The organism is Dyadobacter sp., assembly GCF_039919315.1.
GTDB lineage: Bacteria > Bacteroidota > Bacteroidia > Cytophagales > Spirosomataceae > Dyadobacter.
In genome coordinates, this window is the sequence record NZ_JBDSFX010000104.1 from 1 (window position 1) to 51,410 (window position 51,410).

Consider the following 51,410-nt stretch of genomic DNA (forward strand, 5'->3'; position numbering starts at 1 on the left):
GTTATAATGAGAAATCAGTCGCCAATAACAAAGTATATCCTTTGCACTCCACCCCCGGCGTGAACCGCGGCTACATGAAAAATGTGCTGGACGACAGCCTGCGTTTGAATGATTTTACGGCCGCAGCCGGTCCTGTCGTGTACCGTGGTGATCTGTTCAGCAAGGCTTATGATTTCAATGCATTCGTACCCGAACCTTCCGCTAACCTGATCAAACGGAATATTCTCAATGAAAAGGGATATATAGTAAAAGGTGAGCAGGCCTATAAAGGCAAAGAATTTCTCGCCAGCACCGATGAGCGTTTCCGCCCCGTCAGCCTGTACAATGCACCGGACGGTTCTATGTTCGTACTCGATATGTACCGCGGCATTATCCAGCATAAAACCTATCTGACCCCATATTTGAAAGATCAGATCGGGAAAAGAGACCTGACGCAACCACTTTCGGCTGGACGCATTTATAAAATTGTCCCCAAAAACACTAAACCTCGCCCGGTACTTATCTCGGATGAGGCAGGGGAATTGGTGAAGTTATTGGGTCACACCAATGGCTGGGTACGCGATCGCGCGCAGCAAAAACTGATCGACGGCAAGTACAACCAAACCGTACCAGCATTGCGCGAGGCCATTAAACAGACTGCCAATCCATTACTGGCGATCCATGCATTGTGGACATTGGAAGGTCTTCATGCACTCAAAACCGAAGAGGTACTGGCATGGCTGAGCCAATCCTGGACCTATAAGATGCAAGCATTGTCCGTTTCTTCTTCCATTATGACGCCGACATCTTACAAGCAAATTGCCTCCGCATTAGACGGAATGGTGAATGAAAATGATACACTGTCAGCTCCTTATGTTGCTTTTATTTGCAAAAGCATTGAAAAATTTGATCCGATTGCATCACGCGGACTGCTAACGAAGCTAGCTGCCAAATATCCTAACAACCGCTTTGTTTCCGATGCCGTGATCAGCAACCTGCAAGACCAGGAGGAAGTGTTCCAAGGCGAAGTGAGTGCGTCACTTTCCGACCCTAACCTGGTTTTCAACAAACAATTGCAAAGAGTAGTAACCGCCGTTAAAAGTGCTCAGGGCAACCGCAACCCGGAAATGCTGAAAAAGGAATTTCCAAAAGGGGAAGCATTGTTCACTTCCGTATGCCAAACCTGTCACGGCGCTGATGGTGGAGGCGTGAAATCACTGGCCCCGCCATTGAACCAGTCAGAATGGGTGACGGGCAGTAAAGACAAGCTGATCTCTATCGTTCTTTTCGGCTTGACAGGCCCCGTCAAAGTGAATGGTCACGTGTACCAAACTCCCGAAGTGAGCGGTGATATGCCTGGTATCGGCTACGATAAAGATATGCCCAGCGAAGACATTGCCCAGCTGCTGAGCTACATTCGCAAGTCTTGGCGCAACAATGCTGACAAGATCACGACCGAAGAAGTAGCCAAAACCCGCCAGAAATTGACTGGCAGGGAGAAGGCATTTACAGAAGTGGAGCTGAACGGAATTTGAGTGCGGTATAGCGATTATTTCTTTGTACCTGAAATTTTCAGGTGAATATCGACGTCCGAATAAATGTAATGTCCCTCAGCTTTCGGGTCAGTAGCGTAGTTCATACCCCACAGTGTACGGTTTATTTTGAACTTAGCTTCCGTTAATAACTTATCATTGCTTACATCAATTTTGGCCGGAAAGTTGATAGTGTTTGTTTTGCCGATCATCGTAAAGTCGCCCGTTACCAGGTAGTTAGCGCCAACTACTGCTGCGGTGTCCGTTCCAGCGTACGGTGCAATGCCAGTGATCTTGAAAGTTGCTTCCGGAAACAATACTACATTGAAGAAATCTGCGCTTTGCAGGTGTCCCAGCAGCTGTGGTTTCAAGTCGTCGGGCAAATTAAAATTCTTAATCGAAGCGATCGGAATGATGAATGTACCACTGTTGATCCGGCCATTCTCCGCTTGCAAGTCCTCACTTTCTACATCAAAAGACCCGATATTGAACGTACCGGGCATAGAACCTTTCCACTCGGCCACAGAAGTCTGATCCAGTACATACTGAGATTTTTGTGTCACATGGTCGGTAGTACAGCCCGTCCAGAGAATGGTGGCTGCGATGGCTGATAAAATGATTGTTTTCATTGCTAATAAATGTTAAAATGGTTTTGTGTTTCTTTTTGGCAAAACTGAGTTTTTTGAAAGGGCAGGAAAATTCGATCATCTCTGAACTGCGATTTATGGCCACTGAATTGTAGAAAATTGTGTATCGAGGAAATGAAAGGTGAAATCAGTATTTTGGTTGATTCCAGTTCAGATAGCTATAATGACACTACAGCAAGGTTCTGGTTGTTTCTTTTCGGACGGAAACGGAATTTTGAAGTCGTTTAACAAGCCAGCCTGAGCCATAGAATGCCTTATATACCCTCGTTTAAGTCCATCCTGAAAAGCCCTATCACCAAAAATGATATCTGGGTAATGCTGATCTGCCTTCCATTTTTCATCAATCTGGCATACCTGCTTTTTGGCAAAAGATATTTTGAAGAGCAGCGCGTTTTGACATGGGCGACCCTGATCGTGTGCATTACCTGGATCATTTCCTGGCGGCTGCACATCCTGGCGGGACATTACATGCGCATCGCGTTGCAGGATGTGACGCAAACCACACGACGATTACTCATTTCAGGCTGTATATATGTACCACTCACCGGCCTCATTACCTGCATTCTTTTTTACGCATTTCACATGACCGGTTTTTTGGGTTATCGATTTGATCTTAAAAGCTTCATTCTGGCTTTATTGTCAGGCTTACTGATCAATCTCGTGGCGACCAGTTTCTATGAAGGATTATATGTGTTCGAAAAATGGCGGAGCACATTACTGGAAGCGGAAACGCTGAAACTGGAAGCGGAGAAGCTGAAAAGAGAAAACCTGCAAAGTCAGCTCGACGGGCTAAAAAGTCAGGTTAACCCGCATTTTTTGTTCAATAGCCTGAACTCATTATCGGCATTGATTAGTAAAAACCCCGATAAAGCGGAGATGTTCCTGGATGAGATGAGTAAGGTGTACCGCTATTTGTTGAGGACCAATGAGCAGGAGCTGACCTCCCTGGCAGCGGAAATCAGGTTTTTAAATTCCTATTTTCATATGTTGAAGACTCGTTATGGCGACGGTATCGTGCTGCAAATGTCAGTGGAGAAAACCCATGAAGATTACCTGCTACCGCCGCTAACACTGCAAATGCTTATTGAAAATGCGGTCAAACATAACATCATTCTCAAAGAAGAGCCGCTTGTGATCACGATCGGTACGGATGCAAATGATAACCTGACTGTTAGCAACACATTGTATAAAAAGCGGCTGAAAGTACAGTCCAGCAAGATCGGGCTGGCCAATATTTCGGCCAAATACCGGCTACTCAACCAGCCCGATATTATCATTCATGAAAGTAAAACCGACTTTACCGTCATTATCCCGCTGATCAGAAATTTCAAATAACACCACTGTAAGCACCCAATAATTTAATTAAGCGCAGCAATGAATATTTTAATAGTTGAAGACGAAGAGCTGGCAGTTGACAAGCTGAAAAAGACATTGGAAAAGGTCGACGGAGACGCCCGGGTGATTGGCGTGACCGGCAGCATTCATTCCTCGGTTGCCTGGCTAAGCCAAAACCCCGCTCCTGATCTGATACTGATGGATATCGAGCTCGCAGACGGACAGAGTTTTGAGATATTTGACCAGATCAAAGTGAAAAGCCCGGTCATTTTTATCACTTCCTATGACGAATATGCATTGCGCGCCTTCAAGGTAAACAGCATTGATTATCTGCTCAAACCTGTGCAAACAGAAGACCTGGAAGCCGCGCTGGAAAAGTTTAAAGAATTCAAACAGACTTTCAGCCAGATGCCCGACAGCCAGACCACTAACATTGAAAAGCTGGTAAGAGAGCTGCAAAACCAATTCGTACCCAGGGAATACCGGAAGCGGTTTTTGGTTAAACATGTTCAGAAGCTGGTATCGGTCGAAGTAGAGACGATCGCGTATTTTTACAGCGAAGAGCGTTTTAGTTTTTTCAAGACCAGCGAGGATAAGCAGTTCATTGTGGACTACAATATGGACGAGCTGGAAGAGCTGCTGGACCCGAATGAATTTTTCCGTATCAGCCGTGCATTTATCATTTCGATCAGGTCGGTGGAGCTCATCGGCGACTATTTTGGCAACCGCCTATCCCTGCGTTTGAAGCCGCATTTAAACAAAGAGACCATTGTGAGTCGTGAGAAAGTTGCATCGTTTAAAAAGTGGATGGGAAAATAGACGGATCACCCATCGCTGCATTGCGGTCGTCCATCCCGCTAATTCCATCCTTTGTCATAATTTACTTTCCGGTAGGTTCTTTCTGTCGCATTTTTATAGCGTTAATTTGAAAAACCATGAAAATGACAAAACTTCTTCTCACTCTTACTATCGTTCTTACTTCTCTCCTCTCCCCGGCATTTGCCCAATTTCCCATCACCGGTGGAGCAGCGAAACCGAAGGCCCTACCCGGTACCGCGGGCGACCAAAGCCCAAAAGGAAACTCCAAAATTACAGGTACCGTAACTGACTCAGCCTCCTCCAAAGGCATTGAATTTGTCAGCATTGCGCTTTACAATAAGGCAAACGGACAAGCGGTGGATGGAACCGTGGCGGATGAAAAAGGAAAATTTGCCCTTACCAAAATTGTAGCCGGAGACTATAAAGTACTGGTATCATTCATTGGATACGGTAACAAAACACTGGACAACATCAAACTCGAAAAAGGCCAGGAACTGGACCTTGGCGTGATCTCACTCAGCTCCAATACCAAAACGCTGAACGAAGTAACTGTGACCGGCCAGGCTGCACTTATTGAAGAAAAAGTGGACAGGCTGGTTTATAATGCTGAAAAAGACATTACAGCCAAAGGTGGTGACGCAACCGACATTTTGCGAAAAGTACCCTTGCTGACCGTGGACCTGGACGGTAATGTGTCATTGAGAGGAAGCCAGAATATCCGCGTGCTGATCAACAACAAGCCGAGTACCATTATTGCCAACAGTGTGGCCGATGCATTGAAACAAATTCCTGCTGATCAGATCAAGTCTGTGGAGGTGATTACCAGCCCTTCTGCTAAATACGATGCGGAAGGCTCGGGTGGTATCATTAATATCATTACCAAAAAGAACAGCTTGCAAGGGCTCAACCTCAATATAGATACCGGTGTCGGTAACAGGGGCTCGATGCTTTCGCTGAATGGTGGCTACCGCAAAGGGAAGGCAGGATTTACCATCGGTGGATTCGGTCGCGGAATTTACAATACCGTAACCAAAACGTCATTGGAACAAAGCAGTACAGTGGAAAATATAGCCACTACAACCCGCCAGACGGGTGACGGTTCCAGCCACGGGCTTTTTGGGAATTACAACCTAGGTTTTGACTATGATCTTGCGAAGAACCAGAGCATTACTGCGGGGGTAAAATACGGCGTCCGGAATTTCAGTAACCAGCAGGACCTGATCACACGCCTCATGAAAACAGGGTCTTCGGATGTTGTTACCAGCCGGAATGTGGATGCCAAAAACCTTTCGGGTACAGTGGATGTGAACCTGGACTACCTGCACACATTCAAGCCGCAGCAGGAATGGAGCATGTCTACACTTTACAGCCGCAATGATCTGACCAACGACTTTGACGCGAACCTGCTCAATGGTAGCAAGGAATTGACCAGCCGCCAGCGCAATCTGAACAAAAACATCAATCAGGAGTTTACATTCCAGAGTGATTATCAAACGCCTATCAAGAAAAACCAATTGCTGGAATTTGGTGGAAAAGGAATTTTCCGTGAGGTAACAAGTGCATACAGCTTCCTGACCGCTGAGCCGACCGGCGACTTCCGTCCTGAAACAGACCAGCCTGCCGGAGACCTTACCTATCATCAGAATATAGCTGCAGGTTATACTTCTTATACTTATACCACCAAAAAACGATATACCATCAAAGGAGGCTTACGTTACGAGCATACTTTCATCGATGCCAGTACTAATGAGGGAACTGTGGGCGTGGGTAACTACGGCGTGCTGGTACCGAGTGTCAATGCTTCCAAAACTTTTAAAGGAACTACGGTGAAGCTGGCTTACAACCGCCGTATACAGCGTCCGGGCTTACAGCAGCTTAACCCTAACTTCAACTCAGCTAACCCGCAGAACATTACAATAGGTAACCCCGAGCTGCGTCCGGAGCTTACCAACAACTTTGAACTGGGATTGAGCAAGAACATCAAGAAAACGTTTATAAATGCTACTTTCTTTGGCCGGGTAACCAACAATGCGATCAGCCAGGTACGCCAGCCATCCGATACATTGGCAGGTGCGATTGTGACCACTTTTGAGAACATCGGTAAGCAGCACGCATATGGTACCAACCTTTTTGCCAACGTTGCCGCCACCTCCAAAATCAATGTCGGGCTATTTGCTAACGTGTTTTACACTACATTAACCGGCCAAACCATTGGACAGAACGGTCTTGCACAGGAAATCAACAATAACGGCTTCAATGTAAGCGGCGGTATTTTCTCCCAGGCTACCTTTAAAAACGGATGGGGGGCGCAGGCTTTTGGTTTCATGCAGGGTAACCAGGTTCAGTTGCAGGGAAATCAGGGAGGCTTCGGTTTCTACACCCTGGGTGTCAAAAAAGAATTTGGCAACAAAAAGGGAAGTGTTGGACTTGCTGCCGAGAACTTCCTAAGCAAGCGTTACAACATTCACACCGAGCTGACTTCGATCCAGTTCAACCAGGTTAATGATGTATACCTTTATAACCGTGGTATCCGGTTGACATTTACCTACAAAATTGGTAAAATGACCATGGATGCTCCGAAAAAGAAGGCGAAATCAGTTAACAATGACGACGTGAAAAGCGACGGAAGCGGTGGACAACAGTCTGGCGGCGGAGCACCGGCTAGTGGCGGAAGCGCTCCAAGGTAGTTATGACACGTATATTGCTTTTGGGTTCACAAACTGTTTATCAATAATAAAACTTAGATATGAAAACAAACAAACTATTCGTCGCAACCTTAGCGACCTTGATTTCAGTCGCATCCTACGGCCAGAGTGTTGACGAAATCGTGGATAAGCATGTGGCCGCCCTCGGCGGATTAGATAAGATTAAAGCTGTGAATACAATCATCACAGATCGCTCTCTGGCAGTGCAGGGAATGGAAATACCGAACAAAACGACGCTTGTCGTGGGCAAATCGGTTCGTACCGAGTCTACCGTAATGGGCAATTCGATGGTGCAGGTCGTAGACGGTGGTACGGGATGGATGATCCGCCCGACGATGATGGGAGGAACAGGTGAACCCGAGGATATGCCGGCCGATCAGCTGAAACAACAACTCAGCTCGCTGGATCCTTTCGGCGGATTGGTTAACTACAAAGAAAAAGGCAACGCCATCGAATTGGTTGGTAAAGAAAAACTCGACAAGAAGGACGTTTACCACCTGAAAGTAACTACCAAGGACGGGCAGGTCATGGACCAATTCCTGGATGCTGAGACTTATCTGGTAAGTAAGGTGAAGATTTCAATGAATGGCCAGGATGGCGAAATAGACCTTTCGGATTACAAAGAAATTGAAGGTGTGAAATTCCCGAACACCATGGAGATCAGCAATCCGCAAATGGGCGCTATGTCGTTTATTACCAGCAAAGTAGTTGTAAACAGCAAAGTCGACGAGTCGATCTTTAAAAGACCCGTCAAATAGTTTTTAAGCAATGCTATGTACTAAAATAGAGAGCGTTTCCGATGGAAAGCTCTCTATTTTTTTATTTGAAAAATAGAAATAATTCTGGCTTGCAAGTAGCACTAAATTAATAAATAGAAATTATTTTGAGGAACAAAATAATATATTGTAAACTTGTACGACACTGTCGCTAAATATTGCAAATCGGTCTGGTAATTATTACTTTAATTACTTTTTATGTTTGATTCAACATCAATTTCCGACTGAATTTGATAACGCACAATAGTCCGACCAAGCATCCACAGACTTCCAACTTAATGAAACATATACTACTGGTTGAAGACCATGCAATTGTTCGACTTGCAACCAGGTTCCTCATTCTCGATTTGCTGGATCCGGTAACTGTGCATGAAGCCGCCAGTTTGGCAGAAACGATGGTCAAATTAGCCTCGAACTCCATTGACTTGATTTTGCTTGACATTAATATTCCCGATGGAGAGGGTTTCAATATGATCCCAAAGATCCGCGAGATCAGTCCCAAAGTACTGATACTTATTTTTTCAAGCCTGGAAGAAGAAGTTTACGCGCTGCACTACATTAAAGCGGGCGCCAACGGTTTTCTGTCCAAAAACGGATCGCAGGCCGAGATCAAGAAAGCGATATTATCCATGCTAGAAGCTGGTAACTACATCAGCGTGGCCGTGCAGCAACAGCTACTGCGCAACACGCTGGACAACAAATCCTATGGAGAAAATCCATTAGAGGGGCTCTCGCAGCGGGAGCTTGAAGTAATGGATATGCTTATTGAAGGATATTGGACCAAAGAAATTGCAATCCGGCTCAGCCTGACGGAAAGTTCAGTAAGTACCTACAAAGCCAGAATTTTCGAAAAACTGAAAGTAAGTACCCTGATTGACATGTTTAAAAAAGTGCAGTTCTTCAAAAGCCAGAACCCCGGCGCCTGAACCGGGTACTGAACCTATTTCTTCTTCTCATTGAGCTCGATCAGATAGCCATCCGGATCGGCAAAATAAATTTGCGTAACTCCATCGAATCTCACTTGCTTATGAAACGCGATTTTCTTTTCTGTCAAAAACTTTTCAGCTCCTGCAATTGAAACCACGAACAATGCAAAATGACCGCCGTTTTTATCATTAACGACTGGCGTCGTGCGGCCTGCCAGCAAATGGATCATTTGCCCGTCTCCGGCATCAAACCACGCCCGGATTGCTTTGAGGGTATCAGGCACTTCCACCGGTTTCATACCCACAATGTCCCTGTAAAAATCCCGGCTAGCGGGGATATCCTTCACTTGTAACGCAAGGTGATTAATTCGGGCAAAACCCAAACCGCCTGACGATACCTGTGCAGAAACCATGGAGCAGGAAATGCACATCAAGCCTAATAAAAATAATTTTTTCATGAAATTTTAGTAAATATGAATGCGGCGCAAGGTAAGTAATTGTGCAATTAATGATACTTTTGACCGACTCAAATTACCGAATATATACCTGAAAACTTTGAAATCTGCCGCAGCTCTTTTCGTGCTTATTTTACTGTTAGCGGCCTGCACAAAGCAAGAGCCAAAGCAGTTTACGATCGGTTTTTCCCAATGTACCGGTGCGGATAACTGGCGTAAAACCATGCAGGAAAGTATGTACCGGGAACTTTCGTTTCATCCGGAGATTAATTTCATCATGAAGGATGCGGGCGGCAACTCAGCCAAGCAAATTCAGCAGATATCGGAGTTCATAAGTCAGGATATTGATCTGCTCATCGTGTCGCCCAATGAAGCAAAGCCCATTACACCTATCGTTGAAAAAGCCTACCAAAATGGCATTCCCGTCATTATATTGGACCGAAAAACCAACTCAGATCAGTATACTGCCTATGTTGGAGCCAATAATGTGGAAGTAGGGCAAGTGGCCGGCGCTTATGCGAACACCCTTTTGAAAGGCAAAGGCAATGTGATCGAGATTAGCGAGAAGCCCGGTTCTTCTGCGGACATTGATCGCCATCAAGGTTTTGCGGAGAGTATCAGTCACTTCCCGGGCATTCGCCTGGTAACCAAGCTCGACGGTGACTGGGACAAATATTCCTTTCAAAAACCGCTTACAGCCACGTTAAGGGACAATTCCAACATTGACGTTATTTTTTGTCAAAACGACCGCCGTGCATTGACAGCATTCAGGGTATGCCAAAGTTTGGGTCTGGAAAAAGAGATCAAGCTTATCGGTGTTGACGGACTTACCGGCCGCGACGGAGGCATAGACCTGGTGGACAGGGGCATTTTGAATGCTACGGTGCTTTACCCTACCGGCGGCGAAGAGGCTATCCGCACCGCCATTTCCATTTTACAAAAAGAAGCATTTAAAAGGGAAAACAGATTGCAGATCACCATGATCGACTCTACAAACGTGAGGATCATGAAGTTACAGAGTGAAAAGCTAGTCGCTCAGGAGCAGGACATTGAAAGACGGCAGGAAAAAATCGAAGAACAGAGGGCGATTTCGGAAAATCAGACCATCATTATTTACGCTGTTTCGGTGACGCTGGCGCTCGCTTTACTCTTCGGTGCATTGTCCTTTTATTCACTTCGGGAAAACCGCAAGATTAACAAACGACTGGAATCTCAAAATCACGAGATATCGGACCAGAAAAATCAGATCGAGCAGCTGGCCCAGCGTGCTGGCATTGAGAATGAGGCCAAATTGAAATTTTTCACCAACATTTCCCACGAGTTCCGCACGCCACTCACGCTGATACTCGCCCCGGTGGAGGACATTCTTTCCAATGACAAAATCCGCGATCCGCTGATCCGGCAGGAACTTTCGCTGATCCGTAAAAACACATTAAGGCTACTCCGGCTAGTGAATCAGCTGATGGATTTTCGGAAACTGGGCAGCAATAAAATGAAGCTCCGGGCCGGAGAACAGAATCTGGTCGCATTTGTCAGGGATATCATGGTTTCTTTTGAAAAAATAGCTTCCCGTCGTAAAATTGACTTCCAGCTCATTTCCTCCGATCCCGAAATACGCGTCTGGTTTGATGCTACAATGCTCGATAAAGTGATCTTCAATCTGCTTTCCAATGCATTTAAATTCACCCCCGACAAAGGACGTATCTATTTGTATATCAACACCTCAGCGGACAATACACAGATCAGGGTGGAAGATAATGGGATCGGGATGACGCCTTCCGAGATCGCGCACGCATTTGAAGTCTTTTATCAGGGAGAAAACAGTTATAAAACCCTTGGTACTGGCCTGGGACTGGCATTATCCAAAGAACTCATCACCCTGCACCAAGGCCGTATTTCGGTACGCAGCGAGCCGGGCCGGGAAACCTGTTTTACCATTGAACTACCATTAGGTAGTACGCATTTGCAGCAGGATGAACTTCAAGATGAACCCATTGAAGACATTTCGATCGCCCGCAATTTTGAACTTTCAGAAGATACCAATGCGGAGCTTATTCCAGTCCCCATCACTGGTCAGCCGAAAGAACAGTCTGTGCTGCTCATTGAGGACAATGCCGACCTGGTGCGGTTAATGGAACAAAAACTGCAAAATAGCTACCAGATCTATAAAGCTGCCGACGGCGAAGAAGGTCTCAGAATGGCTTTTGAACACATTCCGGACCTGATCATTTGCGATGTGATGCTGCCGGGCAAAGACGGGCTCAGCGTTTCGGTCATGCTTAAAACCGATTTCAGGACATCACATATCCCGGTGATCATGCTCACTGCAAAAACCACTACCGAGCAACAGATCGAAGGTATCCAGACCGGCGTGGATGCTTACATTACCAAGCCATTCAACCTCCAATATGTTGCAGAATTGATCAGGGCGCTGCTGAAAAACCGTGCGATCCTACGCGAACATTACACCAGTGAGCTGCCCATTGAGTCATCGACAGTGAACAATCCCAATAAGCTGGATAAGAAGTTCATTACCCAATTCACGGCTTACATTGAAGAAAATTACGGCAACTCCGAGCTCAGCGTGGAAGACATTGGCCGGGACCTGGGCATGTCGCGCGTGCAGCTGTACAGGAAAGTGAAAGCGCTCCTCGGCATGAGCGTTAATGAGTACATTCAGCAGCTTAGATTGAATAAAGCTAAATTTTTACTGAGACGCGACGACCTGACCGTTTCAGACATTGCCTACAAAGTGGGCTTCTCCTCTCCTACTTATTTCTCCACGGCCTTCAAAACAAAATATAACCAAACGCCGATGGAATATAAAAAATCCTGAACCATGTTACATTTTTGAAAGACTATGTATCAAATTTTAAACCCGCACTTTCAATATTGTGTCACCCTACCAACCTAAAACGTTGATAATCATTACAATACGCCTTCAATAGCACTCCGTATCAAAGTTTAACTTTTTTGAGATATTTTTTAGTTATTCAAAGTATGTTACTGCGCTAGTTTTGATCAAAAATCAGAACTAGAAATGAAAAACAGTAAAGTACTAGTGTGGTCGGTCGTAGTAGCGTTGGGGGGATTCCTCTTCGGGTTCGACACGGCGGTGATCTCGGGAGCGGAAAAAGCCATTCAATTATTGTGGGACCTCTCGCCCGTAGAACACGGGTTCACAGTCTCCATCGCACTCATCGGCACGGTGCTCGGCGCAATGCTCGGCGGCATACCCACAGACAGGCTCGGACGCAAAACCACCCTGTTCTGGATCGCGGTCCTCTACCTGGTATCTTCCCTGGGTTCCGCATTTGCCACTGACTGGAACATTTTCCTTTTCTTCCGGTTTCTAGGTGGCCTCGGCGTAGGCGCATCATCCGTGGCCGCCCCTATGTACATATCCGAGATCTCGCCCGCCAAGTCGCGCGGTAAAATGGTCGGGCTGTTTCAGTTCAATGTGGTATTCGGTATTCTGATCGCCTACTTCTCCAATTATTTCATGCAGGATATGGGCGATCACGCCTGGCGCTGGATGCTCGGCGTACAAGCATTGCCGTCACTGGTGTTTCTGCTGGCCATTCTTTACGTACCGGAAAGTCCACGCTGGCTGGTGATCAAAAAAAACAAGGTGCAGGAAGCGCGTGAAATCCTTGAACTGATCGATGCCAACACAAGCGAAGAGACCCTTTCTGCTATTATTAATGCACATGAAGAGGCATCCGGCAGCAAACAGTCACGGCTTTTTTCAGCCCGATACAAATCTCCGGTAACCTTGGCCATCCTCTTCGCTGTTTTCAATCAGGTCTCTGGCATCAACGCGATCATTTATTACAGTCCGCGGATTTTCGAAATGACCGGATTAGGGACCAAGGCAGCATTTCTTTCCTCGGCCGGGATCGGTTTTGTCAATTTTGCCTTTACACTGCTTGCTATCAATTTCATCGACAAATTCGGTCGTCGCACGTTGATGTTTACTGGTTCCGTTGGCGTCATTATTACGCTTGCATTGGTTGCCAGGGCATTTTTCATACAGGATTTCACAGGCGTACCTGTCTTTCTTTTTGTCTACATTGCCTTCTTCGCCTTCTCTCAGGGAGCCGTTATCTGGGTTTTCATCTCCGAAATATTCCCAAATGAAGTCAGAGCAAGCGGGCAGGCGCTGGGCAGTTTTACCCATTGGTTTATGGCCGCGCTGATCGCCTTCTCCTTCCCCATCATTGCGGAATACTTTGGCGGCGGCATCACGTTTTCATTTTTCGCGCTGATGATGGTGTTGCAGCTCATTTTCGTCTGGCGGTTCATGCCGGAAACCAAGGGTACCTCCCTGGAACGCACTGAAAAAACAATGATCCTTCACTAACCGATCACTTATATGTGTACTGAAATTGTAATTTTTGGTGAAATGCTCTGGGATATGCTCCCCAGCGGCAAGCAGCCCGGCGGCGCTCCGATGAACGTAGCCATCCACCTCAAAAACTTCGGCCTCGATCCCGCATTCATCAGTCGCGTGGGTAATGACGACCTGGGTGTTGAACTGCTGGACTACCTGACGGGCCAGGGACTGTCCACACAATGGATCCAAACAGGACAAACGCATTTGACCGGTATTGTCAAAGTCAACCTGACCGACAAAACCGAGGTAACCTACAAAATCGTCCAGCCCGTAGCCTGGGACTACATTCAGGTTACGCCGGCTAACAAAAAGCAGGTTCAGGAGGCCGATGTATTTGTGTACGGAACATTGGCCGTACGCAGTCAGCAGTCAAAAGAAACATTGTTTGAATTGTTGCATGAAGCGAAATTGAAAGTATTTGACGTCAATATCCGCCCACCTCATTTCGACAGGGCAACTACCGAGCTGCTGCTGCGCGAAGCCAACATAGTCAAAATGAATGAGCATGAACTGGCCACGGTCGCCGATTGGTACGGCATATCACCTGATAATGAGACGCGTATGAAGTTTCTTTCTGAGAAATTTTCTCTACAAATGGTGATCGTAACCCTGGGAGCAGAAGGTGCCAAAGTACTTTACCAAGACGAAATAACCATCCAAGAAGGATACGAGGTGGAAGTTCAGGACACCATTGGCAGCGGTGACTCATTCCTGGCCATGTTTCTCAAAGAATATTTATCCGGTACCAACATTTCGGAAGCGCTCCGGAAAGCCTGTGCGGTAGGCGCCATTGTGGCCACCTATCAGGGCGCAACTCCTTCTGTTTCAGAGTCCGAATTGGATCATTTCCTCACCATTAACCATTAATACTATGTTCAAAAGATTACTATGGATGACACTCGTCATCATCGGCTCATGGCAAGCTGCGTGGGCACAAAAAATTACCGCTTCCGGGACCGTAAAAGCCACTGACGGTGAAGCATTACCCGGCGTGAGTGTACTTGAAAAAGGCACTAATAATGGAGCTGTCAGCGACGTTTCGGGAAAGTACGCAATCGGTGTTAATTCCGGGGCTACCTTAGTCTTTTCTTATGTAGGTATGCAGGCAGTGGAAGTTGCTATTGGAACAAAATCTGTGATTGACGTGACGATGCAGGCCGATTCCAAAAATCTCTCCGAGGTGGTAGTAGTCGGCTATACTTCTTCCAAAAAAGAAGATCTAACTGGTGCCATAGCTGTTGTAGATATGGCACCATTGAAAAATATCAGTTCCGGTAACCCCATGCAGGCATTGCAGGGACGTGTTCCTGGTTTATATATTGAAAAAACAGGTTCGCCCAACGGTACCAATTCCCGCATCCTGATCCGTGGTGCCAATACCCTTGGAAATACCGACCCCTTGTATATCATCGATGGTGTACCGACCAAAAGACCGGAAGTTTTTCAGGGTCTCAATCCCAATTCCATTGAATCGATTCAGGTGTTAAAAGATGCGTCAGCGTCCTCCATTTATGGTTCAAGAGCATCCAATGGTGTCATTATTGTGACCACAAAGAATGGCGCCAATACGAATGGAAAAATCAACATTGACTTCAACAGCAGCGTTTCGGCCCAGTCTGAGAAATACGCGCGCTTTAAAATGCTCAATGCTGCAGACCGAGGCCGTGCGCTCTGGCAGGCGTCTGTGAATGACCGTGTAAATCCCGAAGACGGCTATGGCGCGCTCTATGCATTTGATTGGAATAAAGATTTTAACAAACCGGTACTCAACAGCGTCAAAGTGCAGCCATTGGTAGGCGGAAACCAGAATATGCCCGCCGGAGATACGGACTGGCAAGCCGAAATGTACAAAACCGGTATCGTCACCAACAACGAGCTGACCATTTCGGGTGGCACCAAAACCTCCTCATTGCAAGTCAATTTGGGATATTACAAAAACACAGGTATGCTCCGCTACACCGATTATGGCAAGCTCAGCGGGCGTATCAATGCGTTGACCAGTGCTTTTGACGGAAAGCTGAAAATCGGTGCGAATATGCAGGTGACTTCCTCCAATGAAACGTTGGCTTCCACTGACATTGGCGGCGCGCTTACACCGGGTTTGGCTGTTACCCTCGCTCCGACCATTCCGGTTTATGCCAAGGACGGCTCCTGGGGTGGCGCAATCGGGTCTGGTTATTCCGACAGAAACAACCCGCTGCACATGCAGGAGATCAATAAATGGGATAATGCACACCGCCTGACGTTGTTCGGTAATGTGTTTGCGGAATTTGAACCGCTTAAAAATCTGTTTATCAAATCCAGTCTGGGAGCGGATAATGCCAGTTTTTATGCCAAAAACATTGAGCAAGCCTTCGAGGAAGGTTCATTTGGGCGAGCCAATAACAGCCTTACCATTGACCAGAACCGTTATTTGAGCATTACCTGGTCCAACACGATCCGCTATAACCTGGATCTTGGTAAAAACCATTTCAAATTTTTGGCAGGTATTGAAGCCATTAAAAACGACTCCGATTATGAAATTGCCAGAAAAGAGGGTTTCGCAGTTCAGACGGAAGATTACTTTGTGTTGAACGCAGGCACTGGCAATGTAAATGTGACCGGCAGCGGCTCGGGAAGCAGGTTACTATCCCAATTTGCACGTGTAGATTACGGCTTTTCAGACCGGTACCTGGCGGCGGTCACCATCCGGCGCGACGGCTCCTCGCGGTTTGGTTCGGCAAATGCCTATGGTATTTTCCCTGCGGCATCTGTGGGCTGGCGCATTGATAAAGAGCAATTTTTTCAAAGTGTCAAACACATTAGTAATCTGAAATTACGGGCTGGCGTGGGGCGTGTTGGTAACCAGGAAATCGGCGATTTGGCACGATTTGGTCTGTACGATACGCGATATGGTGCAAGGCAATCCCAATTTCCTAACGGCCATAACGGCTTTTTTGACCAGTTTTACAACATTGGAACCGCCTATGACCTGAATGGCGCCAATACCGGCAACCTGCCGTCGGGCTTTGTTTCCATCCAGGGTGCGAACCCTAATTTGAAATGGGAAACCACAGATGAAGCTAACTTCGGTCTTGATTTCGGATTCTTCGACGGCATGATACAGGGATCATTCGACTATTTTACACGCAAAACCAGCGACATTCTGATCACGCCGCCGATTGCGTCGGCTGTGGGCGAAGGCCAGCTGAGAGTACTCAATGGTGCATCCAAAAGCAACAATGGTTTTGAATTTTCGGCAGGCTACTATGCCCGTCCAAAAGGTGATTTCACATACAATGTGATGGCCGGAGTGAGCCGTTTCCGTGATAAAATCACCCAGTTACCTGAAGAAGTGAGGGCCGCCTATGCCGGTAATGCGACGCAGACTATTTTAGGACATTCTCAATTCGATCTGTTTGGCTACAAAACAGCAGGCCTGTTCCAAAGCCAGCAGGAAGTAGATGCCGCTCCTGCCCAGGTAGGCGCAGGCCCTGGCCGCATTCGCTATGTGGATACGAATGGTGATGGTAAGATCGACGATCTGGACCGCGTGTTTTTCGGAACAACATTGCCTGCCTTCGAATACAATGTGAAAGTGGAGGCTTTTTATAAGAACTTCGATCTTTCCATTTTTGGATCGGGTATAGCTGGAAGAAAAGGTTTTGACTCATATACTTTTTACAACAACTTTATCCGCGGCCGTGAAAATGTGGGCCCGGGCGTGTTTGATGCCTGGTCGCCCTCCAATACCGGCTCCCGCATTCCTGCATTGTCGCTGTCTGACCCCAATAATGAGACCCGCTCTTCGGATTATTTCAATGTCAATACTTCCTATTTCAAGCTGAGGAATGTGCAGCTGGGTTATGCGCTGAGCAGCGACTTGGTGCAGAAGATCAAGTTGCAAAGGATTCGCGTGTATGTGATGGCAGAAAACCTGTTTTTGATCAAATCAAAGAGCTTTACCGGACCCGATCCTGAGCGTACGGATATCAATGCGATCCCGATCCCGCGGACGATTACGGCAGGTATTAACATTTCTTTCTAAAATATTTAAGCAAAAGAACATGAAAACCAAACTGATATACAGCCTGATTGCCGCCAGTGCGCTGCTGACGGCCACTTCCTGCAAAGATTTCCTGGACTACGAACCGAAGGGCTTACTTTCCTCCGACAACATTAAGTCAGCTTCCGGCGCTGAATCGCTCGTCACAGCCGCATACGCAGGTGTAGGTAATGATGACATGGTAGGCCCGATGACCAGCATGTGGGTGTACGGGAGCGTGCGTTCGGATGACGCCTACAAGGGCGGAGGCGGGGTTTCCGATGTAGCCGAGGTGGATTTTTACGAACATTATAACCTTACCCGCCCCGATCTGGGCCTGATGCACCCGTATACCTGGGAAAATTTCTATAAAGCGATTTCACGAGCGAATGCTGCACTGAACAGCCTCAGCACATTGACCGACGCTGAGTTTCCTCTTAAAAAAGAGCGGCAGGCCGAAATGCGTTTTCTGCGCGGGCATTCTCATTTTATGCTCAAAATGCTTTTCAAAAATATTCCCTTCATCACCGAGGACCTGAACAGCGACCAGATCCTGCTGGAATCCAATGTGAAGTATACCAATGATGAGCTCTGGAATAAAATCGGCGAGGATTTTCAGTTTGCAGTGGATAATTTGCCAGCGAAACAAACCCAGATTGGTAGGGCAAATAAAATGTCCGCAGCTGCTTACCTGGCCAAATTGAGACTATTCCAGGCCTACGAACAGGACGCAAATCATAAGGTTACCAGCATTAACAAGACCAGGTTGCAGGAGGTAGTGACATTAACGCAGCAGGTGATCAGCTCAGGCCAGTACAGTTTGCAGCCGGACTTTGCCGAGAACTTTATCGCCGAAACTGAGAATGGCCCGGAATCGATTTTTGCCATTCAATATAGTATCAATGATGGTACCGCTGTGGGCCGGATCAGTTATGTGACTGGCCTCAATTACCCGCACGGTGCGCCACAATATGGCTGCTGCGGATTTCACCAGCCCAGCCAGAACCTGGCCAATTCCTACAAAACAGATGCAAACGGGTTGCCCCAAATGGATAGCTTCAACGATAAGAATGTAGATTTCAATACCGATACCGTCGATCCGCGCGTGGACCACACTGTTGGAATTGATGGTCACCCTTACAAGTATGACAACACCAAACCATTGAGCAACAGCTGGATACGCGATCCGGGGGTATACGGTTTTTTCCACACCATGAAAGAGCAGCAACTGGCAACCAGCGCGTCTTATCACAAAGAAGGACCATTCATTGGGTCATCCAAAAACATCGATATCATTCGCTATGACGATGTTTTGCTTATGCAGGCAGAAGCTTACATTGAACTCGGGCAGCAGGCGATGGCATTGCCACTGATCAACCAAATTCGTAAAAGGGCCGCAGCCAGCACAGGAAGATTGAAAAAAGCTGACGGAACATTTGCCTCCAAATACAATGTGAAAGAGTACAGCTCCGCTGGCTGGACGCAGGACTACGCGCGGAAGGCACTGCAATGGGAACGCAGACTGGAATTCGCGACAGAGAGTCCCCGCTTCTTTGACCTGGTACGCTGGGGCATTGCCGAAAAAACGCTCAATGCTTATCTTGAAAAAGAAAAAGTGAGACGGCCATTTCTGGCGACCGCCAAATTCACCGCAGGCAGGGACGAATATTTGCCCATCCCGCAAAGAGAGATCAGTTTTACAAAAGGTCTTTACATTCAAAACCCTGGTTTTTAGCAATTAAACATATCTTTGATTGTAATCTTATTTAACATTTTCGTTAACTATCCTTAGTAATGAAGAAATCCATCATCATAGCACTTTTATTTTGCGCTATCTTAACTTCCGGCTTAAAAGCGCAGGATGTGAAAGAAAAATACCGCCCCGAGTTTCATTTTTCGCCGAAAGCAAACTGGATGAATGATCCTAACGGGATGGTTTACCATAACGGGACTTTTCATTTGTTTTTTCAATATTATCCCAACGATAAAATCTGGGGGCCCATGCATTGGGGACATGCAACAAGCAAAGATATGGTGAGCTGGGAAGAGCAACCCGTTGCCCTGTTTCCAGATAGCCTGGGCTACATTTTTTCGGGAAGTGCCGTGGCTGACGTGAACAATACCTCTGGATTCGGCAAGGACGGGAAGTTTCCCCTGGTTGCCATTTTCACCCATCATAACCCAGTCCTTGAAAAGCTGGAAACTGGTAAACATGAGTATCAGAGCATCGCTTATAGCCTGGACGACGGAAAAACCTGGACCAAATACAGCGGCAATCCCGTTTTACAAAATCCAGGTATCAGCGATTTTCGTGACCCGAAAGTAAGCTGGTTCGAGCCCAAAAAAAAATGGATTATGACGTTGGCAACCAAAGATAGGGTCACATTTTATTCGTCCCCAGATCTTAAATCCTGGGTTCGGGAAAGCGATTTTGGCGTTGATGCTGGCGCACATGGCGGTGTCTGGGAATGTCCTGATCTGTTTCCAATCCAGCACAACGGAAAGCAGGTGTGGGTTTTGATCGTCAACATCAATCCGGGCGGGCCGAATAAAGGATCAGCGGGACAGTATTTTTTGGGGGACTTTGACGGAAAGACTTTCAAAGCTTACTCCAAAGAAACAAAATGGCTAGACTTTGGAACCGATAACTATGCATCCGTGACATTTTCAAATACCGGCAGCCGCGTGGTAATGATGGGCTGGATGAGCAACTGGCAGTATGCAAACGTGGTACCCACCGCCCCCTGGCGGAGTGCCTGTACCATTGCCAGGCAGCTTGACTTGAAAACGGTCGGTAAAGAGATTTATCTTACCTCCACGCCTGTAAAAGAGCTGGAAGTATTGCGCTCGACAGGTTTTACCGAGCAAAACGTAAAAGTACAGGGCCAGCTTGATCTGACAGAAAAGACAAAGAACAGTACCGGGCTTTTCCGTCTGGAACTGGAAACAAAAAATACTGCTGACTTTTCAATTGTTTTAGCCAATAACGAAGGCAACGAACTTGTTGTCGGATATAACAAAGCCGAAAATCAGTACTACATTGATCGATCCAAATCCGGGAAGATTGACTTTGAAAAAGGATTTGGACAAAAGCACACGGCACCAAGGCTATCCAAAGATCCCAACATTGAGCTAACCCTGATTGCCGATGCCGCCTCAGTCGAGCTCTTTGCAGACGGCGGACTTACCCCGATGACGGACATCTTTTTCCCCGATTCAAAAATGTCAAAATTGTCTATTAAATCTGTGTCCGGAATGACCTTGAAAAAGCTTGGTTATTCTGTTTTAGAACCGAAAGCAAAATCCGTTCGGGAAAACTAGAAATCAACGACAACTTCGGAACCCAGACTGGTAGGTATTAATGCCACGAATGCACCGGGCGGCGGCGGCTGCCCGGTGCATTCGTGGCATTAAAATACCGGTAAATAAAAAATAACAGACATCGAAGCCAAATACTGTATCAATCGGGTGCATATTGATTATATTTATTTTAAGTAACTGAAAAACAAGTACTTAGTAAGTTACTTATCAGTTTATCCAAATCAATATCCGTTCTTCTATCTACAGTATGAAAACTTCTGACTACCTGAAAGCCGGTTGGCTGGCATTTGCCCTTGTCCTGGCGTTTGTGATCGGCTGGGAACTTTACTGGCGAAGCCAGGGATTTGAACTATCCTACAATGACGACGAAAGTCTCTGGGCCTTTACCCGAAAAAGGATCTACAATACCACACCGGCCCGGCCGGTGATCATTGGTTCTTCCAGAGTCAAATTCGATATTGATCAGACCCAATGGGAGCAGCAAACTGGCCAGACGCCTGTGCAGCTCGCACTGGTAGGTACTTCACCCCGTCCCGTTCTCACCGACCTGGCCAATGATCCTGATTTTAAAGGAACACTGCTGGTTGGTGTTGTAGAGGGACTTTTCTTCTCTGGCGACGGGTCACCCATGGAAATCGAAGCAAAAAAACGGATCGACGTTTATCCCAAATGGTCGCTATCGCAGCAGGCCAGTTTTTACTTAAACCAGCATCTGGAATCCAATTTACTCTTTCTCGACGAAGAACGGTTTTCGCTCAATTCGTTACTAAAAAGATTGCCGATCGAGAGCCGCGCCGGGGTTTTCGTCTTTCCGAATTTCCCGATTCGAATGGGTTATACCAAACCAAACCGGCAGACGATTTTCAGCAAGGCTTTCGTGGCCGATACCGCTGTGCAGCATGGTGTGCAGTATGTTTGGTCGTACCTCGGCATGCTCAGTAACAAAAAGGGTGTCGGGGGTGATACCCTTAGCGGTATAATCCAGTCGGTTAAGGTGAATGTCGATAAAATCAGGGCCCGGGGCGGTAATGTACTGTTCCTCAAAATGCCTGTGTCCGACCCGGCACTGGCAGCCGAGCAGGTGTCCTTCCCCCGAAAAGAATATTGGGATCGGCTGCTCAGCGAAACAGGCTCTCAGGGCATCCATTTCGCCGATTATCCCGAATTATCAAAGTATGTATGTCCTGACTGGTCTCACCTTGCTCCTGCCGATACGAAGCCATTTACGGCCGATCTGATCAGGATTATTGAGGAAAAAACACATTGGACTTTACAGAAATCTCCAACTTCAAATCACCCCAAACAATAGAGACATGGTATTCAACTCATACACTTTCGTATTGTTTTTCGTGCTGCTGCTGGTATTGCACAACCTGCCTTTCTCCTGGAAAACAAAAAAAATCAATTTGCTGCTTGCCAGCTATCTTTTTTATGCGCTTTGGAACCCGCCGTTTATTCTGTTACTCTGGCTGTCAACCGTTGTTGATTACCTCATGGCCAGAAAGATAGCAGAGTCGGAGGACAAACTTCGGCGTAAATTATGGCTGGCTATCAGCTTAATACTAAACCTCGGAATGCTTAGCTACTTTAAATACGGCGGCTTCTTACTCGAAAATTTCACTGCGATGCTCAACGGCATGGGCATTGCATATCAAGCAGCAAAACCAGACATTGTATTACCGGTTGGGATATCGTTCTACACGTTTGTGACATTGTCTTACACGATTGACGTATATCGTCGTAAGTTCGCACCCGAGCCGTCCTTTCTGAACTTTGCATTGTTCGTCACTTATTTTCCTCACCTGGTCGCCGGCCCGATCGTTCGTCCGGAAGATCTGATACCGCAATTCAAAACGCCACGCAAAGCCACCTCGGAGCAGATGGTCTGGGGATTGTTTCTGTTGACACTCGGTTTATTTCTCAAAGTAGTTATCGCCGACGGCTGGATGTCGGAGCCTGCCAATTTTATCTTTGGGCTTCCTTTTCCGGTCAATCCCTTGGATGCCTGGTCGGCGGTGCTGGCTTTTTCCGCGCAGATCTTCTGCGATTTTGGCGGATATTCGACTTGCGCGATCGGCGTATCATTATGCCTGGGTTTTACATTGCCCGAAAACTTCCGCTACCCTTACGCAGCAATCGGTTTCTCCGATTTTTGGCGCCGTTGGCACATTACATTGTCAACCTGGCTAAGGGATTACCTGTATATTCCATTGGGTGGTAACAAGTCAGGGAGTTTCCGTACTTACGTGAACCTGATGATCACCATGCTGCTGGGAGGCTTATGGCATGGGGCGTCGTGGAATTTTGTGATCTGGGGCGGACTTCACGGTATTTTCCTCTGCGTTGAAAGATTATTCAGAGGCTGGAAAAAAAAGTCAAAGCCGATGGTCGCCGAGGAGATTATCATTCAGGCTACGCTCATACCCGTTCGCAATAAAAACCTGGGCAACTTCCTGCTCGCTCTCCTTACTTTTTTGCTCGTCAACATTACCTGGGTATTTTTCCGAGCTCCCGACTTTAGTCAGGCCATGAAAATGCTGCTATGCATGTTCGGTGTGATCAGCCAGGGCCCAAAAATGCTTTCCACACCTGATATGCTGAAAATCGCGCTCGTAACCATTGGACTATTAGGTTTCCATTGGTCGATGCGCGACAAGTCAGTCAAAGGTTTGTTTATGAGATTGCCCTGGTGGTTTTCCGGTACAGCCTGGGCAATGATGCTAATTTTGATCATTTTGACACAAAAAAGCACGAGCTCATTTATTTATTTCCAATTCTAAAACTCGCAATTCGCCAATCGAATTCGCAAGCTGCAATCATAACGAAGCATTCATCTCCAAGCCCAGTTTGTAACTTTCAAGCACCTTACCGGTGTGCGAAAGGGTCAGACTGGGTTTGATCAGTTCTTTGAAAAAAGGAATGACAGGCTCCCCTGCCTCGGTCAATTTGGGCCAATCAGGATTAGCGATGGCTGCACGGCCAATGGATACTAAATCAGCCTGATTGCTGCTGATCAGCGACTCAGCTAATTGTACATCATGCATTCCGCCATTGGCAATAATGGGTACACCCGTCAGTTTTTTAGCAATACCGGTCGACGAAAGCCCATCCGGATACAAGCATTCCCGGTCCCAGCGGCCACCTTCCGCCGCAATGTGCAGGTACCCCGGTTCGATTTCACTCAAAACCTCAAATATTTCAGTAGCAGTCTCAGATCCTCCCGGCCAGCGGTAAGTAAGATCATTCACTTTGCTCTCCGACATGCGGATGCCAACGATAAACTTAGACGGCGAAACTTCCTTAACCGCCTGAAAAACCTCCATTAAAAACCGAAGCCGGTTTCTGACATGGCCACCATACTGATCGGTCCGCTGATTGGCATGCTCCGTAATAAACTGATCGAAAAGGTAACCATTCGCCGCATGGATCTCAATCCCGTCAAAACCAGCGATCTGAGCTTGAATTGCTGCTTTGATGTAACCCTCTTTGACACGGTAAAAATCATCCGCATTCATTTTTCTCGGAAAAAAGAAATCACCGATCGGCTGTACTGCGGAAGGTGCAATGGTATTTTCGATATATTGGGAAAAGGCGCCCCCGTGCATCAGCTGGGCTATAATGAGCGCATCGTGTGCGTGAACCTGATCCACGACATTGGCCCACGCATTTACCTGCATGTCGTTCACAATTCCGGGTTGGTACTGATCAGTGCGACTGAAAAAATCGTCGGTATAAGTGCCTTCTGTAATGATCAGGCCAAACCCTCCTTTGGCAAAATTCGCATAGTATTGCGCCATTTCTTCCGTGGGTATGCCTTCGGCGGTGGCGCTATGCCGCGTCATCGGCGCAACTGCAAGCCGGTTATTCAGCTTTCGGCCATTCAATAATGATTTGTCGAATAAACTACTCTTCAATGTTTCCATACACTGCTTTTTTTGATACAAATGTATGGTCAGTCAGCGCTGTGGGAGGTTAAACTATTTTAATAAAGTCCGTTAAACTTATTTAAGGTCCTGCCGGGCATTGGTCTTGCGAATCTGGCTCAGAAACACTGGCGTGATGCCCAGGTAAGAGGCAATATGCCGCTGGGGCATGCGCTGTTCCAGGGTAGGATATTTTTGAATGAGGGCCGTGTAGCGTTCTGCGCCGGTCATGCTGATGCTGTTCATGATCCGCTGATCTTGGGAGATACTTCCCTTTTGCTCCATAATCCGCCAAAACCTTTCAAAGGCCGGAATCTCTCGATAAAGTTGTTCCAGATCGCTCTTTTCAATTTGTAATAATGTGGCTGCTTCCAATGCAACGATATTTCGCACTGCCGGAGCCTCCAAATGGAAACTGGTGGAATCCGAGATCCACCAGTCTTCCATCGCAAAATGCAGGGTATAATCGTTGCCTTTTTCATCCACATAAAAAGAGCGCAAAAATCCTTTGCAGACATAACTTTCATGACGACAAACGTCTCCCTGCTGCACAAGGTATTGCCTCGGTAACACCCTGCGGACAGTCAGCAAAGAGCAAAAATGACGCTGCTCTTCTTCGGTCAGGTCAATGCGTTTGAGAACATGGCTGATAATCAGCGGATAAAGGTCTGAGTCTTTTTCCAAAATCGTGAACTTTCGGGTACACGGTAAAGATTGGAAATTTGTGAACGTTAAAAAAATGAATCAAAATCCATTAACTCAATGTGCCGCCGTCTATCGTTAGCACCGAACCCGTTGTGTAGCCATTGTCGGGATTCACAAGAAACGCCACCGTGTCCGCAATGTGCTCAGGCCTGCCGTACTTCGGAATAGCCATCATACTGCGCTGAAAATCTGCCGAATCCGAATCAGCCGGGTTCATATCGGTATCGACGGAGCCAGGTTGAATCAGGTTTACCGTGATACCGCGACTTCCTAAATCCCTGGAAAGTCCTCTTGTAAAGCCCGTCAGCGCCGCTTTGCTGGTTGAATAAAGCGTCGCCTGCTGAGTACCGCTCCGCTCGGCCATATTGCTTCCAATGGTAATGATCCTTCCTGAATCTTCCATTTTCCGAGACGCCGCCAGGCATGCTTCGAATACAGATTTCACATTGACATTCATAATCAGGTCATAATCTTCAAAAGTATGCTCCTCAAATGGTTTGCCCACATAAATACCGGCACTGTTCACCAGAATGTCGAGCCTTCCAAACCGGCTGATGGTTGCCTCAATAGCCGAAGTAACCGCTCCCTCCTTCGCATTGTCAGACTGCATTGCGACGACCTGCAAACCTTTGGATGTTAATTCAGCGACCAAATCATCCGCTTTTTCTTTTCCGTTAACAAAGGTAAATGCTACTGCGGCTCCGTGAGCCGCTAATTTCCCTACAATGGCCGCGCCAATTCCTCTGCTGCCGCCAGTCACGAATGCTACTTTGTTCTTTAAATCAAACATGGTTTTTTTCTGTTAAATACTTTTGCAAAGCTACCTTCAAACTCATATTTTTACAGGTACTAACATATTTATCAAGTACTAACAAAAATGTAAGTTATGCGAAAACAGAGCTCTGTGAACCTTGAAAATGAATTGCTGATCAATGGTAACTGTGGAATGGCTTATACACTTGACCTCATCGGCGGGCGGTGGAAGCCTTCTATATTGTGGAGATTATTTACCGGAAGCAAACGTTACAGCGAACTGCGCCGGAGCATGCCCAATGTTTCTGAGCGAATCCTGATCCTGCAATTAAGGGAAATGGAAAGCGACGGACTGATCAAAAGAATTGTCTATCCGGAAGTACCGCCACGGGTCGAATACCTGCTTACGCCGCTCGGACAGAGCCTGGACGCGGTATTGGCGGTACTCACTGAATGGGGAGAGGAAAACCGTCCTGCCACACTCAATAAGCCCGAATTGAATGAGTTAACAATAAAATAACACCGTTTTCAAGGCAATCACGTTCACAAAGTCAAAATTCGTTGCGTATATATTTTCGACCGGCACACTATTATCTCTTGCCGGATATCCCCGAAAATTGATCAACGCAACGTTATGAATAACCATGATCCTTTTTTGCAGCGTTACTTTCCCTGGCTGCTGTTGCTGGGCATTCTCCTAAACCTCCCGGGGCTCTGGCTGGACATCATGGAACCCGACGGCGCTTTGTACGCGACTATCGCCAAGCACATTGTGCAACATAATGATTGGATTAACCTCTACGGCGACGGTCACGACTGGCTCGACAAGCCCCATTTCCCTTTCTGGATGGCGGCGATCAGCTACAAGATTTTTGGCATTACCGGCTTTGCCTACAAACTTCCCGCATTCATTTTCTGGCTCGTCAGTCTGCGTTATACTTTCCTAATTGCAAAAGAATTGTTCAATGCTGACGTCGCCAAAATCGCAGTTCTGATCTACACGGTCGCGCTGCACAGCACGCTCGCCAACTTTGACGTGCGCGCCGAGCCTTACCTCACCGCTTGCATCACGGGAGCTACCTGGCACATGCTGCGCATTCACAAGAACGGGCATTGGGTACACATTGTCGCTGCCGCACTTTTCACCGCCTGCGCAATGATGACCAAAGGAATTTTCGTTCTCATCACCATTGGAGGCGGTTGGGTCATTTTCTGGATGTTGACAAAACAATTCAAACAATTCCTGAATTACCGCTGGTGGCTGTTTCTCGGCTTGTGCGTTATCTTCATTCTCCCGGAGCTGTACAGCCTCTACGCTCAGTTTGATCTGCATCCCGAAAAGGTCGTTTTTGGAAAAACACAGGTATCCGGTCTGCGGTTTTTCTTTTGGGATAGCCAGTTCGGAAGGTTTTTCAATACTGGCCCCATCAAAGGAAAAGGCGACGTGACATTCTTTTTACACACTACATTATGGGCGTTTCTGCCGTGGTCTGTGGGGCTGGTCGCAGGGATATTTTATCTGCTCAGGTTTGATAAAAACAGAGACACGATTCGCTGGGTTGTTTACGGCAGTACATTGATCACTTTCCTGCTCTTTTCCCTGTCAAGATTTCAGTTGCCACATTACCTGGTGATCGAATTTCCGTATTTCTCGATGATCACGGCGTATTTCTTCTATCAGCTGTCCAAATCTCCCAAAATGGATCATCTGGTAACAGCGCAGACCGTGCTCATGTTTGCTGCGCTGGCCTGCATCGCTGGTTTGGTGTACATTACCGGCATTCAGAATGGTATTTTTGCAGCCTTGATTGCCCTGGCCATAGTGTTGGCGGCTAGTGTGATCAGCTACAAAAACAATCTGCAGCAGCTGCTTTTTAAAGGTTATGCGATGGCGGCAATGCTTTACATCTTCCTTTTTCAGTTCTTTTATCCGTTTTTACTGCAATACCAGTCGGGCAGGCAAGCTGCCAGGGAAATAACTGACATCAGCGAAGGTATTCCTGTTGCGGCATACGGTTCATTTTCCTACACTTTTGAATTTTACTCACCGGGAGATGTCAGTCTGCTCCGAAACGGTGAATATTTGCAGGATTTTATTGATGCAGCTCCGTGTTATTTGTATACGACCCAATCCATTGCTGATAGTCTGTTAAAGTCAGGACTGAACGCCGAAGTTCGTGCCATGCCACAGCATTTTCAGGTTACACGGTTAAAAATGGGGTTTCTGAACCAGAAAAAACGAAATCTGACTTTGGAACCCAGGTATTTACTTTATATCAAAGACGATACCGCCGTTTTGTAACCTGCTGCAATTCGTATACAAATCCGGCCGTTTCGTATAATTCCGGGGAGTTTGAATGTGCCACCTTTGTGCTGTAATAATTACTTCAATTTTCAAACTGAATAATGAGCAGCATTCAAACAACAAAATTAGGAAGCCAGGGGCTCCTAGTACCCGCGGAAGGCCTGGGTTGCATGGGCATGACCTCCCTCGCAGGCATGAATATTTACGGCGTTGCCGACGAAACCGAATCGATAGCTACCATTCACCGAGCCCTCGAACTAGGCGTTAATTTTCTGGACACAGCGGATCTTTACGGCCCTTTGCTGAACGAAAGATTAATCAGTAAAGCGATCAAAGGTATTCGAGACAAATACATCATTGCCACCAAATTCGGCTATGAAGTCGATGATAATGAACAACTTACCTGGCGAATCAATGGTCGGCCTGATTATGTAAAAAAATCAGTGGAACGTTCGCTAAAGAACCTGGGAACGGATTACATTGACCTTTACTACCTACATCGCGTCGACCCGGAAACACCTATTGAAGATACAGTAGGCGCGATGGCAGAGCTGGTGCAATCGGGCAAGGTGAAGTACATCGGCTTGTCGGAAGTATCGGCGGAGACATTGAGAAAGGCGCACGCTATTCACCCGATTAGCGCAGTTCAGACTGAATATTCGCTTTTTGAAAGAGCACCGGAAGAGAACGGTTTATTTGATGCGCTGAAAGAACTGGGAGTAGGTTTTGTTTCCTATTCGCCACTGGGAAGAGGCTTTTTAACCGGAGACCTGAAAAGCCCGGACGATTTTCCCGCTGACGATTTCCGCAGGTCCATTCCACGTTTTCAAGGTGCTAATTTTTACAAAAACCTTGAATTAGTGGCTGAAATTCAAAAGCTTGCGACAGAAAAAGAAATCACCCCTTCGCAGCTGGCTATTGCTTGGACGCTGTCAAAAGGTACTGTGCCCATTCCCGGAACCAAGAGAGTAAAGTATCTTGAAGACAATATCGCAGCGGCGGATGTTACCTTTACCGAAGCTGAGCTGGCGCATCTGGAATCCATTTTGCCACTGGGCAGCATCGCCGGAGAGCGTTACGACGAGGTTTCAATGGCCGGTGTAAATTTGTAAAACTGTCAGGATAATGAAAAATACAGCGCCGCTGATCATCGATTCCATATCGGATTACCACAAAATAATGGGTTTGCCGCAGCCTGAGCATCCGCTGATCAGTGTGATCGGGTTGAAATGCGCGGTAGAATTGCCGGACTTGCCCGATGCCAAGCTGATCCATAATTTTTACAGCATTTTTCTAAAAAAGAACATCAATGCCGAGATCGGCTATGGACGTAAATACTACGATTTCAGTAATGGTGTGATGGGTTTTTCATTGCCTAAGCAGGTTTTTACATTAAACAGGGACGGCGATTATTCTCAAATAACCGGGTGGATGCTATTGATCCACCCGGATTTTATCCGAAAATATGCCCTTGCCAAACGCATTGACCATTTTGGCTTTTTCTCCTACAACATGAGCGAGGCATTGCATCTTTCGAAAAAAGAGGAAGCGATGATCGACCGTATTATGGAAGATATCCGAAACGAATACCAGCAGTCCATTGACGGATTCAGCCAGGACGTGATCGTGTCGCACATCGAAGTGCTGCTCAATTACTGTAATCGGTTCTACAACAGGCAGTTCATTACCCGACGAAATTCAGAGCAGGAGCCGCTGGTGAAATTCGAAGAACTGATCAAACAGATTTTCAAACAAGACCAGATCCGCCACCTGCCTACAGTCAATGAAATCGCAGAGCAGCTGAATGTTTCCGCACATTACCTGAGCGACATGCTACGCTCTCTGACAGGCATGAGCGCCCAACAACACATTCATAACGAGCTAATTGAAAAGGCCAAAGAGATCCTGCTGACTACCAATCTGTCCATCAACGAAACGGCTTACAACCTGGGATTCGAGTATCCGCAATACTTCAACCGGCTCTTCAAAAGCAAAACCGGACTCACGCCAGCGGCTTTTCGGAAGGATTTTGTTAGTAATTAGACTTGCCAAGTTTTGAAAACTTGGTAAGTCTTTATAAACCAGCTACCTCGCCACTAACAACTGCTTTTCCTTCGGTAAAGTTTATTTATCTAGGTATTTCTCACAGCCCCATTCCTCTTCAAAATTAACGCCGAAATCAAAGACACAACCAATCCAACCGGCAGGATTTCCACGTAAGTAAGCAGCACTACTCCAAACGGATTCTTGTAGAGTTCCTTATAAGTGCCCATTTCGGCTATCTGACTCTCCAATTCAGCCCCTGAAACGCCGTCCTCCTGCAACTTCTTGATCGTGCTGGCGGTGAATTTTTCCATGAAATCGGGAATGAATAAGTAGTAGTCGAAAAGCCAGACGATCACATAAACGGTTGAGGCGATGAGGCTGATGTATAAACCAATGGTGAAAGCTTTCCCGAATGTTACAAAACCGCCATTATGTTTGTCGCGGTAGTTTTTAATACCCACAAAAACCAGAGAAAAAGCCAGGAGCATGGAAGCATATCCCAGCAACATGTTACCTTCGAAGCTTTCCTTATTGTAACAAACAGCGATAGACGACACCATAAATGTCGACACGATAACGCCGGCAATTAATCCACAAATTGTAACAATCCTTTTCATACCAGTTAAGTTTTTGATCAAATGAGATGGCAAAATTGGACAACTGCCCCTCAATCCTATTCATACTTTCGGGTGATTTTGGCATCAATAGCCGTTTTTCACTCCAAAGTATGAGCACATTATGGAATCAGACCTAGTCTTTTTCCTTTTTCCATGGCCTGCATCCGGCTTTTCACCTCCATTTTTTCAAACAGCCTGGAAGAATGTGTTTTAATGGTATTGAGTGAAACAAAAAGCCTCGTCGCGATTTCCTGATTGCTCATTCCCTCCGCGATCAGCTGCAGTACCTCCAATTCACGCTTGCTGAGCCCGAGTATGTGTGCTTCCTGAGCATTGAATGTAAAGCTGCCGTCGGAAAATACATGAACTTCCTTCTCCACGATCACCGTCTCCACTTTCGGCTTCATCAGTTTCATGGCCAGCCATATTCCCAGTCCGGTAAAGATGACGGCAATGGCACCGACATATATTTCAATAACATGGTTAATGATCAGGAAACGCAATTCGAGCCACTTCAAAAGGAACAGAAGCAAAGCCAGAGAAATGCCATAAAGTATGGTCGGCCTGTGTTTGCTGAAAAAGCCGCTGGTCATTTGGAGATTTGGCTTAAATGTTACTCATAGTGTCAAAAATATAAATTTTTTGGAGTCGCAGACTTTATTTGGCTACATATACTTAAATTGGCACAACCACCATTTCTTGAAACATTCTACTACACTTCGCCCGTGAAACAACATTATAGCTCGCTGTCACTCCGTATTACGCTTTTGCTGGCATTCGTTCTGCACGTCGGTACGACGGTTTTTGCACAAACGAAAACCAATGAGGACTCGATTTATGTCCGTGAACATTATACCAAAATCGAAAGAATGGTGCCCGTGCGCGATGGTGTCAAACTTTTCACTTCTATTTACATTCCCAAGGACATTTCCGCCGATAAAACCTACCCTATCCTGCTCAATCGTACACCTTACAGTGTGGCACCGTATGGTGAGACGCTTTTCAAAAACAGCGTTGGCCCTAGTCCTCATTTTGCAAGAGATGGCTACATAGTCGTGTATCAAGATGTAAGGGGAAAATATATGTCGGAGGGTGACTTCGAGGCTTACCGGCCTTTTATTGCTCAAAAAAAGAACAAAACCGATGTCGACGAAAGTTCTGACACTTACGATACGATTGAATGGCTCCTCAAAAATATTGAGGGAAATAATGGCAAAGTAGGCAGCTGGGGCATATCCGCGCCTGGGTATTATGCCACCATGACAGCCGTGGACGCACATCCGGCATTAAAAGTTGCATCGCCGCAGGCACCTGTTACCGACTGGTTTATGGGCGACGACCGGCACCATAACGGTGCGTTTTTTCTGATGGGAACATTTGCATTCCTGTCTTCCTACGGCGCAACGAGACCGGCACCTACTCCGAAAGGTGCTCCCGCATTTTCAGCTTACGGAACACCTGATTCCTATGAGTTTTATAAAAATCTGGGCCCATTGAAAAATGTGAATGAGAAGATTTTCAAGAACCAAAACCGCATCTGGAACCAGATGATGGACAATGAAACCTACAATGATTTCTGGAAAGCCCGCACGCCCGTACCACATTTAAAAAACGTGAAACCGGCCGTGATGGTAGTAGGTGGCTGGTTTGATCAGGAGGATTTGTACGGCCCGCTGAAAACATACCAGGCCATTGAAAATAACAAACCAAAGTCCCCTAACCTGCTCATTATGGGCCCCTGGATACATGGAGGCTGGTCACGCGGAACGGGTGAGTCGTTGGGTAACATTCGTTTCGGGTCCAAAACAAGTGCTTTTTACCAAAAAGATGTCGAGCTGCCGTTTTTCAATCATTACCTCAAAGAAACGGCTGATCCTGCGCTGCCCAAAGCTTATATTTTTGAAACGGGATCAAACGAATGGCGAAAATATGACCAATGGCCGCCGAAAAATACCGTGGAGAAAAAGCTCTATTTTCACCCGGACGGCACGCTGTCGTTTTCACCTACAATGACCATTATGCAAGTCGGCGTCAAACCTTCTTTCGATGAATACACGAGCGATCCCGCCAAGCCGGTTCCTTACACTTCCGAAATCCGCATACTCAGAGGTAGTGATTATATGTATGAAGACCAGCGCTTTGCCTCCACCCGGCCTGATGTACTGGTGTATCAAACAGAAGTATTGCAAGAGGATGTGACAATTTCTGGCAATGTATTTGCCGATCTGTTCGTGTCCACAACCGGAACCGACGCTGATTTTGTAGTGAAATTAATCGACGTGTACCCCGGCGACGCTCCTAACAACAGCCCCATTAATGCTAATATGAAAATGGGCGGTTTTCAGCTGCTGGTTCGCGGCGAAGTAATGCGCGCCAAATTCAGAAAAAGCTTCTCAAAACCAGAACCAATGGTGCCTGGGAAAATTGAAAACGTGCGTTTTGATATGCAGGATGCGGCACACCGTTTCAAAAAAGGGCATAAAATCATGGTACAGGTTCAAAGCTCCTGGTTTCCGCTCGTTGACCGCAATCCGCAAAAGTTCGTGAATATTTACAAAGCCTCAGAAGCGGATTTTCAGGCAGCCAAACATCGAATTTTTAATTCCGGTAATGCTTCCTCGTATGTGGGTGTGAGGGTTTTGGAATAGTATAAAACAGTTCTCTATATACACTTTATACACTCTTTTTCAGTCCAATTGTGAATGTACTGCCTGCACCCAGTTCGCTTTCCACAGTGAGCTTGCCTTGTTGCGCTTCCATAAATTCCCTGCTGATCGCCAGCCCAAGGCCGGTACCTTCGCGGGTAGAGCCTGGGACGCGAAAATACCGGTCAAAAATCTTGTCTTGGTATTCCTGTGAAATCCCCTGGCCATTGTCCTTGACCGAAATTTGAATGTATTCCTCATGCTCTTCCACGGCGACCGTGATCACCGAATGATCGTAAGAATACCGGATCGCATTGGAAATCAGGTTGGTAAGCACCCAGGCTGTCTTCTCAGTATCCGCCTGAACGTTGGCTTGTCCCCTATTTTCCTGTATTAGTAATCTAATATCCCTGTTCTCCGCCATGGTTTCATTGGATGCGACCGCATAGCCGATGATCTCCCTGGGCGATGCATTTTCAATGTTCAGCTGGATCCTTCCGCTCTCTACCTGCGTGATGTTCAGCAGCTCGCCGGTGATTTTCAGCAGCCTGTCCGCATCTTCTCGGATGCTATCGAGCAGGTTTCGCTGTTCTTCATTGGTATCGCCAATCCGCTCATTTTGAAGCAGGTCCAATGTAATTTTTATTGCAGAAATCGGTGTTTTCAACTCGTGGGAAACGTTGGCGATAAAATTCGTTTTGGCAAAATCCAATTCTTTGTATGGCGTCACATTCCTCAGCACGATTACGTGCCCGATCGAGCGGCTTTCCTTTTCTCCGGTCGGGGTAATGGATATGTTAATGTTCTCTTTTTCAAAATAGCTTTCCTTCCCGTCGGCATAAATTTTCATAGGCGCCTTGTCAGCGTGCGTTGTGCCGGTATCGAATGTATCCTTCACCAATGAGCGCACCAGGTCATTTTTCAATGCAATTTCCGCCGCCTTTCCTCCTATCAGTTCGCTGGCTTTCAGGCCGGTCACCTTCTGAGCTTCTTCATTAGCAAAGATTATGATCTTATTTTCATCCAGCCCGATAACCGGATCATGCATGTTGTTGATCAATGTCTCCACCCGCTTTTTTTCGGTCATGAGTTTGGCCAGATTGCTGCTATTATACTCTTCCAGCTTCTCAGCCATGGTATTAAATGACTGCGCGAGCTGGGCATATTCATCTTTACTGCCGAAATGCACCCTTTCCGTGTAGTTTTCATTGGCGATCTGCCTGATACTTTCAGTCAGTTCCCGGATCGGGTTGGCAATGTTGCCGGGCAGGTTTACGAACAATGTGAGGGCGATCAGAAAGCAAATGGTTCCGGTAATAGCAATCCAAACCGTCGATTTCCCAGCGGTTTGCTCGGCGTACACACTTTTACGACTGATCGCATTCAGGTTCAGGCTCATGATCTCATTGATATCACTCCTGACCTGGCCCATTAAAACAGTGTCCGACGGATTGATTTTCAACTGTTTAAAATGTTCCGTCAATTGTTCGGTAAACTCATGCTCGCCGTTTTCTGTGACATTCTTTTGCTGATTCAGTAAGTTTTTTTCAAAATCAGCGAAGTCAGGTTTTCCTGTGGAAGGTTTTTCCAATGCCCTGAGCATGAGCCTGCCATATTCCAGTGAGTTATAATTGGCTTTGAGGATACTGCGCGAATCGGCTGAAAGGACATTCACCTGACGTACCCCCAGCACGGCGAGTAGGGTGACCATAGCGAACAAAATCCCCGTTCCCAGCCTTAATTTGGTCTTTATTTTCATGATCAGGAAAGTATAACGAGGTCAATGTCGGAAGAAGACATCTTATTTAAAAGTTCATTGAAAACATTCGTGGCCAGTATCACTTTCAGCAGGTTAAAATGAGGCTTACCGATACAGATCGTGGTTATTTTGTTCTGCTCGGCTACCTCCACGATGACTTTGGCAATGCTTGGATTCTGGATTTTGATCACATTTCCGCCCAATTCCGTCGCCAGTTTGAAGTTATTGATCAAATGCCGCTGCTTGGCCAGCCCGATCCGGCTTGCCGACTCTTTGGGTGTCTGCACGTACAGCAGGTACCAGTTGCTGTGATAGTAATTCGCAAGTCTGGCAGTTTTTCGGATCACATTTCGGGCCGTCTTTTCATTACTGCTGATACACGCCAGAAATCGCTCATGTTTCAGTGTCAGATTGGGCTGGATCTCGTTTTCCACCTTTCTTTCTACCTGCGAAGCCACTTCTTTCAAAGCCAGCTCCCGAAGTTGCAGAATATGCTGTGGCTTGAAAAAATTCTGTAAAGCCGTCTGCACTTTATCCGGCGTGTAAATTTTACCTTCCTTCAATCTGGTGATCAGCTCGTCGGCAGTGAGGTCAATGTTGACCACCTCATCCGCCATGCCCAGTACCTTATCCGGAATGCGCTCAGCGACCTCCACGCCGGTTATTTCCTTCACTTCCTGGTTCAGGCTTTCAATATGCTGAATGTTCACAGCCGAAATCACATTAATCCCCGCGTCCAGAATATCCAGCACATCCTGCCAGCGCTTCGCATTCTTGCTGCCTTCGATGTTGGTATGCGCCAGCTCATCCACCACCACCACTTCCGGCCTTAAACTAATGACGGCCTGCACGTCGAGCTCTTCAAGCTCCTTTCCTTTATAAAACAATTTGCGCCGCGGAATGACCGGCAATCCATCCAGCAAATCATGCGTTTCTTTCCGGTTATGCGTTTCAATATACCCGATCTTGACATCAATACCCGTCCGCAACAGCGCGTGCGCCTCCTGTAACATGCGGTAAGTTTTGCCTACTCCCGCACTCATCCCGATATAGATCTTGAATTTACCTTTCCTTGATTTTTTGATCAGGTCCAAAAAATGCTCCGCGCTGTTGTTTTCCATTGAATGTTGCTTTTAGGGCATTGTGTTCTGGTTTTTCAAAGTTAAAACCGCCTGTCGTTTTCAAATTGCAACAACAAGCAGTATCATTTTCAATTCAATGTAAAGGTGATGGCAGTGGTGAGGTAGGTTTTGTTGCGGGAAAGCTTGTCGCTGGCACCATTAAAAATCGCGTCCTTACTAGTCAGGTTTCGCGCCTCTATCCGCCACATGACCCGTGAGCTAATGGCGTAATCACAATTCATTGAGAAGCCGTAAGTCTGAAAACCGTTTTCAGTACCGCTGGTAATGATCACACCTTTTTGATCATGGTAGTACTCGCCTCTTGCCGCTATATTAACTTTCGGCGATACAGAAAATCTAGCAATGAGCACAGGGACATACCAGGTATTGTAACTGCTGCTACCCTTTTGTTTTTGCTCACTTCCGATGTCGAAACCGGCCGTTATCCCCCATTTTTCAGAGACCTGAAAAATTCCGTATATGTTGTGGTAGTACCTCATCTGCCGCAAACTATCGGGTTTATCACTTCCAATAAAAGTGCTGTAATTCAATGTCACAGCAGACGTTGGCTTAAATGTAATCTGCGTCCCGAATGCCGGAGTGGAATTCCCGTCGAAGCGCTGAATTCGTTGCCAGCCATTGAGATACATGGCCGAGACGTACCATTTGTCATTGCTGCTCGTGTAGCCCAGTTTTGCCCCTGATTCAAAATAGGGTGTGTTTTCGGCGACCAGGCTTCTGGTGAGGGCCCAGTTATCTTTGCCAATCGCGCTTTCAAATCCAATGTGGGAAGGCATAATCCCCGCATCGAGCCAAAGGTTATGGTTTTTTGCAATTTTAATCCCTGCATTTGCCTCGTATATATTTTTGAGCACACCTGGTTCCGCGGCGTAATTGGCGTTCATGTATGTACCCGCTGCCAGCGAAATATTGGCACGCAAGCGGTCAGTATTGTAGTTTCCCCGCAGCATGGCCAGGTTCAGGTTTACTTCGTTGGTGCGATTGTGATTGTAAATAAATCCGGGTAATGTGTGGTTTTCTGTTTTGTGAAAATCCTGCACGTAATACGACTCAACATAGCCGCTGACGGTAAAATGATTTTGGGTTTCAGTGGAGTCCTGTGAGTAGGCTGGCATTGCCGCAGCAATAATCCAAGCGCCTAAAAATACTGTTTTCATTAACTTTCAATCTGGTAATCAAAGCGGCGTGTACTGTTTAAAGGCCGGTTCAATGCGCCGCATGTGCAATGCACCGGCGTTTTTTTTATTTCAAATTGTCCAGCGCCATGTTCAAAGCCAGTACATTGATTTTCTCTGGCCCAAAAAGTCCCAGTAGTGGTTGCTGAGTACTTTCATTGACTAATGCTTCGAGCTTTTGCGCGGGTATCTGGCGAATTCTGGCGATCCGGTTCACCTGTACCAAAGCAGCTTTGGAAGAAATATCAGGATCGAGACCGCTACCGCTGGCAGTGACCAGCTCGACGGGAATCTGTGACTTTTGTATACCCGGATTATGTAACAAAAATGTATCTACCCGTGCCTGTACCACGCCCAGATATTCCTCGTTCGAAGCACCTTTGTTGCTACCGCCACTACCGGCAGCATTATATCCGACCGCCGACGGGCGGGAATTGAAATACTTATCATCTGTAAAAGATTGGCCGACATTGGCATAATACCGTTTCCCGTTCTGCTCAATGATCTCCCCTTTTCCTTGATTTGGAAACACTTTTGCAATACCGAGGACCACCAATGTATAGATGCCTGAGAAAAATACCAGCGTCAAAATTGTCAACCTGACCGCTGGAAAAATATGTTGTTTCATTTGGATTTATATTTTTTATATTTGATAATAACTTAATTCTTATGTATAGGAAAGTTTTTGTCGCTGAAAGTGCCGATGATCTGAATGTGAAGCTACCTGATGACTATTTGCATAAAGGGATTGAATTAATCGCTTTCGAGATCAAAGAGACTAGAAATGAGATTCTTGCTGCAAAAAAAGAGGCGGCTAAAAAGGCTCATCAATACTTCAAGACTGTTCAAATAGATCTTGGAGGATTCCGTTTCAATAGAGATGAAGCCAATGAAAGATAGGCCTTTCGTTGACAGCAATGTCGTGCTGTATCTTTTAGATTTGAATGGAAGCAACAAGAAAGAAATCGCTTCTTCTTTACTTTTGGACTTACCTTTCATTAGTCCGCAGGTAGTTTTCGAGTGCCTGAATGTTTGCCTTAAAAAATGGAAAATGGATCGTCCGGGTTCCCTCCGTTTTGTCCATGAGTTGGTTGCTAGTACATTCATGCAAGATGAAACCGAGCAGGTCGTTAACTCCGCACTACGCATATTCAGTAGATATCTCCTACAACCTTTTGATTCCAAAATAATCGCATCCGCTCTTGAAGCTGATTGCAACATCTTATACTCAGAAGACATGCAACATGGACTTGTCATTGAAGATAGGCTTACCATCGTTAATCCTTTTTTATAGTTTCAAAACCAGACACTCACAACCAAATCAATCACCTTAATCCCTGCAAAAGGCACCAAAACGCCACCCAGCCCGTAGATTAGCAGGTTTCTCCGCAGCAATGCACTCGCGCCGATGGGCTTGTATGCTACACCTTTCAAGGCAAGCGGGATCAAAAGCGGAATGATGATCGCATTGAAAATCACTGCCGACAGAATGGCGCTCTCGGGACTATGCAACCCCATGACATTCAAACCTTGCAACGCCGGGATCGACGCAATAAACAATGCCGGGACAATGGCGAAATACTTGGCGACATCATTGGCAATACTGAATGTCGTGAGCGTTCCGCGGGTCATTAACAGCTGTTTACCGATTTCCACGATCTCAATCAGCTTGGTGGGGTCGTTATCCAGATCCACCATGTTGCCTGCTTCCTTCGCAGCTTGCGTTCCGCTGTTCATCGCCACGCCTACATCTGCCTGCGCCAGCGCGGGTGCATCATTGGTACCGTCACCCATCATCGCCACCAGCTTACCTTTTTGCTGCTCAGCTTTGATGTAGTTCATTTTATCTTCTGGTTTTGCCTCGGCTATATAGTCGTCTACGCCTGCTTTCTCCGCTATAAATTTGGCAGTCAATGGATTATCACCGGTTACCATCACCGTTTTCACTCCCATTCTGCGCAGCCTTTCAAAACGTTCCTGAATGCCGGGTTTGATGATGTCCTGTAACTCGATCACGCCGATCACCTTTTCATTTTCCGAAACCACCAGCGGCGTACCTCCGTTACTGGAAATCTCCCGCACTTTCTCGGCGGTATCGGCAGGAAACTGGTTCCCAGCCTTCTCGCTCAGCTGCCTGATCGCATCCGACGCACCTTTGCGGATGCGTGTATCCAAGAAATTGATCCCTGAACTCCGGGTTTCTGCTGTAAACTGGATGAATGTTGGATTCTCGACACGTAACTTGTCCGGTACCATTGATGCCAGTTCGATAATGGATTTTCCTTCCGGCGTTTCGTCTGCAATAGAGCTTAACGCCGCGCTTGTAATGAAGTGACTCTTTTCAATACCGTTTGTCGGCCAGAAGTGCGTCGCTTTCCGGTTACCGATGGTGATAGTGCCGGTTTTGTCCAGCAGCAATGTGTCAATGTCGCCAGCCGTTTCAACAGCCTTTCCGCTTTTAGTAATCACATTGGCCCGCAGCGCCCGATCCATCCCCGCGATCCCGATTGCCGAGAGCAACCCACCGATCGTAGTAGGAATGAGACACACAAATAAGGAAATGAATGCCGCAATGGTGATGGGCGTATTTGCGAAATCCCCGAAAGGTTTTAATGTAATACATACAATGATAAACACCAGGGTAAATCCTGCCAGTAAAATGGTCAGTGCGATCTCATTGGGCGTTTTCTGACGACTGGCACCTTCTACCAGTGCAATCATTTTATCAAGAAAACTTTCTCCGGGTTCGGTCGTTACTTTCACTTTAATGCGGTCGGAAAGGACTTTGGTACCGCCGGTAACGCTGCTCTTATCGCCACCAGCCTCGCGGATAACTGGTGCAGATTCTCCGGTGATGGCACTTTCGTCGATCGTCGCAAGACCTTCAATGATCTCTCCGTCGGTAGGAATGATGTCGCCGGTTTCGCAGAGGAAAACATGTCCTTTTCGAAGTTGCGAAGAAGGGACGATCTTGATTTCATCCACATACATATCCCCGATCGTCTGTATCCATTTGGCAGGGGTTTCCTCACGGGTTTTGCGCAAACTGTTCGCCTGTGCTTTTCCACGGGCCTCAGCGATGGCTTCGGCAAAATTGGCAAAAAGCAATGTGAGCAGCAGTACAATGAAAACGATGATGTTGTAAGTAAGACTACCCTGACTTTTTTCGCCTGACAGGATCCATATATTCACGATCAGCATGACGAATGTTCCTATCCATACGGTAAACATAACAGGGTTACGGAACATGACTTTGGGGTTCAGCTTAACGAATGACTGGGTCATTGCTTCCCTCACCAGATCTCCCTGAAAAAGGGATGTATTTTGAGATTTCATTCTGATTTTCTGTTAATGATTCATTGAAAAATATTCTGCGATCGGGCCCAGGGTAAGTGCCGGGAAGAAGGATAATGCCGTGATGATCACGATGACCGCAAATACCATGATACCAAATGTACTGGTGTCTGTTTTGAGCGTTCCCGCACTTTCCGGGATGTGCTTTTTGGAGGCCAAAATACCTGCAATCGCGACCGGACCAATAATCGGCAGGAACCGGGAAAGGATCAGTACGATGCCGCAGCTGATGTTCCACCATGGCGTATTGTCGCCCAGCCCTTCAAAACCGCTGCCATTGTTGGCCGAGGAAGAGGTGTATTCGTAAAGCATTTCACTAAATCCGTGGAAACCCGGATTGTTTAATGTACCGGCTGTGAACTGCGGTAATGCAACTGCCAAAGCGGTACTGGCCAATATGAGCAGCGGGTGCAGCAGTGCTACCATCATGGCGATTTTCATTTCTCGCGCTTCTATTTTTTTACCCATAAATTCGGGTGTCCTGCCGACCATTAACCCACTGATAAACACTGCCAGAATGATAAAAATGTAGAAATTAAGAATTCCCACTCCCACTCCGCCATAAAATGCATTGGTCATCATGGCCAGCATCTGGGTCAGTCCCGAGGTGGGCATAAAACTGTCGTGCATGGAATTAATGGAGCCTGTGGATATAACGGTGGTGGCTATACTCCAAAATGCGGAGGCTGTGGTACCGAAGCGCACTTCCTTTCCTTCCATGGCCCCGGAAGAAATGTCAATGCCCATTTGAGCAAGTTTCGGGTTTCCATTCAATTCTGTAATGATGGTCGGAATGGTTAACAGCATGAAACCCAATGTCATCACACCAAAAATCATCCAGGCCAACCGGCGTTTTTTGAGGTAAAAACCGAGCGCAAAGACCATAGCCATCGGAATGATCATTTGAGCAAACATTTCAACCATATTGGTAAAGTAGTTAGGATTTTCCAGCGGATGCGCTGAGTTGGTTCCGTAAAAACCGCCACCATTGGTTCCAATGTGCTTAATGGCTACGAAAGCAGCCACCGGCCCGGTTGAAACCTGAACGGTATCGCCCTGCATGGATATGATCGAGTCTTTTCCCTCAAAAGTCATAGGTGTGCCATTGGCAATCAGCAAAATGGCTAGGATAACCGATAGCGGCAATAGAATGCGTACACAGGATTTGACCAGCAGATTGTAAAAGTTACCCAGCTTGTCGGTAGTCCTTTCTTTCAATGCAATGATCACCACTGCAGCAGCAGCCATACCGGTACCCGCACTCACAAATTGTAAAAACATCAGAAACAACTGACCGAGATAGCTCATGCCCGTTTCTCCCGAATAATGCTGCAGATTACAGTTGACGACAAACGATATGGATGTATTGAATGCCAGCTCAGCGGACTGCGAAGGATTTCCATCCGGGTTGAGCGGCAACCAGCCCTGGTTCATCAGTATCAGCATACCCAGGAAAAACCAAACCATGTTGATGGTCAGTAACGCAACCAGATGTTGCTTCCAACTCATTTCAATATTGGGTTTAATACCGCCTAATTTGAAAAACAGCTTTTCGAGCGGACCGAAAACGGGGTCAAGAAGTGTCTTTTCTCCTCCGTACACTTTTGAGATGTATTTGCCCAGCGGAATGGAAAGTGCCACTGTGGCGACAAAGACGAAGATTATACCTGATAATTCAGTATTCATTGGTTTAACAGTTTAAAATTTTTCAGGTTTTACGAGCACATAACACATGTATGCGAAAACCAGGATCGAGACGATGAATAGCGCGGCCATGGTTTCAGATTTTTTCGAAGTAGTTGATTGATTTGTAAAACAGCAGGAAGCACAGTGCACCAGCGGCCAGAAGAAGGATTGTTGTCATGATTGCGTATTTTAAGTTTTCACCTGTTCATACCAACCACGTACCACATTGCCATACAACTATTTAATAAGTTGATTTACAGAACATTAAATTAATTTTCGATGTTATACCAACAAAAAAAGCCTATCAAAATGATAGGCTCGTTATCAGAATGGAAGGATGGATTATAGTTTGTACTCCTCTATTTTGCGGTAAAGCGTGGCGATTCCGATCTCTAACAGACGGGCGGCTTCGGCTTTGTTTCCGTTGGTATAGTTGAGTACTTTTTGAAGATGTATTTTTTCAGCGCTGGCCATTGAAAATGCGGACATGCTTTTATCACCGTTGTTTCTTGTCTGGCTAAGCTCCATCGGAAGGCTTTCGATATCCAGAACCGGGCCGTCGGTCAGGATTACGCTTCTTTCAATCACATTTTTAAGCTCTCGGATATTGCCATTCCAGGTATTTTGTTCCAATGCGTGAATGAACGCCGGGGACAGGGATTTAATTTTCTTATTGGCTTTTAAAGCGAACCTAGCAGCGAATACGTTAGCTAATGCTTCAATGTCCGACACCCTTTCGCGCAGTGCCGGAATGGTAATTTGAAAAACGGAAAGCCTGTAAAACAAGTCACTTCTGAACTCGCCAGCAGCGATTTCCTTTTCGAGATCACGGTTAGTTGCAGCAATAACCCTGACATTGACCTTGGTCGGATGTGTATCTCCTATTTTGATAAACTCTCCCGCTTCCAGCACACGCAATAATTTAGCCTGCAATTCCAATGCCATTTCACCCACTTCGTCTAGAAAAATAGTGCCGGTACTGGCTTCTTCAAACAGTCCTTTCTTTTCCCTGATCGCTCCCGTAAATGCCCCTGCCTTATGCCCGAACATTTCACTTTCCAACAGATCTTTTCCAAAAGCTGAGCAATTGATCGCAACAAATGGTTTTTTAGCTCTTGTGCTTGCCTGATGAATGGATTGTGCAAAAACCTCTTTTCCAGTACCCGTTTCTCCGAGAAGTAGCACCGTAGTATCCGTTGGCGCTACTCTTGTGGCAAGATCAATGCTAGCCATTAAGTTTTTTGACTTACCAATGATGGCATCAAATGAATGCTTTTCACCAAGCTGCTTTTCGAGGCTTGCGACACGTTTGTTGAGTTCGGCTTTTTCAACCGCGCGGTATAGCAGCGGAATGATCCTGTTGTTGTCGTCGCCTTTGGTAATGTAGTCGAAAGCGCCGTTTTTGATCGCCTGCACGCCGTCGGGAATGTTTCCGTAAGCGGTAAGCAGGATCGTTTCGATAAGCGGGTATTTCTCGCGGATTGTTTTCAGGAACTCTACGCCATTGCCATCCGGCAGTTTCACATCACACAGCACAATGTCAATTTCTGCCTGATCCAGTTTTCTTAATGCAGTTTTGATGTCGCCTGCTTCGGTCACATCAAAACCTTCCAGTTTAACGACACGACCGATCAGCCCGCGTAATTTTTCTTCATCGTCGATGATCAGTACTTTCTTCATTGCCCGATTTGGTGCTGTTACATGATGATTACCACGACCGGACGGGATCACCCGTTTAGATTAGGGTGCAAACAACATTTCCAGTATTCAAAAATGACTCTAAAACGGTTTCGGAGTTCGTCAAAACTATTTTCCTTTTTAAAAAACCCTTGTATTGTTGATTCGTACGCGGCTTCGATCACCTGTGGATTGTCGGCCGTGCTTAAAAAAACGAATGGAATTGCTTTTTTCCTCAGGTACTCATTCTGATCGATTCGTTCCCGCAATTCCAGACCATTCATGACAGGCATATTGATATCACAAATAATAAGAAAAGGCTGTTCCTGAGTTGTTTCGAGGTATAACAATGCTTCCAGACCATTTCCAAAAAAAAGAATTTTATTAGGAATGTCCAGTTCGGCCACGACGCTCTTTATTAAAAACTGATCGTCGGCATCATCCTCAATCGAAATGATCGGTCCTTTTATTGACATTACATTGAAATGTTATGAAGTAAATCTTGCTGTAAATATCGCATTTATTATACCAAATAACAGAAAGCAATTCCAATAATACTTCCGCCGGCAATATCACAAGTTCATTCCGCCCGAAGCCTCAATGCGCTGCGCCGTGATCCAGCGTGCCTCATCCGAACAGAGAAAAGCAACCACGCCACCAATGTCATCGGGCATACCTACCCTGCCTAAAGCCGTGATGGTTTTCATATAGTCCTCCAATCCGGGATGCGCATCGAATGCATTTTTGGTGAAATCAGTGTGAATGATACCTGGCGCGACCACATTCACGGTGATACCGCGGTGTCCCAATTCCTTCGCCAAATACTTCGTCAATGTTTCAACAGCGCCCTTCATCGATGCATAGGCAGCATAACCGGGCGTTGAGAAGCGAGCCAAACCAGTGGAAAGATTGACAATCCGTCCATTGTCGGCCATGTATCCCAATGCTTTTTGGGTTAAAAAGTAAACGCCTTTGAAATGAACATTCATCAGTTCGTCAAATGCTTCCTCGCTCGTATCGGCGAATGCGGAACGGCGGTCGATTCCGGCATTATTGATTAAAAAATCGAAGCTGTTCCTACCCCATTTCTCCTGTAAAATCACTGAAAGCGATTTGAAAAATGCATCAAATGTGTGCACATTGGCAGTATCCAGCTGAACTGCCACTGACTTCCGTCCCAATGCTTCAATGGTTGCTACCACCTCTTCGGCCTCCTCAGCTTTGCTGCGGTAGACTACAATGACATCTGTTCCTTTTTTGGCCAGAGCGAGTGCCATATTTTTACCTAATCCACGACTGCCGCCTGTTACCAATGCTATTTTATTCCCTGATTCCATCATTTTGTTTGTTTAAAATTGATGGAACAAAGGTATAGGCAACCCAATCCTGAAAACTGTCGGTTTCAAATCAAAACTTACGAAATTCAAATCTCACACCCGAAATGCGCGCGGACTGAGCGAAGTATGTTTTTTGAAAAGATTATTAAAATGAGAAGGCTCTTCAAATCCCAGACTGTATGCGATCTCGGAAACATTCCAATCGGTGTGTTTCAAAAGGATCTTCGACTCCTTCACGATTCGGTCGCTAATGAGTTCTGTGGTGGTTTTGCCCGTGATTTCTTTTAAGACTTTATTGAGATAATTGACGTGAATAGACAGCTGATCGGCATAATCCTTGGCTGACCGGAAAGCCAGCTTCTGATGGGGAGGCTCGATAGGAAACTGTCTTTCAAGCAGTTCTATAAATAAGGAAGAAACCCTGTTATAAGCATTAGTCTCGGTGAAGAGCGAGGTAGCCGGTTGGAGTTTCTGTCCGAAATGGATCAATTCAATGACGTAATTGCGCAGCAAATCGTACTTATAAGCATAGTCAGATTCAATTTCCCGGAACATCTTGTCAAATAAAACTTTCACTTCTGCGATCTGTGCATCGGTCAGGAAAAATATGGGACTGCCGCCCGGTTTGAAGACCGGAAGCTCTTTCAGCCTGATACCGCTGTTGTCCTGCGTCAGGAAATCCTCTGAGAAAATGCAAAAAAAGCCGGCTTGATTTTCATCCAGCGGCTCATAGTTGTAGGGGATCAGGGGCGTCGCAAAAAGCAAGGCATTATGCTCAATGTCAATGACTTGATCGGCGTATTCAGCCCTGTTTTTACCAAGAATCAGGCTAATTTTGTAATACGACCGTCTGTTGTAAGGCATTGAACCGCTCTTGGAACGGTACAACTCCGCAGTCTTGAACAGATTAAAGTGACCGATCTCTTTCTGGACCGGCTCGGGAATGAGTTGGTCGATCTCTTTGTAAAACTCGGAAACAGTAGTTGCTTTTGACATACACAAACTTACAAAATTCAATCCAGTCGCCGCGAGCTCCTACTCATAAGTCACAAAAGATTCATCGGCATAACACCACAGCCATTTCTCTCCCGGCTCGGCAGAAGATGCCACCGGATGGCCTGTCTGATGAAAATGCTTGGTCATGTGCTGGGCAGGAGAGCTGTCGCAGCAAAGTGTTGCGCCGCAAGTCTGGCAGGTCCTTAAATGAACCCACCAACCATCCACTTTCTTACATTCTTCGCAAACCCGCTCAGCAGCAGTTTTAATATCTGTTATTTCATTGATGTGGTTACAAACCTGATCCATTTATACCTCGCTTAAATATTGATGAACAAAACTGATGGACATGGAGCCTTCGCCTACCGCGGACGTCACCCGGTTCATAGCTCCTGCCCGCACGTCGCCCGCGGCAAAAATACCCGGAGAACTGGTTTCCAGTAAGTAGGGATCACGCTCCGCTTTCCATACCTGACGGAAATTGCTATAACCCTTCATATCGCGCCCGGTTTCAATAAAACCTTTGCTATTCTTAATAATTTCGAGGCCAACCCAATCCGTGTAAGGCTTGGCACCAATAAAGATAAAAAGCGCATCGGCAGGCACTGTGCGCTCCTCGCTGGTATTGAGATCCACTAGTTTCAACCCCTCGAGATGATCATTCCCCTGCGCCTCCACGATCTCGGTGCAACCCAGAATGGTGATATTGTTAGTGCCTTTGATCTGGTCGATCAGGTAAGACGACATCGAAGATGTGAGATCATTCTTACGGACCAGAATGTAGACATTCCTTGCAAATTTGGACAAATACATCGCAGCCTGGCCAGCAGAATTGCCGCCTCCCAGCACATACGCATCCTTGTTACCGCAGGAACTCGCCTCTGTACTGGCGGCCCCATAGTAGATTCCTTTGCCTGTAAAATCACTGATACCCTTGGTTTCCAGCTTCCTGTAATCCACCCCGGTGGTAATCACCACTGCTTTGGCATTAACCTCGCTGTCGTCCCCGAGTACGATGGTCTTATATTTATCTTTTAATTTGATCTCTTTGACAAACTGTGGGGAAAGAAATTCGGTACCAAACCGCGTCGCCTGCGTAATCGCCCGGCGTGTGAGGTCAGCCCCGCTTAGGCCCATAGGAAAGCCGAGGTAATTCTCTATCCTTGAACTGGTTCCGGCCTGCCCGCCAGGTGCCTTTCTTTCTATTAATAAGGTACTTAATCCCTCGGAAGCACCGTAAACCGATGCCGCAAGCCCAGCGGGCCCTGCTCCGATGATCACCACGTCGTAGATCTGCTGCTTCGTTTTCGCATTCAGCCCGATACGCTCTGCAATGTCTATTAATGAAGGTGTTTTCAGTAAAATACCGTCGTCAAATATGACCACCGGAAAATCGACCGGGCACAAACTATTAGTAGCGGCGATCTGCTTTCCTGACTCATTGGATTCTACGTCCATCCACGCATAAGGTATCAAATTTCCCGCTAGAAAGTCCTTGATCTCGTGCGCCTTAGGCGAGAATTGGTAACCTATCACTTTGATGCCTTTAAAATCCGGGCGGTAGTTTGCCTGCCAGTCGCGCAGCAACTCATCTATCGCCGGGTATAGCTTTTCTTCCGGGGGGTCCCAGGGTTTCATCAGGTAATAATCCAGCTGCACATCATTAATCGCCTTAATGGCCGCGTCAGTATCCGAATAAGCCGTAAGTAATACTCTTTTTGCGAATGGAAACAGCACCATCGCTTTTTCAAGAAAATCCACACCCTGCATTTCCGGCATGCGCTGGTCGGAAACAAAAATGGCTACTTCCTCTCCTTTATTTTGAAGTTCAAGCAGACTTTCCATCGCTTCGGCCACGGAAGTGGTGCTAAGAACCTTGTATTTATCGCGGTAATGAGATTTGAGATCGCGGCTGATAGCCCGCAGCACTTGCGGATCATCGTCAATAGAGAATATAATGGGCAAACCCATAGTTGAGAATTTTTATAAAATGAGACCTAAATTATCCATTAATGGGAAAACAAACCAGAAATTCTGTTTTCCCGCTTTCTGTGTGAAGTGTAACTGAGCCGTGATGCTGCTTTACAATGCGCATAACCACATCCAACCCCAATCCCGTTCCCTTTCCAATCGATTTCGTCGTAAAGAACGGATCAAAAACTTTGGTACGAATCTCTTTGGGAATACCCGGGCCATTGTCACAGATCGACACTTTGATGAACTCCTTATCGCGGTGCGTGATGATTTTAAGTTCCGGATCAGGTTGATTTTCAAGGGCGTCAATCGCGTTATCGATTAGGTTCGTCCATACCTGGTTCAGCTCTCCTACCATTGCCTTTAAATGCGGCAAGGTCAGGTCAAACTCCTCGATTACCCTGATATTACCCTTTTTCAGTTTATAATTAAGCATAGTCAGGGTATTTTTAATGCCGGTATGAATATCGATCACCTCTTTCTCCCCGCCCCTGTCCATGTGCGTGAATGTTTTGACCGAACCCACCAGGTCTGCAATCCGCTTGGAAGCTTCCTGAATGTCGGCTACCATTCGTTCGGTTGTGAGGCTGTTGTTAATCCAGAGCAGTATCGGAGAAAAGTCGTCCTTATTGATTTTACCCTTCAAATCATCCAAATCCGATTCGCTAATACCAAACTCAACAAGGTTTTCGGCCATGTCGTCACATTCTCCTACATTATTGAGGTCCAGCCAATCAAGGATTTCGTCTTCCTTTTCAGATCTTTTCATCATCGACAGCACGGGCCGGTCGGTATTAGCCTGCAATGCCATCATTTTCTCATTGATAATGTCGATTTCAGCAGGAGACAAATGAATGGAGATCAGCTTTTTAAAAGCCCCTGGCTGCAATAGCAAATGCTTTTTTAATGAATCAGACCCGCGTACAATAGCGGCAGCGGGGTTATTAAGCTCGTGCGCCAATCCTGCCGACAATTTGCCTAATGCCATCATTTTCTCATTCTGCTGTTCAAGCTCCGTAAATTCCCTCACCCGGGATGTCATCACGATGACGAGTGCCTGGGTAAGTTCGTAATGCGAAATGATAAGCTCACGCAGTCTTTCCTGGGGGAATGTCATCAGCTGGGTCACCTCTGTGCATTGACCGTAGGCAACGCCGACTTTCCCTCTTGAAAAGGGTAAAACACCCGTTACGGTACCGGGGAGCATTTCTGCAATGGTCAGTTTGGTATTGTTCTGGATCCGGTAAAGCTCAATGCGCCCGCTGATGATGATGTGCGTTCCTTTCAACGGTTCGCCCGGCGAGGTCATGAAAGCACCTTCCGCCAATTCGTAATGTTCACTCTGATCAACCATCCATTGCAACTGGTCTTCCGGAACATCCTTAAAAACCGCAATGGATTTCAAATCTTTTGCACTGATATCCTTCATGAAAGAAAAGTTTGTCGTTAAGTACGAGCTCTAATTTCGACATAATTAAGGATTTTCAGGGCAAAATTTTACGTTAAGCTGACGAAATTAAGGTTGAATTTCAAACCGCCCCACCCGTAACAATTCGACTATACATCTTATACTCGGGAAACCCAATCGTCGATTCCGCCAAGCTAACTTCGACCCAGTCACGGTTCATTTGGTGAACGAAAGCACCATTAACACCTGGAAATAAAGACTTTAAAATTTCCAATGAATCCGCTTCAAGATTAATTTCCTCATGACCGAGCTCACTGGAAAAGTAATGTCCCCGGCAAAATCCGGCGGAAGTTTCAAATTCTATTTTGACCAGACTTCCAGACATTTCCTGTTGCATGACCTCTACCACAATCTCTTCGCGCAGGTCTTCTTCCGTCCCCAAAGTTTCTTCCTGTTCTCCCAGAATATCAATAACACTCATTTTTTCAAAGTTTAGTTTCCATGTCTTTTGCTGGACGGGCTCAAAAACCATTCCAAATCATTGCGTTTCAGAGGCGACGGTATGATTATTTTATTCTTCCAACTATGTTTCCTAAGCGGCATCCATCTTAAATCCAAAGAAATCATGAGCCTGGTTAAATACAACGAAAAGCGCAAGTTTGATAAAACACCTGAACCCAAAGGTGGCGAGGCGAAAGCGAAAGCATTGATATTTGTCATCCAAAAGCACGATGCGTCCAGGCTGCATTATGATTTTCGTCTGGAAATGGATGGTGTGCTCAAAAGTTGGGCGGTACCGAAAGGTCCGTCGACTGATCCGGCTGTAAAGCGGCTTGCGATGATGGTGGAGGACCATCCTTATGATTATAAAGATTTCGAAGGTATAATTCCCGAGGGAAATTACGGGGCAGGTACTGTGATGGTGTGGGACTTTGGGACCTATGAACCGCTAGAAAATGCTGATTCCAAGGCAGATCAGGAAAAAATATTATT

General features: G+C 46.4%; 43 protein-coding genes. 22 read left to right on the plus strand and 21 right to left on the minus strand.

All coding sequences use genetic code 11. The features are described from left to right. Positions 1-1,514: c-type cytochrome (locus ABIO93_RS31360; RefSeq protein WP_348073991.1), on the plus strand; the 1,514-nt coding region annotated here is incomplete at its 5' end. Positions 1,515-1,528: 14 nt separating this feature from the next. On the opposite strand, the gene ABIO93_RS31365 is transcribed toward ABIO93_RS31360, so the two are convergent. Beyond that, the gene (locus ABIO93_RS31365) at positions 1,529-2,140 is read right to left on the minus strand and encodes a YceI family protein (protein WP_348073992.1); all 612 of its coding nucleotides are present in this window, start codon (positions 2,138-2,140) and stop codon (positions 1,529-1,531) included. Positions 2,141-2,407: 267 nt separating this feature from the next. Here ABIO93_RS31365 and ABIO93_RS31370 point away from each other — a divergent pair, with 267 nt between their 5' ends. From ABIO93_RS31370 to ABIO93_RS31390, 5 genes are all read left to right on the plus strand, one after another. Then, a complete protein-coding gene (locus ABIO93_RS31370) occupies positions 2,408-3,493 on the plus strand; it encodes a histidine kinase (RefSeq protein WP_348073993.1) in 1,086 nt (361 codons plus the stop codon). Between the two features lie 39 nt (positions 3,494-3,532). Then, positions 3,533-4,312, plus strand: coding sequence for a LytTR family DNA-binding domain-containing protein (locus tag ABIO93_RS31375; protein ID WP_348073994.1), 780 nt, complete (start codon positions 3,533-3,535; stop codon positions 4,310-4,312). A 116-nt stretch (positions 4,313-4,428) separates the two neighbouring features. Beyond that, positions 4,429-6,999: a TonB-dependent receptor gene (locus ABIO93_RS31380; protein WP_348073995.1), complete on the plus strand. Its 2,571-nt coding sequence runs from the start codon at positions 4,429-4,431 to the stop codon at positions 6,997-6,999. 59 nt (positions 7,000-7,058) lie between these two features. Then, positions 7,059-7,775: an outer membrane lipoprotein-sorting protein gene (locus ABIO93_RS31385; RefSeq protein WP_348073996.1), complete on the plus strand. Its 717-nt coding sequence runs from the start codon at positions 7,059-7,061 to the stop codon at positions 7,773-7,775. Between the two features lie 296 nt (positions 7,776-8,071). After that, the gene (locus ABIO93_RS31390) at positions 8,072-8,719 is read left to right on the plus strand and encodes a response regulator transcription factor (RefSeq protein ID WP_348073997.1); all 648 of its coding nucleotides are present in this window, start codon (positions 8,072-8,074) and stop codon (positions 8,717-8,719) included. A gap of 14 nt (positions 8,720-8,733) precedes the next feature. On the opposite strand, the gene ABIO93_RS31395 is transcribed toward ABIO93_RS31390, so the two are convergent. Next, the gene (locus tag ABIO93_RS31395) at positions 8,734-9,177 is read right to left on the minus strand and encodes a VOC family protein (protein WP_348073998.1); all 444 of its coding nucleotides are present in this window, start codon (positions 9,175-9,177) and stop codon (positions 8,734-8,736) included. A gap of 97 nt (positions 9,178-9,274) precedes the next feature. Between ABIO93_RS31395 and ABIO93_RS31400 the strand changes: the two genes are divergently transcribed. From ABIO93_RS31400 to ABIO93_RS31435, 8 genes are all read left to right on the plus strand, one after another. Beyond that, positions 9,275-12,010 (plus strand): substrate-binding domain-containing protein, encoded by a 2,736-nt coding sequence (locus ABIO93_RS31400; RefSeq protein WP_348073999.1) that lies wholly within the window; start codon positions 9,275-9,277, stop codon positions 12,008-12,010. Between the two features lie 204 nt (positions 12,011-12,214). Further along, complete coding sequence (locus ABIO93_RS31405) at positions 12,215-13,537, plus strand: sugar porter family MFS transporter (protein WP_348074000.1); 1,323 nt, start codon at positions 12,215-12,217, stop codon at positions 13,535-13,537. Positions 13,538-13,549: 12 nt separating this feature from the next. Then, positions 13,550-14,437 carry a carbohydrate kinase gene (locus ABIO93_RS31410; protein ID WP_348074001.1) on the plus strand — a complete coding sequence of 296 codons (888 nt, stop codon included), beginning with the start codon at positions 13,550-13,552 and terminating at the stop codon, positions 14,435-14,437. 4 nt (positions 14,438-14,441) lie between these two features. Further along, entirely contained in the window at positions 14,442-17,597 is a 3,156-nt protein-coding gene (locus tag ABIO93_RS31415; RefSeq protein ID WP_348074002.1) for a TonB-dependent receptor, read from the plus strand. A gap of 19 nt (positions 17,598-17,616) precedes the next feature. Further along, the gene (locus ABIO93_RS31420) at positions 17,617-19,329 is read left to right on the plus strand and encodes a RagB/SusD family nutrient uptake outer membrane protein (RefSeq protein WP_348074003.1); all 1,713 of its coding nucleotides are present in this window, start codon (positions 17,617-17,619) and stop codon (positions 19,327-19,329) included. 59 nt (positions 19,330-19,388) lie between these two features. After that, positions 19,389-20,915, plus strand: coding sequence for a glycoside hydrolase family 32 protein (locus ABIO93_RS31425; protein WP_348074004.1), 1,527 nt, complete (start codon positions 19,389-19,391; stop codon positions 20,913-20,915). Between the two features lie 247 nt (positions 20,916-21,162). After that, positions 21,163-22,224 (plus strand): hypothetical protein, encoded by a 1,062-nt coding sequence (locus tag ABIO93_RS31430; RefSeq protein WP_348074005.1) that lies wholly within the window; start codon positions 21,163-21,165, stop codon positions 22,222-22,224. A 4-nt stretch (positions 22,225-22,228) separates the two neighbouring features. Continuing rightward, complete coding sequence (locus tag ABIO93_RS31435; protein WP_348074006.1) at positions 22,229-23,695, plus strand: MBOAT family O-acyltransferase; 1,467 nt, start codon at positions 22,229-22,231, stop codon at positions 23,693-23,695. 36 nt (positions 23,696-23,731) lie between these two features. Here ABIO93_RS31435 and ABIO93_RS31440 read toward each other — a convergent pair whose 3' ends face one another. The 3 genes from ABIO93_RS31440 to ABIO93_RS31450 all read right to left on the minus strand — a co-directional run bounded on the left by ABIO93_RS31440 (position 23,732) and on the right by ABIO93_RS31450 (position 26,333). Then, positions 23,732-24,838 carry an NADH:flavin oxidoreductase gene (locus ABIO93_RS31440; protein ID WP_348074007.1) on the minus strand — a complete coding sequence of 369 codons (1,107 nt, stop codon included), beginning with the start codon at positions 24,836-24,838 and terminating at the stop codon, positions 23,732-23,734. 78 nt (positions 24,839-24,916) lie between these two features. After that, on the minus strand, positions 24,917-25,522 hold the full coding sequence (locus ABIO93_RS31445; RefSeq protein ID WP_348074008.1) for a Crp/Fnr family transcriptional regulator: 606 nt from the start codon (positions 25,520-25,522) through the stop codon (positions 24,917-24,919). Between the two features lie 70 nt (positions 25,523-25,592). Next, positions 25,593-26,333, minus strand: coding sequence for an SDR family oxidoreductase (locus ABIO93_RS31450; RefSeq protein ID WP_348074009.1), 741 nt, complete (start codon positions 26,331-26,333; stop codon positions 25,593-25,595). 96 nt (positions 26,334-26,429) lie between these two features. Between ABIO93_RS31450 and ABIO93_RS31455 the strand changes: the two genes are divergently transcribed. The 4 genes from ABIO93_RS31455 to ABIO93_RS31470 all read left to right on the plus strand — a co-directional run bounded on the left by ABIO93_RS31455 (position 26,430) and on the right by ABIO93_RS31470 (position 30,644). After that, positions 26,430-26,816 (plus strand): helix-turn-helix domain-containing protein, encoded by a 387-nt coding sequence (locus tag ABIO93_RS31455; protein WP_348074010.1) that lies wholly within the window; start codon positions 26,430-26,432, stop codon positions 26,814-26,816. Between the two features lie 114 nt (positions 26,817-26,930). Then, positions 26,931-28,598 carry a glycosyltransferase family 39 protein gene (locus ABIO93_RS31460; RefSeq protein WP_348074011.1) on the plus strand — a complete coding sequence of 556 codons (1,668 nt, stop codon included), beginning with the start codon at positions 26,931-26,933 and terminating at the stop codon, positions 28,596-28,598. Positions 28,599-28,702: 104 nt separating this feature from the next. Beyond that, complete coding sequence (locus ABIO93_RS31465; protein ID WP_348074012.1) at positions 28,703-29,713, plus strand: aldo/keto reductase; 1,011 nt, start codon at positions 28,703-28,705, stop codon at positions 29,711-29,713. Positions 29,714-29,726: 13 nt separating this feature from the next. Beyond that, positions 29,727-30,644: a helix-turn-helix transcriptional regulator gene (locus ABIO93_RS31470; protein WP_348074013.1), complete on the plus strand. Its 918-nt coding sequence runs from the start codon at positions 29,727-29,729 to the stop codon at positions 30,642-30,644. Positions 30,645-30,733: 89 nt separating this feature from the next. Here ABIO93_RS31470 and ABIO93_RS31475 read toward each other — a convergent pair whose 3' ends face one another. Then, positions 30,734-31,264 carry a DUF4199 domain-containing protein gene (locus ABIO93_RS31475; RefSeq protein WP_348074014.1) on the minus strand — a complete coding sequence of 177 codons (531 nt, stop codon included), beginning with the start codon at positions 31,262-31,264 and terminating at the stop codon, positions 30,734-30,736. 119 nt (positions 31,265-31,383) lie between these two features. Continuing rightward, entirely contained in the window at positions 31,384-31,857 is a 474-nt protein-coding gene (locus ABIO93_RS31480; protein ID WP_348074015.1) for a LuxR C-terminal-related transcriptional regulator, read from the minus strand. An 87-nt stretch (positions 31,858-31,944) separates the two neighbouring features. On the opposite strand from ABIO93_RS31480, the gene ABIO93_RS31485 reads away from it, so the two are divergent. Beyond that, entirely contained in the window at positions 31,945-33,912 is a 1,968-nt protein-coding gene (locus ABIO93_RS31485; protein ID WP_348074016.1) for a CocE/NonD family hydrolase, read from the plus strand. A gap of 25 nt (positions 33,913-33,937) precedes the next feature. On the opposite strand, the gene ABIO93_RS31490 is transcribed toward ABIO93_RS31485, so the two are convergent. From ABIO93_RS31490 to ABIO93_RS31505, 4 genes are all read right to left on the minus strand, one after another. Further along, a complete protein-coding gene (locus ABIO93_RS31490; protein ID WP_348074017.1) occupies positions 33,938-35,668 on the minus strand; it encodes an ATP-binding protein in 1,731 nt (576 codons plus the stop codon). Positions 35,669-35,670: 2 nt separating this feature from the next. Next, a complete protein-coding gene (locus tag ABIO93_RS31495) occupies positions 35,671-36,789 on the minus strand; it encodes a sensor protein KdpD (protein WP_348074018.1) in 1,119 nt (372 codons plus the stop codon). 89 nt (positions 36,790-36,878) lie between these two features. Further along, positions 36,879-37,967: a porin gene (locus ABIO93_RS31500; protein WP_348074019.1), complete on the minus strand. Its 1,089-nt coding sequence runs from the start codon at positions 37,965-37,967 to the stop codon at positions 36,879-36,881. An 85-nt stretch (positions 37,968-38,052) separates the two neighbouring features. After that, positions 38,053-38,613 carry a K(+)-transporting ATPase subunit C gene (locus ABIO93_RS31505; protein ID WP_348074020.1) on the minus strand — a complete coding sequence of 187 codons (561 nt, stop codon included), beginning with the start codon at positions 38,611-38,613 and terminating at the stop codon, positions 38,053-38,055. Between the two features lie 41 nt (positions 38,614-38,654). Here ABIO93_RS31505 and ABIO93_RS31510 point away from each other — a divergent pair, with 41 nt between their 5' ends. Both ABIO93_RS31510 and ABIO93_RS31515 read left to right on the plus strand, forming a co-directional pair. Continuing rightward, positions 38,655-38,885 carry a hypothetical protein gene (locus ABIO93_RS31510; protein ID WP_348074021.1) on the plus strand — a complete coding sequence of 77 codons (231 nt, stop codon included), beginning with the start codon at positions 38,655-38,657 and terminating at the stop codon, positions 38,883-38,885. Beyond that, the gene (locus ABIO93_RS31515; RefSeq protein WP_348074022.1) at positions 38,875-39,279 is read left to right on the plus strand and encodes a PIN domain-containing protein; all 405 of its coding nucleotides are present in this window, start codon (positions 38,875-38,877) and stop codon (positions 39,277-39,279) included. Before ABIO93_RS31510 ends, ABIO93_RS31515 begins: the two co-directional genes overlap by 11 nt. A 2-nt stretch (positions 39,280-39,281) precedes the next feature. On the opposite strand, the gene kdpB is transcribed toward ABIO93_RS31515, so the two are convergent. From kdpB to ABIO93_RS31565, 10 genes are all read right to left on the minus strand, one after another. Then, positions 39,282-41,321, minus strand: a complete 2,040-nt coding sequence (gene kdpB / locus ABIO93_RS31520; RefSeq protein ID WP_348074023.1) for a potassium-transporting ATPase subunit KdpB — start codon at positions 41,319-41,321, stop codon at positions 39,282-39,284. A 12-nt stretch (positions 41,322-41,333) separates the two neighbouring features. Beyond that, entirely contained in the window at positions 41,334-43,025 is a 1,692-nt protein-coding gene (gene kdpA, locus ABIO93_RS31525) for a potassium-transporting ATPase subunit KdpA (RefSeq protein ID WP_348074024.1), read from the minus strand. A 342-nt stretch (positions 43,026-43,367) separates the two neighbouring features. Continuing rightward, positions 43,368-44,705 (minus strand): sigma-54 dependent transcriptional regulator, encoded by a 1,338-nt coding sequence (locus ABIO93_RS31530; RefSeq protein ID WP_348074025.1) that lies wholly within the window; start codon positions 44,703-44,705, stop codon positions 43,368-43,370. 47 nt (positions 44,706-44,752) lie between these two features. After that, on the minus strand, positions 44,753-45,178 hold the full coding sequence (locus ABIO93_RS31535) for a response regulator (protein ID WP_348074026.1): 426 nt from the start codon (positions 45,176-45,178) through the stop codon (positions 44,753-44,755). Positions 45,179-45,274: 96 nt separating this feature from the next. Continuing rightward, positions 45,275-46,042 carry an SDR family oxidoreductase gene (locus ABIO93_RS31540; RefSeq protein WP_348074027.1) on the minus strand — a complete coding sequence of 256 codons (768 nt, stop codon included), beginning with the start codon at positions 46,040-46,042 and terminating at the stop codon, positions 45,275-45,277. A 90-nt stretch (positions 46,043-46,132) separates the two neighbouring features. Then, positions 46,133-47,035, minus strand: a complete 903-nt coding sequence (locus ABIO93_RS31545) for a helix-turn-helix transcriptional regulator (RefSeq protein ID WP_348074028.1) — start codon at positions 47,033-47,035, stop codon at positions 46,133-46,135. Positions 47,036-47,074: 39 nt separating this feature from the next. Continuing rightward, a complete protein-coding gene (locus ABIO93_RS31550) occupies positions 47,075-47,344 on the minus strand; it encodes a UBP-type zinc finger domain-containing protein (protein ID WP_348074029.1) in 270 nt (89 codons plus the stop codon). Beyond that, positions 47,345-49,006, minus strand: a complete 1,662-nt coding sequence (locus tag ABIO93_RS31555) for an FAD-dependent oxidoreductase (RefSeq protein WP_348074030.1) — start codon at positions 49,004-49,006, stop codon at positions 47,345-47,347. It abuts the gene before it with no gap. A 31-nt stretch (positions 49,007-49,037) separates the two neighbouring features. Further along, positions 49,038-50,438 carry an ATP-binding protein gene (locus ABIO93_RS31560; protein WP_348074031.1) on the minus strand — a complete coding sequence of 467 codons (1,401 nt, stop codon included), beginning with the start codon at positions 50,436-50,438 and terminating at the stop codon, positions 49,038-49,040. Positions 50,439-50,538: 100 nt separating this feature from the next. Continuing rightward, positions 50,539-50,898 (minus strand): hypothetical protein, encoded by a 360-nt coding sequence (locus tag ABIO93_RS31565; RefSeq protein ID WP_348074032.1) that lies wholly within the window; start codon positions 50,896-50,898, stop codon positions 50,539-50,541. Positions 50,899-51,042: 144 nt separating this feature from the next. Between ABIO93_RS31565 and ABIO93_RS31570 the strand changes: the two genes are divergently transcribed. Continuing rightward, positions 51,043-51,410 (plus strand): DNA polymerase ligase N-terminal domain-containing protein (locus ABIO93_RS31570; RefSeq protein WP_348074033.1); only part of this gene is annotated, 368 nt, incomplete at its 3' end.

Coding starts and splice junctions, on each gene's coding strand:
- ABIO93_RS31545 (WP_348074028.1), bottom strand. CDS start 47,035: ATGTCAAAAGCAACTACTGTTTCCGAGTTTTACAAAGAGATCGACCAA.
- ABIO93_RS31455 (WP_348074010.1), top strand. CDS start 26,430: ATGCGAAAACAGAGCTCTGTGAACCTTGAAAATGAATTGCTGATCAAT.
- ABIO93_RS31495 (WP_348074018.1), bottom strand. CDS start 36,789: ATGGAAAACAACAGCGCGGAGCATTTTTTGGACCTGATCAAAAAATCA.
- ABIO93_RS31370 (WP_348073993.1), top strand. CDS start 2,408: ATGCCTTATATACCCTCGTTTAAGTCCATCCTGAAAAGCCCTATCACC.
- ABIO93_RS31535 (WP_348074026.1), bottom strand. CDS start 45,178: ATGTCAATAAAAGGACCGATCATTTCGATTGAGGATGATGCCGACGAT.
- ABIO93_RS31515 (WP_348074022.1), top strand. CDS start 38,875: ATGAAAGATAGGCCTTTCGTTGACAGCAATGTCGTGCTGTATCTTTTA.
- ABIO93_RS31430 (WP_348074005.1), top strand. CDS start 21,163: ATGAAAACTTCTGACTACCTGAAAGCCGGTTGGCTGGCATTTGCCCTT.
- ABIO93_RS31510 (WP_348074021.1), top strand. CDS start 38,655: ATGTATAGGAAAGTTTTTGTCGCTGAAAGTGCCGATGATCTGAATGTG.
- ABIO93_RS31530 (WP_348074025.1), bottom strand. CDS start 44,705: ATGAAGAAAGTACTGATCATCGACGATGAAGAAAAATTACGCGGGCTG.
- ABIO93_RS31435 (WP_348074006.1), top strand. CDS start 22,229: ATGGTATTCAACTCATACACTTTCGTATTGTTTTTCGTGCTGCTGCTG.
- ABIO93_RS31440 (WP_348074007.1), bottom strand. CDS start 24,838: ATGGAAACATTGAAGAGTAGTTTATTCGACAAATCATTATTGAATGGC.
- ABIO93_RS31365 (WP_348073992.1), bottom strand. CDS start 2,140: ATGAAAACAATCATTTTATCAGCCATCGCAGCCACCATTCTCTGGACG.
- ABIO93_RS31470 (WP_348074013.1), top strand. CDS start 29,727: ATGAAAAATACAGCGCCGCTGATCATCGATTCCATATCGGATTACCAC.
- ABIO93_RS31425 (WP_348074004.1), top strand. CDS start 19,389: ATGAAGAAATCCATCATCATAGCACTTTTATTTTGCGCTATCTTAACT.
- ABIO93_RS31380 (WP_348073995.1), top strand. CDS start 4,429: ATGAAAATGACAAAACTTCTTCTCACTCTTACTATCGTTCTTACTTCT.
- kdpB (WP_348074023.1), bottom strand. CDS start 41,321: ATGAAATCTCAAAATACATCCCTTTTTCAGGGAGATCTGGTGAGGGAA.
- ABIO93_RS31565 (WP_348074032.1), bottom strand. CDS start 50,898: ATGAGTGTTATTGATATTCTGGGAGAACAGGAAGAAACTTTGGGGACG.
- ABIO93_RS31450 (WP_348074009.1), bottom strand. CDS start 26,333: ATGTTTGATTTAAAGAACAAAGTAGCATTCGTGACTGGCGGCAGCAGA.
- ABIO93_RS31500 (WP_348074019.1), bottom strand. CDS start 37,967: ATGAAAACAGTATTTTTAGGCGCTTGGATTATTGCTGCGGCAATGCCA.
- kdpA (WP_348074024.1), bottom strand. CDS start 43,025: ATGAATACTGAATTATCAGGTATAATCTTCGTCTTTGTCGCCACAGTG.
- ABIO93_RS31480 (WP_348074015.1), bottom strand. CDS start 31,857: ATGACCAGCGGCTTTTTCAGCAAACACAGGCCGACCATACTTTATGGC.
- ABIO93_RS31560 (WP_348074031.1), bottom strand. CDS start 50,438: ATGAAGGATATCAGTGCAAAAGATTTGAAATCCATTGCGGTTTTTAAG.
- ABIO93_RS31410 (WP_348074001.1), top strand. CDS start 13,550: ATGTGTACTGAAATTGTAATTTTTGGTGAAATGCTCTGGGATATGCTC.
- ABIO93_RS31415 (WP_348074002.1), top strand. CDS start 14,442: ATGTTCAAAAGATTACTATGGATGACACTCGTCATCATCGGCTCATGG.
- ABIO93_RS31465 (WP_348074012.1), top strand. CDS start 28,703: ATGAGCAGCATTCAAACAACAAAATTAGGAAGCCAGGGGCTCCTAGTA.
- ABIO93_RS31405 (WP_348074000.1), top strand. CDS start 12,215: ATGAAAAACAGTAAAGTACTAGTGTGGTCGGTCGTAGTAGCGTTGGGG.
- ABIO93_RS31385 (WP_348073996.1), top strand. CDS start 7,059: ATGAAAACAAACAAACTATTCGTCGCAACCTTAGCGACCTTGATTTCA.
- ABIO93_RS31540 (WP_348074027.1), bottom strand. CDS start 46,042: ATGATGGAATCAGGGAATAAAATAGCATTGGTAACAGGCGGCAGTCGT.
- ABIO93_RS31460 (WP_348074011.1), top strand. CDS start 26,931: ATGAATAACCATGATCCTTTTTTGCAGCGTTACTTTCCCTGGCTGCTG.
- ABIO93_RS31490 (WP_348074017.1), bottom strand. CDS start 35,668: ATGAAAATAAAGACCAAATTAAGGCTGGGAACGGGGATTTTGTTCGCT.
- ABIO93_RS31375 (WP_348073994.1), top strand. CDS start 3,533: ATGAATATTTTAATAGTTGAAGACGAAGAGCTGGCAGTTGACAAGCTG.
- ABIO93_RS31395 (WP_348073998.1), bottom strand. CDS start 9,177: ATGAAAAAATTATTTTTATTAGGCTTGATGTGCATTTCCTGCTCCATG.
- ABIO93_RS31390 (WP_348073997.1), top strand. CDS start 8,072: ATGAAACATATACTACTGGTTGAAGACCATGCAATTGTTCGACTTGCA.
- ABIO93_RS31550 (WP_348074029.1), bottom strand. CDS start 47,344: ATGGATCAGGTTTGTAACCACATCAATGAAATAACAGATATTAAAACT.
- ABIO93_RS31420 (WP_348074003.1), top strand. CDS start 17,617: ATGAAAACCAAACTGATATACAGCCTGATTGCCGCCAGTGCGCTGCTG.
- ABIO93_RS31475 (WP_348074014.1), bottom strand. CDS start 31,264: ATGAAAAGGATTGTTACAATTTGTGGATTAATTGCCGGCGTTATCGTG.
- ABIO93_RS31555 (WP_348074030.1), bottom strand. CDS start 49,006: ATGGGTTTGCCCATTATATTCTCTATTGACGATGATCCGCAAGTGCTG.
- ABIO93_RS31505 (WP_348074020.1), bottom strand. CDS start 38,613: ATGAAACAACATATTTTTCCAGCGGTCAGGTTGACAATTTTGACGCTG.